Below are 57,671 nucleotides of genomic sequence, written 5' to 3'. Positions count from 1 at the left end.
ATACCATTTATATGATCATATTCATGTTGTATAACTCTTGCTAAAATTCCTTTAAAATTTTTAATATTTTTTTTCCAATTTTCATCATAAAATTCTAATAAAATTTTAGATTTTCTATAAATATTTTTATTATTAATACCAGGAAAACTTAAACACCCTTCTTTATATTCTTTTTTTTTACCATATTCTTTAATAATTTTTGAATTAATAAAAATTTTTTTTTTTTTAAATAAATCAATAATAAATAAATTAATATTTATTCCTATTTGAGAAGAAGCTAATCCAATTCCATTAGCATTATACATTGTTTCAAACATATTATTAATTAATTTTTTTAAATTATAACCTATTTTTACATTTTCACTTTTTTTTCTTAAAGTATAATTATTATAAATTAATATTGGCAATATCATATTTTTATTTTATTTTTTATATTTATTTATATATAAGTCTATATAAGATTGTAATATAATTTCAGCACTAATTTTATGAATTAATTCTTTATTTCTATTTTTTTTTTTTAAATTACTATTATTAATATAATATAATGCTATTTTTGATGTTAATATTTCATTAATTCTTTTTATTATAATATTAGGATTTTTTTTTTTAATATCTATAATAAATTTTTTTATGTAATATTCAATAAAACATTTTTTATTTTTAAAATTTATTGGTAATCCAATTATAATTTTATTAATTTTATTTTTTTTTATATATTTATTAATAAAATCAAATAATTTTATAGTTAAAATAGATTTAAATCCAAATGGTAAATAATGATTTTTATCTATAACTGCTAAACCAGTATATTTTAAACCATAATCTATTCCTAAAATATTTTCCATAATTTAAAATTTTAAAATAAATTCGTTTTTAAAAATAAAAAAAAAAATTACATAATGATTAATTTTAAAAATCATATTAAAAAAAATATATTTTATATAATTAGGGATTCTGCTAAATATTTAAAAATAAAATGCTTTGTTATTGGTGGATATGTTAGAAATTTTATAATTAAAAATTATTATAATATAATTATTGAAGAAGAAAAAGAAGATATAGATATATTGGTTCTAGGAGATGAACTTAAAATAGCAAAAAAAGTAGCAGAAAAAATAAAATTTAAAAAAAAAATTATAATTTATAAAAATTATAAAACAATATTATTATCATATAAAAATAAAAAAATAGAATTTGTTTCTGCAAGAAAAGAATCTTATAACTATAATAGTAGAAATCCTATTGTAAAAAATGGTAATTTTAAAGATGATCAAAATAGAAGAGATTTTACTATTAATTCTTTATCAATTAGTTTAAATGAAAATAATTATGGTAAATTAATAGATCCATTTAATGGTATAGAAGATATAAAAAAAAAAATAATTAGAACTCCATTAGATCCAAATATTACTTATTCAGATGATCCTCTTAGAATGATAAGAGCAATAAGATTTTCATCACAATTTAATTTTTATATAGAAAAAAATTCTTTTTTTTCTATAATAAATAATAAAAATAGAATTTCAATAGTTCCTATAGAAAGAATTATGGAAGAATTTAAAAAAATAATACTTTCTAAGTATCCATCAATTGGAATAAAATTACTTTTTAAATCAAAATTATTATATAAATTTTTACCAGAAGTATATAATTTATCTGGAATAGAAGAAATACATGGAAAAAAACATAAAGATAACTTTTTACATACTTTAGAAGTTTTAGAAAATATTAGTAAACGTACTTCTTCTCTTTGGTTAAGATTAGCAGCTTTATTGCATGATATAGGAAAAACTGTTACTAAAAAATATCATCATAAATACGGATGGACTTTTTATTCTCATGAATATATAGGATCAAAAATGATTCCAAAAATATTTAAACGTTTAAAATTACCATTAGGAGAAAAAATGAAATATGTTAAAAAAATTATTAAATATAGTTCTAGACCAATTTCGTTAATAAAAGAAAATATAACTGATTCAGCTATAAGAAGATTTTTGTTGGAAATAGGTGATAATTTAGAAGATTTAATATTATTATGTAAATCAGATATAACTACAAAAAATTTAGAAAAACAAAAAAAATATTCAAAAAATTTTGATTTAGTTTTAGAAAAAATTAAAAAAATTAAAAAAAAAGATAAAATAAGAAATTGGAAATCTCCTATATCTGGATATCAGATAATGGATATTTTTAATATTACACCATGTAAAAAAATAGGAATAATAAAAAGTAAAATTAAAGAAGCAATTATTAATGGAATTATTGAAAATGAAAAAAAAGATATTTTATTTTTTTTAGAAAAAATAGGTAATAAATTAGGATTAATAATAAATAAGTCTAAATATAATAATTTTTTTTATGAAAAAAAATAATTGTAATAAATTTTTTTTAAAATTTAAAAAAGAAAAAAAAAAAAAAATTATTTTATTTTCTCATAAAAATCCTGATGGAGATTCAATAGGATCATGTTTAGGAATGTTACTTTTTTTAAAAAAATTAAATCATTTTGTTACTATAATTTCTCCAAATTATTATCCAACATTATTATTAAATTGGTTACCTAATATAGAAAAAATACATTTTTTTAATAAAAAAAAAAATAATTGGTTAATTGATAAAATTAATAAATCAGATTATATATTTTTTATTGATTTTAATAATACTTATATGTTATCTCCAATTATTTATAATAAATTTTTTTTACAAACAAAAGCTAAATTTATTTTAATAGATCATCATGAATTACATACATGTAATTTAAAATTTGATTTTATTTTTTATGAAAAATGTTCATCAACTACTATTTTAGTTTATAATTTTATTAAAAAAATGAATAAATTATCTCTAATTGATAAAAATATAGCAACTTGTATTTATACAGGAATTATTACAGATACTGGTTTTTTTAAATTTTCTATTAATTGTAAAACACATTTTATTACATATAAATTATTAAAAAAAGGAATTAACGTAAATTATATTAATTATATTAATAATAAATTATATAATAATTATTCTATAGAAATAATGAATTTTTTTATAAAAACATTAAAAAATATTTTTTTTTTAGAAAAATTTCATACTTCTTATATAGTTGTAAAATATAATGATTATAAAAAATATTTTTATTATTTGGATAGTATTATTAATTATGGATTAAAAATAAAAAATATAATTTTTACAGTAATGTTTATTGAAACTAATAAAAATAATATTAAAATTTCTTTTAGATCAAAAGGTAATTTTAATGTAGCAAAATTTTCTAAAAAACACTTTTTAGGTGGTGGACATAAAAATTCATCTGGTGGAATTTATAAAGATTCATTAAAAAATACAATTAAATACTTTATTAAAGTATTAAAAAAATATTATAAATCATTAATAAAAAATTATAAAAAAATACTTTAAAAAATAAAAGTTAAAAAAGTTTTTATTAAATTTATATATAATAATAAAATTTAAACTTTAAACTTATAATATAATAAAATTATATTATTTACACTTACTTTATAATCATTTAATAATATATCATTTATCATTATAATCAATATATCATTATCATAATGAAATTAATAAAAATAAAAAAAATTATACAAATAATTGAAAAAGAATTTCCTTTATGTTATTCAGAAGATTTTGATAATGTTGGTTTATTAATTGGATCTTATGAAAATATAGTAAACGGAATTTTAATAACTTTAGATATTACAAATAAAGTCATAGAAGAATCTATTTATAAAAATTGTAATTTAATAATTACATTTCATCCTATTTTATTTAAAAAAATAAATAAAATTATTTATGAAAATAATAAAATTATATTTGATTGTATAAAGAATGATATATCAATTTATTGTATACATACAAATTTAGAAAATTATAAAAATTTAACAAATAAATTTATTTTTAATAAATTAAAATTAATTAATAAAAAAATTCTTATACCAAAAAAAAAAATTTTTAAAAAAATGGTAACATATGTTCCTAATGATTACTTAGAAAAAATAAGATATAAATTATTTGAAGCAGGAGCAGGTAAAATAGGTAATTATAAAGAATGTAGTTTTACTTTTAAAGGTATTTATTCATTTAAAAAAAAATATAAATTAAATTTTAAAAAAGAAACTTGTATTAATGTTATTTTTTATAGTCATTTAGAAGAAAAAATAAAAAAAACTCTTTTAAAATATCATCCATATACAGAAGTATCATATGAAATTTTTAATTTAGAAAATAATGTAAATATTGGAAATGGACTTATTGGATATTTAGAAAAACCAATTAAAGATATAATTTTCTTAGATTTTTTAAAAAAAAAACTTTCTTTGAAAATAATAAGACATTCTAAAATTTTAAATAAAAAAATTATAAAAATATCTTTATTATGTGGATCAGGAAAATTTGCCATTAATATAGCTAAAAAAAAAAAATCTGATGTATTTATTTCATCTGATTTTAAATATCATGATTTTTTTATTAAAGATATTTTAATTATTGATATAGGACATTACGAATCAGAAAATTATATAAAAAAAAATTTATTTATTTTTTTAAATAAAAAATTAAATTTTTATAAAAAAAAAATACACATATCTGAAATAAATACTAATCCAATTTTTTATTTTTAAATTTAAAATGTAAAATAAATATTTATATATATAAAATAAAATTTATTTATATAAAATAAAATTATATAATTAATAAAATAAAAATATTATAAATTATGGAAAATAAATTAAAAATTATTTATATATTACAAATTTTAGATTCTTATTTGGATAATATTACATATATAAAAAAAAAATTTAAAAAAAAAATTCTAAAAATAGAAGAAGACTTTAAAAATATAAAAAAAAATAAAGAAGAAGTTAATAATGAAATTTTAGATTTGAAAAAAAAAAAATCTTTTAAAAAAAATAAAATACAAGAAACAGAAAATTTAATAAAAAAATATAAAAAAAATGAAAAAAAAGATTTTTTTATAAAAAAAGAAATAGACTATCAATATTTAGAAATAGAATTATTAAAAAAAAAAATTAATAATATAAAAGAAAAAAATAATAAAAAAAAAGAAGAATATAAAAAAATTGAAAAAAATTTATTAATAAAAAAAATTTTTTTAAAAAATAAAAAAAAAGAAAAAAAAAAAATAAAAAAAATAAATAAAATAAAAAAAAAAAAAAAAAAAAATTTAAATAATAATAAAATAAAAAAAATAAAAAAAAAAAATAAAAATTAATTAATTTAAAATAAAAAAATAATAAAAAAAAAAAAAAAAAAAAAAAAAAAAAAAAAAAAAAAAAAAAAAAAAAAAAAAAAAAAAAAAAAAAAAAAAAAAAAAATAAAAAAAAAAAAAAAAAAAAAAAAAAAAAAAAAAAAAAAAATTAAAAAAAATTTATTAATAAAAAAAATTTTTTTAAAAAATAAAAAAAAAGAAATAAATAATATTATAAAAATTAATAAAATAAAAAAAGAAAAAATAAAAAATTTATATAATAATTATATACAAAATATAAATAAAATAGATAAAAATTTATTAAATTTATATAAAAATATTAGAAAAAATATTAAAGATGGAATAGCTGTAACAACAATATATAAAAAATCATCTATAGGATCCTATTTATTTATTCCTAAACAATTACGTTGGGAATTATATAAAAGAAAAAAAATAATTTTAGATGAACATAGTGGACGAATTTTAATTGATAATGAATTGGCAGATAAAATAGAAAAAAAAGTTAAAAAAGAAATTTCTAAAATAGAAAAAGAAATTATTAATAAAACATAAAAAAAAATAAAAATATTAATTAAATAATTCCAGAACCTATCAATTCTTTATATTTATTATACCAAACAACAAACTGTCCATTAGTTACAGATTTTTGCATTTTTTCAAATTCAATAAATATTCCATTATAAATATTGTATAAATATGCATTTTGTAATTTTTGTCTATAACGTATTCTACATTTTATTTTCATTGTTTTATTATTTTTTATTAAATCATTTCTTAACCAAGAAATTCTTTTTTTTTTTAAAAAAATAACTTTTTTATATAATCCAGGATGATATTTTCCCATTCCAACATATACATTATTTTCTAATATATTAGTATTAATAACAAATAATGGTTTTTTATAACCACCTATTTTTAACCCTTTTCTTTGACCTATAGTAAAAGAAAAAGCACCATTATGATATCCAATTACTTCTCCATATTCTTTTTTATAAACTATTTTTTTAGACAAAAAATATAATAATTTAATTTTAGATGTAATAAATGATATATTTTTTTTATATATATCATAAATAATAGAATTTTTAGAAATTTTAATAATTTTTCCTTTTTTTTCTTTTATTTTTTTTTTTAAAAAAAAAGGTAATTTTATTTTTCCAATAAAACAAATTCCTTGAGAATCTTTTTTATCGTAATTAATTAATCCATAATCAAAAGCTATTTTTCTTACTTTTTTTTTATTTAATTCTCCTAAAGGAAAAATAATTTTACTTAATTGATATTGATTTAATTTACAAAGAAAATAAGATTGATCTTTTTTTTCATCTTTTCCACAAAATAAAGAATAAATTTTTTTTTTATTTTTTTTAATTTTTTTAATTTTAGCATAATGACCTGTAGCTATTTTATTTGCTCCTAAATAAAAAGCTTTTTTTAAAAGATAATCAAATTTTATCTTTTCATTACAAATAACATCAGGATTAGGAGTTCTACCAATTGAATATTCATTATATATATATTTTAAAACATATTCTTTATATTGTTTACTTAAATCAATTATATAAAATGGAATTCCAATTTTTTCTGAAATTATCATCGCATCTATACTATCTCTATTCCAATTACAATAACCGAAATTTTTATTAAAAATTTTAATAAAAATTCCAATAACGTTATACCCCATTTTTTTTAATAATAATGCAGATACACTTGAATCAACACCACCAGATAATGCTACTACTATATTTTTTTTCATTAATGAAAAATTTTATTTATGAAAACATTTCTTTTATTTTATCAAAAAATGATTTTTCTTTATAATTTGGTTTTGGAATAAAATTTTCATCATTTTTCATTTTTTTAAAAAATTCTCTTTGTTCTTTATTTATAATTTTTGGTGTCCAAATATTAACATGAATAAAAAAATCACCATATCCGTATCCTTCAATATTTGGTAATCCTTTTTTTTTTAATCTAAGAGTTTTTCCTGATTGTGTTCCTGGTTCAATATAAATTTTTGCTTTACCATTAATTATAGGAATCTCTTTAATAGATCCTAATACTGCTTCAGAAAAAGAAATATAAAGTTCATAATGAATGTTTATTCCTTCTCTATGGAATATTTTATGTGGTATTTCTTCTAATAAAACTAATAAATCTCCAGACTGTCCATTTCCAAATGGAGCCTCATTTCCTTTTCCTGTAACTTTTAATTGCATACCCTCAGTTAATCCAGGTGGTATTTTAATTTTTAATAATTCTTTTTGTTTTTTTAATCCATAACTATTTACTCCATAATTATTATTATTTTCTATAAATTTTCCAGTACCATTACAATAATAACAATTTTTAGTTGTTTGAACTCTTCCTAAAATTGTATTTGATATTTTTGTAATTTTTCCAGTTCCTTTACATCTATTACAATTTTTAAAAAAAACACCTTTTGCTACTTTCATTCTAGTTACTTGAACTTTTTTTTCTGTTCCATAAGCTATTTCTTCAATAGTTAATTTTATTTTTATTCTAAGATTTTCTCCTTTATATATTTTTTTTGAAGAACTGAATCCAAAATTATAAGAAAAATTTTCTACAAAAGAATCACTAAAAATATCACCAAAATTAGTAAATATATCTTCCATTTTAATACCACCAGAATTATCACTACTACCTCCACCTCCATATCCACCTCCAAAGGAATGGCCATATAGATCATATTTATTTCTTTTTTCTGTATTACTTAAAACATCATATGCTTCTGCAGCTTCTTTAAATTTTTCTTCTGCTTCTTTTTTATTATTAGGATTTTTATCTGGATGATATTTTATAGCTAATTTTCTATAAGCTCTTTTAATTTCTTCATAAGAAGCATTTTTATTAACTCCTAAAATATCATAATAATCTCTTTTTTTCATAAGTAACTTATTTAACAATAAATTTTTATTTAATTTAACACTAAATTTTTATTTACCACCAATAACAACTTTAGCATGTCTTATTACTTTATTTTTTAAAAAATATCCTGATTCTATTACATCTACAATTTTTCCTATTAAATTTTTAGAATTAGATTTTATTTGTGTTATAGATTCATGTAAATCAGTATTAAAATTATCTCCTACTTTTATAGACATTTTTTTTACTCCATATTTTTTTAAAATATTTTCAAATTTTTCTTTAATAAGAATAATACCTTTAATTTTATTAATTTCTTCATTTCCTCTATTAAAATCATCTAATATAGATAATAATTGAATTATAATATTTTTATTAGAAAATTCTATAATTTCTAATCGTTCTTTTTGTATACGTTTTTTATAATTTTCAAAATCTGCAAATAATCTAATAAATTTGTCTTTTTCTTTAATTAATTTATTATTTAAATTTTTTTTTTCTAAAATTAATTTTTCTTTTTTTAAAATTAATTTATAAATTAATTTTTTAATTAATTTAATATTTAATTTTTTATTTAATTTTTCATAATTTTTTAATTCTTCATTTATATCATCATATATTTTATAAATTTTTTTATTATCTTTAGATTTATTTATATCATCAGATTTAGATTTATTTATATCAGATTTTTTTATATCATCAGATTTAGATTTATTTATATCAGATTTTTTTATATCATCAGATTTAGATTTATCATCAGATATTTTATCATATTTAATTTTATTATTATTTTTATTATTTTCCATAAATATTAAATAATCAATTTATTGTTTTACATATTATTTTACATAAATATTTATAAAATATAATAATATTTATAAAATTTATAAATTAATATACATATACAACATATACATAACATATACATACATTACATATATAACATAAATAATATAAAAATATTAATACATATTATACATATTATAATACATAACATATATTATGTTATGCTATGATATTATATTATATTATTATAAATGTAATTATATTATGATAAATGTAAATGTATGTATAATAAAATGTAATATATAAATTATAAATATTAAAATATAAAATAAAATATAATAAAATTTAATATTTTATTATAATTTTATTTTTATATTATAATTTTATAATTTTATATTATAATAATAAAATAAATATTATAATAAAATATTAATTTTATAAAATAAAATTATTTATTTTATATTATAAATATAAACAATTTCTTTACCATTTATATTTGAAAAAAATTTTTTTTTTACAATAAAAAATTTTTTTTCAAATTCAATAAAAAATTTTGAATATGTTTTTTTTTTATTAATTTTTCCAGTATTAGTAAAAATAAATTTTGGAACAAAATATATTTCCCTTGGTTTAAAAATTTTATATTTATAGTTAAATAAATCATTATTAACTTTAATAGAAAAAAATGATTTACTTTCAATAAATAAAGTAACAATATTTCCAAATATTTTATCTTTTTTTCCAATAATAAAATATTTAATATTTATAATAAAATTAGATAATAATTTTTCTAAAATTTCTGGATAAATTTTAATTCCTCCACTATTAATAATATTATCAAATCTACCAATGTATTCTAGATATATTTCTTTTTTTTTTTTAATAATATTTACTATATCTCTTGTTTTTACTTTTATATTTATATAAGGTAAAAATATATTAAGACATTTTTTTTTATCTGTATTTAATATAATATTTTTATATAAAACTTTATAATATTTATGTTTTTTTATATCTCTAATAGCAATATGACTTAATGTTTCAGTCATACCATAAGACAAATAACATTTTGTTTTTGTTAAATTATTTAATTTATTTATTAAATAATCAGACATAGATCCTCCTCCTATTAATAAAATTTTTATTTTTTCATTTATATATGATATACTATTATATGCTTGAAAAGGTGTAAATGAAGAAAAATCAAATTTTATATTATTATATTTAATATTAAATAAAGGATTTGAATTAGGTTTAATACAATAAACTTTCCATTTAAAAATAATAGATCTAACTAATAACATAATTGCAGCAATATAATCCATAGGAAGGCATAATAATATTTTAGAAAATTTTTTTAATCTAAAAAATTTATTTGATATAATAGAACTATTAATCATGTATTTTTTTTTAAAAAAAATTTTTTTTCTTTTATTAGTACCAGAACTTTTAATTGTTATTTTTTCTTGTCTTTTATCAAACCATTTTTCTAAAAAAATAATAATTTTTTTTTCATATAAATTATTATAATAATATTTTTTATTAATAATATCATAATAAATATCATTAATATAATTAAAAGCATCTATCATTTCATAAACTGTTTGTGGTCTAAAAGCATTATATACTTTTTTTCTATTTATTGTAATTTTATATATATCATTTTTTGTTTTTTCAAATAAAATATCTTTATATTTTTTATAAAATTAATATTTAAAAATTTTAAAAATTAAAAATTAAAATTGTAAATATATTAAGTATATTATAAACACAATAATATAAAGACAAAGAAGAAGAATAATTATTAATAATTGATAACATAAATAATAAAGAAAATAAATATTTATTAAATTCGTTTTTTTTATTATTATAAAAATTATTTTTATTAAATTTATTTAATAAAAAAGAAGAAATAATATAAATTAAAGTTAATAAACTTATATGATTACCATATAATGGAATTGAAAAATTAAAATTATATATAGAATCATAATAAGATAAATCATTAATCCAAAGAAATTTTTTTTTTCTTAAATTTATTAAATTATTAAATAAATTAAATAATGAAGAAAAAATTACTATTTGAAATATTATTATAATCAAACTTGTAAATGGATTAATACCAAATTTTTTATAATTTTTTATTATTTCTTTTTGTTTTTCTATAATAGAATTAAAATTTTTTTTTTCAATTTTTTTATTAATTAAATTAATTATTTTATTTAATTTATATTGTTTATAATTTATAGGTAATAAAATTATTTTAACAATAATAGTAATTATTATAATTATTATTCCATAATTAATTTTTTTTTTTTCTAATAACAAAAAAATTTTTAAAAAAAAATAAATATTTATCCATTTAATAAATCCCCATCCTAATTGAATAATTTTTTCTAAATTTTCATTATAAAAATTAAAAATTTTATAATCTATAGGACCAAAATATAATTTTATATTAAATTCATTATTAATTGGTAAATAAAATTTTGTAATAAAAAGTTTTATTTTATTTATTGCCTTTTTTATAATAGTTATATTATTATTTTTTTCTGTAAATAAAAAAATAGAAGAAAAAAATTTTTGTTTATAAGCAATCCATAATATATTATTTATATTTTTTTTTTTTTTTTTTAAAAAAAATATTTTATTATTCTTATTATAACATAAATTAGTATATTTTTTTTCATCAAATTTTTCTAATGGTAAAATAAACTGTTTAATAAATAAATAAAATTTATTATTTTTAATATTAATATTTTTTGGTTTATGTATTTTTATTGAAAAATCTATATAATATTTTTTATTATAATATTTTTTATTAGGTATTTTATAAATAATTTCTAAGAAAAAATTTTTAGAAAATGAATGTTTAAAAATTATAAATATATTATTTAATTTTTTTTTAATTTTTTTAAAAAAAAATAATTTTTTAGTATCTATATATTTTTTTTTACCATTTTCATAATATTCATATTTAAATTTAGTATTTATTAATAAATTATCTTTAATTATTTTTATTTTTTTATTATTATTATAATTTTTTAAAATAACTTTTTTTATTGTTCCACCTATTTTAGAAAATATTATTTTTAAATAATCATTTTCTAATTTTAAATAATTATTTTTAAAATAATTTTTTTTATTTTTTTTATTTTTTTTGTAAAAAAATGAAATAAAAATTTTTTTTTTATAATTATTTTTTTCAAATTTTTTTTCAAATTCAAAATTTGAATAAATATTTGAATAAATAAAAAAAAATAAAATAATAAAAAATAAAAAAATTATTTTTTTTTTTTTTATTATTTTTTATTAATTTTTTTAATTATTTTTTATTAATTATTTTTTATTTTAATAATATTAAATATTTATTTTTTCAAAAGTATCTAGTAAAATTAATTTTTTTTTATTTTTTTTAAAATTTTTTTTTACTAAATGATTATCTATACTTATACTTGGAAAAGTATTATAATGAACTCCTAAAATTTTATTACATTTTACATAGTCAGATGCTATTATAGCATCTTTAAAATCCATTGTAAAAACTCCTCCTAAAGGAAAAATTGCTAAATTTATTGGATTTTTTACTAAAAAAGGTATTAATTTCATTTCTAAATTTAAAGATGTATCACCAGAAAAATAAATAATTTTTTTATTTTTTTTAATTAAAAAACCTCCAGGATTTCCACCTGAACTACCATCTTCAAATGTACTAGAATGACATGCCCAAACATATTTTATTTTAAAACAATCTATCTTTAAAAAAGAACCATAATTTATAGGAATAGTTTTTAAACCTTTTTTTGAATAAAAATTAGTAATTTCATAATTACTAATTATTATAGAATTCATTTTTTTTGCAATTAATTCAACATCACATACATGATCATAATGAGCATGTGAAATTAATATAAATTTTAAATTTAAAGAAAATAAATGATTTAAAATATATTTTTTTTTATATTTTAATATATTAGGATTCTTTGTAATAAAAGGATCAAATAATAAATATAAATTATCTATTTTTAAAGAAAAAGTAGAATGAGAATAAAAAATAATATTCATATTAAATTTAAAAATTTATTAAATTAAGTAAAAAAAATCTACTATTCCAACTAAAATAGAATATAAAAATGTTATTAAAATAATTTTTTTTAATTCATAATTATAATTAACATTTTTTTTATTAATATTTTTAATATGTAAAAAAATAGGAATAATTAAAAAAATAAATAAAAATTGTAAAATTCCTTTATAATTTATTATAAAATAAATAATTGTTAAAAAAAATGGAAAAATTAATAAAAATGAATGATAAATTTTTGCTTTTTTTATTCCTATTATAACAGGAATTGTATTTTTTTTTTTTTCTTTATCTATTTTTAAATCTCTTAAATTATTTAAATTTAAAACAGATATATTTAATAATCCAAGTGAAGAAGATAATAGTAACATATCTTTTGATAACAGATAATAAGTATAAACAAAAAATGATGCATTTACAGATATAATTCCAAAAAATATAAAAACAAACAAATCTCCTAAACCTAAATATCCATAAGGATTTTTTCCTATAGTATATCTTATAGCTGAGTATAAAGAAATAAAAATTAATAATATAAAACAAAAAAATAAAAGAATACATATAAATTTATTATAATAATATAAATTATAAAAAGATAAATAATATACTATAAAACCAGAAATAAAAAAAAATATAGATAAAAAATATATTATTAATTTAATATTTTTTCTATAAAATTTATTATTTAATAATTCTCTTTTATCCTCTCTATATTGATCTATTAAATTTTTAAAATCTCCATAATCATTAGATATATTAGCTAATATTTGTATAGATAATGATGTTATACATAACCAAAAAAAAATTTTTATATTAAAAAAACCTAAAGATAAAGATAATAGAGTTCCTAAAAAAACTCCAGATAAAGATAATAATAAAGTATGTAAACGAATAATTTTAGTAATTAAAAAAATTTTTTTTATTATTATATTTTTAATATTATTAACTTTTTTTATTATTATATTTTTCATTTTTTTTTATTATTTAGATAATTATTTATATATATTTTTTATATAATTATTTATATATATTTATTATATATTATTATTATTATTATTATATTATTATTTTTAATTAATTTTTAATATTTTTAATATTTTTAATTAATTTTTAATTAATTAATTATTATTTTTAATTAATATTTTTAAATAATTTATATTTAAATAATTTATAATAAATATTTTTAAATATTTAAATATTTTTCATTTATTTAATTTATAAAAATATTTATAAAAATTTTTTAAATTTTTTAAAATTAGGTTTTCTTTTTTCAAGAAAAGCTTTTTTACCTTCTTTAGATTCTTCTGTTAAATAAAATAGTAAAGTAGCATCACCTGCTAGTTGCATAATACCATGTTGTCCATCTAATTCAGCATTTAAACATCTTTTTATAAATCTTAAAGCCATTGGACTTTTTTTAGAAATTATTTCACACCACTTTAAAACTTCTTTTTCTAAAAAAATTTTAGGAACAACTTTATTAATTAAACCAATTTTTAAAGCTTCTTTTGCTGAATATTTTTTACAAAGAAACCAAAATTCTCTAGTTTTTTTTTGACCTATATTTCTTGCAAGATATGAAGAACCAAATCCACCATCAAATGAACCAACGTTAGGTCCATTTTGACCAAATATAGAATTTTCTGAAGCAATTGTTAAATCACATACATTTTGTAAAACATTTCCTCCACCAATAGCATATCCATTTACCATTGCTATTACAACTTTTGGTATTTCTCTTATTTTTTTATATAAATTTAAAATATTTAAATGTGGTATTCCTTTTTCATCTAAATAACCACCACTACCTCTAAATTTTTGATCTCCACCACTACAAAATGATTTATCTCCACTTCCTGTAATAATTATTACATTAACATTTGTATAATTTTCACAATAATTAAAAGCATCTATCATTTCATAAACTGTTTGTGGTCTAAAAGCATTATATACTTTTTTTCTATTTATTGTAATTTTATATATATCATTTTTTGTTTTTTCAAATAAAATATCTTTATATTTTTTAATTTTTATCCATTTCATTTTTTTAAATTTTAATTAATTAATATTACTAAAAATAATTTTTTTTTTATATTTTTTATCTATTTTTATAGAATCTATAATGTTTAATTTCATTATAAAAAAAATAGATTTTTTTACATCTTTTAAAATTTTTTTATATAAATAAATTTTTTTAATTTTTTTTAAAAAATTATTAAAACCACTTTGTTTAATACCCATTAAATCTCCATATCCTCTTATTTTTAAATCTTTTTTAGATATTTTTAAACCATCATTATTTTTACACAAAATTTTAATTCTTTTTTTTTCTTTTAAAGACATATTGTTTTTTGTTAATAAAAAACAATAATTTTTATTATTATTTCTACCTACTCTTCCTCTTAATTGATGTAGTTGAGATAAACCAAATTTTTCTGCGTTATGAATAACAATAATAGAAGCATTATTATTATCTATTCCAAGTTCAACTATAGTTGTTGATAATAAAATTTGAATTTTACCTTTTAAAAATTTAAGTATATTTTTTTTTTTTTCAATATAATTCATTCCTCCATGTAAAATATCTATTTTATATTTTTTTTTATTAAAAAATGAAAAAATATTTTTATAAGCATTTTCAATATTTTCATATTTTTTATTATTATTTTTTACTAATGGATAAATAAAATAAACTTGTTCTTTTTTAAGATCAATTATTTTTTGTACAAATTTATATACTTTAATTTTTTTATCTTCATAAAAATGAATTGTATTTATTTTTTTTCTATTATTTGGTAAATCATTTAATATAGATAATTTTGTTTGTTTTTTATATAAAGATAAATGAAGAGATCTAGGAATTAAAGTAGCAGACATAGTTAAAATATGTGGTGGTTTTTTATTTTTACACCAAAATTTTGATTTTTGTATTACACCAAAACGATGTTGTTCATCAATAATAACTAAACCTAATTTTTTAAATTTTACTGAATTATTTATTATACTATGTGTACCTATAATTATATTAATTATTCCATTATTTATTTTTTTTAAAATTTCTTTTTTATAATTTATTTTATTAGTTAATAAAACAATATTTATTCCAATTTTATTTAACATTTTTTTAAAAAAAAAATAATGTTGTACTGCTAATATTTCTGTAGGAACCATTAAACATGATTGAAAATTATTATCTAAAGCTAATAACATAGACATAACTGCAATAATTGTTTTTCCACTTCCTACATCTCCTTGTAAAATTCGATTCATTTGTAATTTTTTATTTAAATCAATTCTTATTTCTTTAAATACTTTTTTTTGTGATTCAGTTAAATTGAATGGTAATAAATTTTTATAAAAATTTTTAAAATAATAACCAATTTTTTTAAAAGGATAATTATTATATATTTTTTTTTTTCTTATTATATATATTAATGTATAAAAAAACAACTTTTCAAAAGTTAATCTATATTGTGATTTTTGTAAATCTTCTATAGAAGATGGAAAATGAATTTTATTTAAAGATTCTTCTTTATTTAGAATTTTAAATTTTTTTATTATAAATAAAGGTAAATTTTCTTTTATTTTATTTTTTAATATTTTTATTATATTTTTAATTATTTTAATAATAAAATCATTATCTATTCCATATTTTTTAATTTTATTTTTTAATGAATATTCTGGATATAATTTAAAAATATTATAATTATTATTTTTTTTAATTTCTTTTTTAATTAATGGATGTATAATTTGAAATCTATTATTAATAAATTTTATTTTACCTATAATAATAATATTTTTATTAATAATATTTTTTACAAAAAAAAACTTTTTAAACCATATTAAAAAAATATAATCTGAAGATGTATTATCAAAAAAATATGCTAATAATATTTTTTTTTCTTTTTTATTAAAAATTTTTAATTTTTTAATAATACCTTTTATTTTAATAGTTATATTATTAAAATTATTAAAATATTTATTTTTATTATATATTTTATATAAATCAGAAATTTTTTTTTTAGTATATATATAATTTTTAGGATAAAAATATAGTATATCTTTATATTTTTTTATATTAAGATATTTTTTAATAATTTTTATCTTATCTTTATCTTGTCTTAATGGTAAAGACTCAATTGGAGTGTCTAACAAAATTAATTAAATTTAATGTTTAAATAAATATTTATAAATTTAAAATCAAAAAATAATAAAATGTTTTTTAATATTAATTACTTTTTATTTTTTATATTATTTAATATATTTTATTTTTTAGTAACTTATAATATTTATAAAAAAATTGGAGTAAAACCTTGTAAATCAATAATTCCTATTTATAATATTATAATTATTTTTAAAAAAAATAATAAACCAATTTTTTTAACATTTTTTTTTTTTATTCCAGGATTATTTGTAATAATGTATTTTATTCTTATTTATAGTATATCTAAATTATTTTTTAATAAAAAATATATTTTATTAACATTATTTACTTTAGGAGGTTATTTATATTATATTAATTTTAATAAAAAAAAATTAAAAGATTTAAAATTAATTAAAAAATCAAAAAATAAATTATATAATTACTTTTATATTATATTAATTTCTATATTTATTCAACTATATTTTATTCAATTTTTTTTTATACCAACTAGTTCAATGGAAAATACAATAATGGTTGGTGATTTTATTATTGTTAATAAATTTATTTATGGATTAAGAATACCTATTACTACAATACAATTACCTTTTTTTTTTAAAAAAATTCCTATAATAGGAATACCATCTTATTTAAATAATTTTAATATTCCTTATTTAAGAATTAAATATAAAAAAATAAAAATAAATGATTTAGTTACTTTTAATAAACCTTTAAATATATATGATAATAAAAAAATAATAAATTTTTTAAATAATAAAAAAAATATTTCTATAGATAAAAGAGACAATTACATTAAAAGATGTGTTGCTATTCCTGGAGATATAATAAATATAAAAAAAGGATTATTATATATTAACAATAAATTAGAAAAATATAATAATTTTAAAAAAAGAAAATATTTATATTATATATATTCTAATTTTAATTTTAATTTATCATATTACTTAAAAAAATTTAATAAAAAATTTTTTAAAGTAAAAAAAAATTTTTATTATTGTTTTTTAAATGAAAAAGAAAAAATAAAAATAATTAATAATAATATAAAAATTAAAAGAGTTATTAACAATAATAATAATAATAATAAAGATAATTATAAAAAAATTAAAATTCCTAAAAAAGGAGATATTATATTAATAAATAATAAAAATTGGTTTTTATATAAAAATATATTACTTTTTGAAAAAAATTTTCTTTCTTTTAAAGAATTAAAAAAAATAAATTATTTTATAAAATATAAAAAAAAATTTTTCTATTTAGTAAAAAGTAATTATTATTTTTTTATTGGAGATAATTGGAATAAATCTTTTGATTCTAGATTTTTTGGATTAATATCAGAAATTTATATTGTAGGTAAACCAATTATTGTTATAATGAATATTAATTTTTATAAAATATTTAAAAATTTAAATTTTTTTAATATAATTAAATTTAATAGATTTTTTAAGATTTTATATTAAATGAGATTTTTTTTAGATATTTCTTATAATGGTAATATTTATTATGGATGGCAAATACAAAAAAATAATTTATCTATTGAACAAATTTTAGAAGAAAAAATATCAATTTTATTAAAAAAAAAAATTAATATTATTGGAGCTGGAAGAACAGATAAAGGAGTTCATGCTATTCAAATGATTGCACATTTTGATTTTAATAAAGAAATTGAAAATGAAATAATAGAAAAATTAAACAATTTTTTACCAGAAAATATAAAAGTTAATAAAATATTTAGAGTAAAAGATAATATACATGCTAGATTTAATGCTATAAATAGAACATATAAATATTATATATATACTAAAAAAAATTTATTTTTTAAAAATATATTTTGGGATATTACAAGTTTTAGTAAAAAAAAAATTAATTTTAGTTATTTAAAAAAATTAGAATTTTTTTTATATAAACAAAAAAATTTTGAATTTTTTTGTAAAAAAAAAAAAAAAATAAAAAATTATATATGTAATATATATTATGTTAATTGGACAAAGAAAAAAAATTTTTTAATTTTTACTATTAGAGCAAATAGATTTATAAGATGTATGGTTAGATTTTTAGTTGGTACAATGATTAATGTTGGAATAGAAAAAATATCTTTAGAAACTTTTTATAATTATTTTTTAAATAAAAATAATAATAATAATTATAATAATAAAAAATTTCTTGCTCCTCCATTTGGTTTATTTTTATATAAAATAAATTATCCAAAAAATATTTTATATAATAATAAATTATAAAATAATTAACTTTTACATACATATTTTACATACATACATATATATATATACATATACATACATACATAATACATACATACATAAAAAAAAATAATTAATAATAATTAATAATAATTAATAATTATTAATAATTATTAATAATTATTAATAATTAATAAATTAAAATTAAAAAATTAATAAAATTAAATTTTTATTTTCCTATACAAAATTTAGAAAAAATATTTTTTAATATTTCATCAGATGAAATATTTTCACCTGTTATATTTTTAATATAAGAAATAGAATTTTTTAAATCTATAGATATTAATTCTAAAAATTTGTTTTTTTTTATTAAATTTTTATTAATTTTATTTAAAATAAATAATGTTTTTTTTAAAATATTAAAATGTCTATGATGAAATAATACTATATTATTATTTTTTTTTAAAAAAGAAGGAATATTAATAATATTAATTAACATTTTTTTTAATAAAAAAATATTTTTATTACATTTATAGGATATAGAAATATAATTTTCAAAATTATATTTATTTTTAATATTACATATATCTGATTTATTTCCTAATAAAATAATTTTTTTTTTAGGATATTTTTTTTTAAAATAAAAAATATCATTTTTTATTTTTTTTTCATTAAATTTAGAAGAATCAAATACATATATAATAATTTGAGATTCTTTAATAACATCATATGTTTTTTTAATTCCTATTTTTTCTATTTTATTATTTGTTTTTCTTATACCAGCAGTATCAAATAAAATATACATAATATCATTAATTATTATACTTTTTTCAATTACATCTCTTGTAGTTCCTTTTTCATTAGAAACAATAGATTTATTTTCATTTATAATAGAATTAAATAATGTAGATTTTCCTACATTAGTATCTCCTATAAATACAACTTTTATACCATTTTTTATAATATTACCTATATTAAAAGAATCAATTATAATTTTTAATTTATATATAATATTATCTAATATTTTTTTTAATTTAATAAAACTAATATTTTCATTTTCAGAGTGATCTAAATTAAATTCAATTAAAGATAAAAAATTAATTAATTTTAATTGAATTTTTTTTATTTTTTTAGAAAAATTACCATTCATATAATTAATGGCTAATTTATGTTCTTTTTTTGTTTTAGAAGAAATTATATCAGCAATAGATTCTGCTTGAGATAAGTCTTTTTTTCCATTTATAAAAGAACGAAATGTAAATTCTCCTGGATTTGCAATTCTAGATCCATTTTCAATACATAATTTTAATATTTTATTTTGCAAATAAATAGATCCGTGAAAATAAATTTCTATTACATCTTCTCCAGTATAAGAATTTGGTTTTTTAAAAAAAGCAATAACAACTTCATCTAAAATATCTTTTTTATCATATATATAACCTACTTGTAAAAAATGAGATTTATATATTATTTTTTTTTTATTTTTTTTTTTAAAAATTTTTTCAATAATTTTCTTTGATTTTTTTCCAGAAATTTTAATAATTGATATAGCTCCAATACCATATGGGGTAGATATTGCTGCTATTGTTTCTTCATTATTAATCATTTTTTTTATTATTAATTAATTATTAATTATTTTTTTTTATTTATTTTTCATTTGAGGAAAAAATAAAACATCTTGTATAGATTTTTGATTTGTTAATAACATAATTAATCTATCTATACCAAAACCTATTCCAGCAGTTGGAGGCATACCAATTTTTAAAGAATTAATAAAATCATAATCAATCAATTCTTCTTCATTAATATTTTTTTTATTTTGTTTTTTAAATCTATTTAATTGATCAATAGGATCATTTAATTCAGAATATGCATTAGCTATTTCTTTTCCATTAATAATTAATTCAAAACGTTCAGTAATATTTGTATTTTTTCTATGTCTTTTACTAAGTGGATTCATTTCTACTGGATGATCAATTATAAAAGTAGGTTGTATATAATATTTAGAACAATATTTATCAAATATATCATCAATAATTTTACCTTTATTATAATTTAAAATTGTAATATTTAATTTTTTACATATTTCTATTAAAGAAATTTTATTAATATTTTCTATGTCAAATCCTGTATATTTTTTAATAGATTCATAAATAGATATTTTAGGATAAGGTTTTTTAAAACTAATTTTTTTATTAAAATAATTAAATTTAATATTTTTTTTTTCCTTTAAACAAATATATTCTAATAAATTTTCTGTAAAATCCATCATCCAATAATAGTCTTTATAAGAAACATATAATTCTAAAATAGTAAATTCTGGATTATGTATTCTATCCATTCCTTCATTTCTAAAATCTTTAGCAAATTCATATACTCCTTTAAAACCACCTACAATTAATTTTTTTAAATATAATTCGTTAGAAGTTCTTAAATATAATGGAATATTAAGTGAATTATGATAAGTTTTGAAAGGTTTAGCTATAGCTCCACCTGGAATGTTCTGTAATATAGGAGTTTCTACTTCTAAATATTCCTTTTTGTTTAAAAAATTTCTAATATAATTAATAATATTAGTTCTACTAATAAAAACATTTTTTACATTTTTATTAACAATTAAATCAATATATCTCATTCTATATCTTTGTTCAGTATCAGAAAATACATCATGGGAAATTCCATATTTATCTAATTTTACATTAGGTATAGGTTTTAAAGATTTAGAAAGTAAAGTAAAATTTTCAGCATTTATTGTAATTTTTTTTGTTTTTGTTTTAAATAAAAAACCTTTTATTCCAATAAAATCACCAATATCTATTAATTTTTTTAAAACAATATTATATTTTTTATCATCTATATAATTTTTATTTATATAAATTTGTATTATATCACTATAATCTTCTATTTCTAAAAAAGAAGCTTTTCCCATAATTCTAATACTCATTATTCTTCCTGCTATAGAAACATTTTTTTTTTTTTTATAATTATTTAATATTTTTTTTATAGAAGAAGAAATATAATATTTTTCTGAAGGATATGGATTAATTCCAATTTTTTTTAATTTTTTTAATTTTTCTATTCTTATTTTTTCTTGTTGTGAATCTTTTTTGGAATTCATAATTATAAAAATTAATAAAATTATATTTTAATTAAATAATTTTTTTATTTTAATGTAGTTGTAATAGAAGCAATTTTTTCATCTTTTTTTAAAGTTAATAATTTTACTCCTTGAGTTGATCTTCCTATTAAACAAATATTATTTATTGGTATTCTAATAACTATTCCAGATTTTTTAATAATTATTAAATCCTGATCATTTGTTACATTTTTTATATATAATAAATTACCTGTTTTATCATTAATTTTTATAGTTTGTACTCCTATTCTATTTCTATTAGTTATCCTATAATGTTTTATAGAAGTTTTTTTTCCATAACCATTTTCAGAAACAACTAAAATATTTTCAATATTTTCATTTTTTATACAAATTATTCCAATAACAAAATCTTCTTTTTTTAAATAAATACTTTTTATACCATAAGAATTTCTTTTTGTTAATTTAATTGAAGACTCTAAAATACGTAAAGCTTTTCCTTTATTTGTACCAATAATAATTTGTTTTTTACCATTTGTAATAATAGCATCAAGTAAAACATCATTTTTTTTTATAATAATGGCTTTTATACCATTTTTTCTAGGTTTAGAATATTCTTTTAATAATGTTCTTTTAATTTTACCTTTTTTTGTAATAAATACAATAAAATGATTATTTATATAATTAATATCTTTAATGTTTTTTAATAAAACATATGTTTTAATTTTATCATTTTCATTTATATTAATTAAATTTTGTATAGATCTACCTTTAGATTTTTTTGATCCAATTGGAATATAAAAAACTTTAAGCCAAAAACATTTTCCTTTTTCAGTAAAAAAAATAATATATTGATGAGTTTCTGCTACTAAAATTTTTTCAATATAATCTTCTTCTCTTATAATTACTCCTTTTTTTCCAACTCCACCTCTCATTTGTATTTTATATTCTGATAAATCAGTTCTTTTAATATATCCAATATTAGATATAGTTAAAACAACTTGTTTATTTTCAATAAAATCTTCTTCTTCTAAATCATAATTTATATATTCAATTTTTGTTTTTCTTTCATCTCCATATCTTTCTTTAATTTCTATTAATTCTTTCTTAATTATATCCATTCTAATATTTTCGTTTTTTAAAATATTTTCTAATTTTTTAATTTTTTCTTTTGAATATTTAAACTCTTTTTCAATTTTTTTTATTTCTAATGATGTTAATTTATGTAATTTAATTTCTAAAATAGATTTTGCTTGTATATTAGTAATTTTTAATTTATTTATTAAATCGTTACAAGCATTTTTAAAATTATTAGATTTTCTTATTAATTTAATTACTAAATCAATTTGTGATAAAGAAATTCTTATACCATATAAAATATGTATTTTCTTATTTAATTTTTCTAATTCATATTTAGTTCTTTTAATTATTATATTATGTCTGAAATTAACAAAATTATAAATAATTTCTTTTAAATTTAATTTAGTTGGAATACCATTTACTAATGCAATATTGTTTATATTAAAAGAAGTTTGTAATTTAGTATATTTATAAAGATTATTTAATACTACTTTATAAATAGTTTCTTTTTTAAGTATGTAAACAATTCTTAAACCTTGTCTTCCAGATTCATCTTTTATATCAGTAATTCCTTCTATTTTTTTTTCTTTAATTAAATTTTTTGTATTATATATTAACTCTTCTTTATTTACTTGATAAGGTAATTCATCTACAACAATACATTTTTTATTATTAATTTTTTCTTGATGTATTTTAGAACGTATTATAATTTTTCCTTTACCACTATAAAATGATTTAATAATTTCTTTATTACCATAAATAATTCCTCCTGTTGGAAAATCTGGTCCTTTAATATATGACATCAATTCATCTATACTTATAGAATTATTATCTATATATGCACATATAGCATCTATAGACTCTTTTAAATTATGAGGAGCTATATTAGTAGCCATTCCTACAGCTATACCAGAAGAACCATTAATTAAAAGATTTGGAATTTTAGTAGGTAAAATAATTGGTTCTAATAAACTATTATCAAAATTTAATTTCATTTCTACAGTATTTTTTTCAATATCTAATAAAATTTCTTCTGATATATTTTTTAAACGAATTTCTGTATATCTCATAGCAGCTGGAGAATCATTATCAATAGAACCAAAATTACCTTGTCCATCTATTAATGGATATCTCATAGACCAATTTTGAGCCATTCTAACAATAGAATCATAAACTGAATTATCTCCATGTGGATGATATTTTCCTAATACTTCTCCAACAATTCTAGCAGATTTTTTATATTGTTTATTTGAAAATAATCCTATTTTATACATACTATATAAAATTCTTCTATGAACTGGTTTTAATCCATCTCTAATATCTGGTAATGCTCTAGATATAATAACAGACATAGAATAATCTATATAAGATGATTTTAATTCTTCTTCTATGTTAATTGGAATTATATTTTCTTTTTTTTCAAAAATTTCTTCTTGTATTTTTTCTTTCATTTTTTTTCTTTCATTATTAATTAATTATTTTTATTTCATTTAATTAATTTTTTATTAATTTTTTATTAATTTTTTTTAAACTTTCTTCTATTATATTATTTTTTATTTCTTTATTATAAATACATTTACCTATTTTATTTAATAATGAAAAATAAATTTTTCCATTTTTATTTTTTTTATCATAAATTAACATAGATAAAATTTCATTTTTTTTTTTGTAAATATTTTTTTTAATATTTATTTCTGGTACTTTTAAAAAAGTATTACATATATCATTATATTCTTTTTTAGAAAGATCTAACATTTTATAAGATATCCATGATTCACACATCATACCAATAAATATAGATTCTCCATGAGTTAATGGATTATTTTCTTTTATAAAGCATGTTTCTATAGAATGCCCTATAGTATGACCAAAATTTAATATTTTTCTTAAATTTTTTTCTAAAGGATCTTTTTCAAAGATTTTTTTTTTTATATAAATAGATTTTTTTATAATATTAATTAATTCTTCATTAATTAATTCTTCTTTTTTTTTGTTAAGATTTAATTTTAAATAACACCAAAAATTATAATCAAATATTAATCCATGTTTATATATTTCAGATATTCCAGAATAAAATTCTTTTTTAGGAATAGTTTCTAAATAAGAAATATCTATTAAAATAAATTTTGGATTATTAAATATACCAATTTCATTTTTAATATTATAGAAATCTATTCCATTTTTTCCACCTATAGAAGCATCACACATAGATAATAAAGTTGTAGGTATATTAATAAAATCAATACCTCTTTTAAATAAAGATGCAATAAATCCACCTATATCTGTTATAACTCCACCTCCAAAATTAATTATTAAACTATTTCTATCTCCTTTATTTTCAATTATTTTTTTCCAAATATAAATACAAGTATATATATTTTTTTCAATTTCTCCAGGTTTTATTACAATTAAATTAGAATTTTTTAATAATGGTGCATTATTAAACAATTTTAATAAACAATGTTTTTTAACATTTTTATCAGTTAAAATAAATATTTTAGAATATTTAAATAAAATAGAATTTAATTTATTATAAGATTTTTTATTAAAAAAAATCATAAATTTTTAATAATTTTTTATTAGTTTTTATTAGATAATATAAGATAATATATTATTTTTTTATTTATTTTATTTATTATATAATTTGTTTTATTAATTATATTAAATAATTTATTAATTATATTAATTTTTTAATTATAAAAAAAATTTTTTTAATATTATAAATTTTTTTTATATATTTATAATAATTAAAATTTAAAAAAGATGTTTAAAAATACAAAAATTGCTTTTAAATATAAGTCCGATTGGCAATTAAAAAAATCAAAATTAATTTTTAAGTTTATTTCTAATTTATTTTTTTCTAAATTTTTAATTCCAACAATAGGATTTTTAGTTAGGAAAAAAATTCCAATTATTACTTTTTTAGTAAAAAAGACAGTATTTGAACAATTTTGTGGAGGAGAAAATAAAAAAGAATGCATTAAAGTTATAGAAAAAATCCATTCATATGGAGTTTATAGTGTTTTAGATTATTCTGTAGAAGGGAAATCTAATGAAGAAGATTTTGATAAAATTTATAAAGAAACTTTAGAAAATATTTATTTTGCAGAAAAAAAAAAATCTATTCCTTTCATTGTTTTTAAACCAACAGGTATAGGAAATGTTAAAATTTATGAAAAAATTAGTAATAAAAATGATTTAAATGAAGAAGAACAAAATAGTTGGGAAAAAATAAAAAATCGTTTTGAAGGACTTTGTAAAAAATCATGTGAAAAAAAAGTTTTTGTATTAATTGATGCAGAAGAAAGTTGGATTCAACCTGCTATAGATGATTTAGCAGAAAAAATGATGAAAAAATATAACAAAGAAAAATGTTATATATATAATACATTACAAATGTATAGATGGGGAAGGTTAGAATATTTAAAAAAATCTCATATTAAATCTTTAAAAGAAAATTATTTTATTGGATATAAAATAGTTAGAGGTGCGTATATGGAAAAAGAAAGAGAACGTTCTATTATAAATAATTATATAGATCCTATTCAAAATAATAAAGAATATACAGATAAAGATTTTAATGATGCTATATCATATATAATAAATAATATTAATAAAAAAATATCTATTTTTATAGGAACTCATAATGAAAAAAGTTGTGAATTAGCAGTTAATATTATTAAAAAAAATAATATTGATAATAATAATAAAAATATTTGGTTTGGACAATTATATGGAATGAGTGATAATATTAGTTTTATATTAAGTAAAAATGGATATAATGTTGCAAAATATCTACCGTATGGACCTATACAAGAAACTGTACCTTATTTAATTAGAAGATCTGAAGAAAATTCTTCTATATCTGGACAAACTAATAGAGAATATTCTTTAATTACAAAAGAAATAAATAGAAGAAATAAATATAATAAAAATAAATAACATAGAAATATATATATAAAAAAAAAATAAAAATAAATATATAAAAAATTAATAATAATAAAAATAAAATAATAATATAATAAAAAAAATATTATTTTATTTTTTTTATTTTTAATTTATTATATAATAAATAATATTTAATATTATTTAATATTATTTAATATTATTTAATATTATTTAATATTTATTTTTTTTATTTTTTATTTTATTTTTTAATAATTTTAATAATATTTAATATTTATTTAATATTATTAATTATATAAAATAAATTATATATATATGTAATGTATTATTTATTATATTTATATTATATTTATAAAATTATATTTATAAAATAATAGAATAAATTCATAATAATATAATAAATTCATTAAAATATTCATTTAAAATAAATTCATTTAAATTAATTTAAATTAATTTAATTAAAATAAAAAAAGCATTAAATATAAAAAAATATTTAATGCTTTTTTTTATTTATAATAATTTTTTTTTAATAATTATTTTATATTTTACATCATACCTCCCATTCCACCTCCACCTGGCATTTGTGGCATAGATGGTTCTTCTTTTTTTATTTCTGTTATAACGCATTCAGTAGTTAATAACATACCTGCTACTGAACCTGCATTTTCTAAAGCAACTCTTGTTACTTTTGTTGGATCTATAATTCCTTCTGATATCATACTTTTATATTGTCCTTCTTTTGCATCGTATCCAAAATCTTCTCTTGATTCTAAAATTTTTGCAGTAATAACAGAACCTTCTTCTCCTGCATTAGAAACGATTTGTCTTAAAGGTTCTTCTAATGACCTTCTTATTATTTGTATTCCAGTATCTTGATCAATATTTTCTCCTTTTAAATTATCTAAAGATTGAGCAGCTCTAACTAAAGCAACACCTCCACCAGCAACTATTCCTTCTTCTACTGCTGCTCTAGTAGCATTTAACGCATCATTTACTCTATCTTTTTTTTCTTTCATTTCTACTTCTGAAGCTGCTCCAACATATAAAACAGCTACACCTCCAGCTAATTTAGCTAAACGTTCTTGTAATTTTTCTTTATCATAATCAGAAGTAGTTGTTTCAATTTGATTTTTTATTTCGTTAATTCTATTTTTTATTTTATCTATACTTCCATAACCATCAACAATAGTAGTATTATCTTTATCAATAGTTACTCTTTCCGCTCTTCCTAACATTTCTATTTTAGCATCTTCTATTTTTTGTCCTGTTTCTTCAGAAATTAAAGTTCCACCAGTAAGAATAGCTATATCTTCTAACATATCTTTTCTTCTATCTCCGAATCCAGGAGCTTTTACAGCAGCAACTTTTAATGAACCTCTAATTTTATTAACTACTAAAGTAGCTAAAGCTTCTCCTTCTACTTCTTCTGATATAATTAATAATGGTTTTCCAGATTGTGCTACAGGTTCTAATATTGGAAGTAAATCTTTCATAGATGATATTTTTTTATCATATAATAATATATATGGATCATCAAATTCTGTTATCATTTTTTCTGTATTAGTAACAAAATAAGGTGATTGATATCCTCTATCAAATTGCATTCCTTCTACTACATCTACTGTAGTTTCCATACTTTTAGCCTCTTCTACTGTAATAACTCCTTCTTTTCCTACTTTTTCAAAAGCTTTTGCAATAAGATCTCCTATAGAAGGGTCATTATTTGCAGAAATTGATGCTACTTGTTTTATTTTTTCTTTACTTCCTCCAACTTCTTTAGATTGTTTTTTTAAATCAAAAACAACTGCTTCTACAGCTTTATCTATTCCTCTTTTTAAATCCATTGGATTAGCTCCAGCAGCAACATTTCGTAGTCCTTCTCGTACTATAGCTTGTGCTAATACAGTCGCAGTTGTTGTTCCATCTCCAGCTACATCATTTGTTTTTGATGCTACTTCTTTAACCATTTGAGCACCTAAATTTTCTATAGGATCTTCTAATTCTATTTCTTTTGCTACTGATACACCATCTTTTGTTACATGTGGTGAACCAAAAGATTTTTGTAAAACAACATTTCTTCCTCTAGGACCTAAAGTAACTTTTACAGCATTAGCTAAAGCATCAACTCCTTTTTTTAATTTATCTCTAGCGTCTAAATCAAATGTTATATTTTTTGACATATTATAAAAAAATTTAAATATTAAATAATAATTGCAATAATATCAGATTCTCTCATAATTAAATACTCTTTATTTTCCCATATTAACTCTGTTCCAGAATATTTTCCATATAAAACTTCTTGTCCAACTTTAACACACATACAATTATCTTTTTTTCCTGGACCAACAGCTATAATTTTTCCTCTTTGTGGTTTTTCTTTTGCTGTATCTGGAATAATAATTCCAGATGATGTTTTTTCTTCAGCAGGAGAAGGTTCTATTAATACCCTATCTGCTAAAGGTTTAATTTTTATTTCTGTCATATTTTATCTTTAATTATTTTAAATTATATTTTAATGTATATTTTAAATATATAGTACTAAAAATATGCCAAACATATAAAATAATTAAAAATGTCTTAATAATAAAAAAAATAATGACAGTTTGTCATAATTATTTTATATTATTAAAATGATTTATTACTAAATGTAAAATGTAATTTATATTATAAAAAATTATATATAAATTATAATTAATAATTAAAATTTTAATAAAATTTTAATTAGAATTATAATATATTTTATATAAAAAAAAATTAAAAAAAATAATAAGTATAAATAAAATTATATAAGAAATCCAAATAATTTTTTCTATTAAATTATTATTATAAAAATTAAAATCTTTATATTGTTCAAATAAATTAAAATCTTTTCTTGGATTAATTATTAAAATAGAAGTAATTATTGTAAAAGATAAAATAAAAAATAATATAAAAAATAAAAATAATAATAGTTTATACATAATATTATAATCCATATTGTTTAATTTTTCTATATAAAGTTCTTTCAGATATTCCTAATTTTTTTGCTGCTATTTTTCTTTTTCCGTTACTTTTTTTTAATGCTTTTTTTATAATTTCTAACTCATGTTTTTGTAAAACAAAATTTTCATTTTCGTTATATAAAATTTTTTTCTTATTTTCTAATAAATTATTTTTTTTAATTAAATTTTTTTTTTCTATTAAATTATTTTGTTCTATTGTTATTTTATCTTCTAATTTAATTTTATTTTCTAAATTAAAATTAATATTATCACCAAAAATATTATTTATTAATTTATAATTATTTTTTATAAAATCATTTTTATTATTATTTTGTTGTTGTATAATTTTTAAAATTAATCGTTTTAAATTATTTATATTTTCTTTAATAAATAAAATTTGATAAATTAAATCTCTTTCAATTAAATCTCTTTCATTAGTGAAATTAAAATTATTATTTTTTTTATAATTATTATTAATATCATTATTATTATTATTATTATTAATATTATTATTATTATTAATAATTAAAGATTTAATTTTTTCTGGTAAATATTCTTTTACTTTTTTCAATGAAATTTTTCTTTTTTTTTCAAAAATTGAAATTTGTTCTGAAAAATTTTTTAATTGTCTAATATTTCCTGGCCAATAATAGTTTATAATATATTCTTTTGCATCTTCTTGTAATCTTACATTAGGAATTTTATATTTTTCTGAAAAATTATTAGAAAAAAATTTAAATAAAATATATATATCTTCTTTTCTTTTTCTTAATGGAGGTATATTTATTTGAACAGTATTTAATCTATAATATAAATCTTCTCTAAATTTTTTTTTTTTTATAAAATCAATTATATCAATATTAGTTGCAGAAATAATTCTTACATCTGTTTTTTTAATTTCAGATGATCCAACTCTAATAAATTCTCCTGTTTCTAAAATACGAAGTAATTTACTTTGAGTATATATAGGAATTTCTCCTACTTCATCTAAAAAAATAGTTCCTTTATTTGCTACTTCAAAATATCCTTTTCTATAATTAAATGCACCAGTAAAAGATCCTTTTTCATGTCCAAATAATTCACTATCAATAGTACCTTCAGGAATTGATCCACAATTAATAGATATATAAGGTTTATGTTTCCTATATGAAAGAAAATGAATTATTTTAGGAAAAAATTCTTTACCTACTCCACTTTCTCCTATAATTATAACAGATATATCTGTTTTTGAAATTTGTATTGCTTTTTCTATTGATCTATTTAATAAATAATTATTACCAATAATTCTGAATTTTTTCTTTATATTTTTAATATCATTATCATATTGATTCATAAATTATATTATTTTTCCAATTAAATTAGAATAATTACCATATTTTATTAATACTTTTACTAAATCTCCATATACTATGTTTTTTACTTTTTTAAAATAAACCATGGTATTTTTGCTATTTCTTCCATAAAAATATTCATTATTTTTTTTTGATATTCCTTCAATTAAAACTTCTTGTATTGTACCAATTTGTTGTTTAATTCTAAAAAAAGAATGTTTTTTTTGTAAAAAAATAATTTCTTGTAATCTTCTTTTTTTTATTTTTTTATTAACATCATCTTTATATTTTTTACTAGCAATAGTTCCTTGTCTAGGTGAATAATAAAACATGTATCCATAATTATATTTTACATAATTCATTAAATTTAACGTATCAATGTGATCTTCTTCTGTTTCACCACAAAAACCAGAAATAATATCATGTGATATTGAACAATCTGGAATATATTGTCTTATTTTATTTATTAAATATATATATTCTTCTCTAGAATATTTTCTATTCATTTTTTTTAAAATTTTATTACTTCCTGATTGTACTGGTAAATGAATATGATTACAAATATTTTTATATTTTTTCATTATTTTTAATATTTTTTCAGAAAAATCATGAGGATTTGAAGTAGTAAATCTAATTCTAATAGGAATAGATTTAGCTATTAATTCTATTAGATTAGAAAAGTCTACAGTTTTTACTTTTTTTATATTTTTATAATTTTTTTTTAAACCTCCACCATACCAAAAATATGAATCAACATTTTGTCCTAATAATGTAATTTCTTTAAAACCTTTATTATATAAAATTTTACATTCTTCTAAAATAATTTTTGGTGATCTACTTATTTCTCTTCCTCTTGTAAAAGGAACAACGCAAAAAGTACACATATTATCACATCCTTGCATAATACTAACAAAAGAAGTAATATTATTTCCAAAAATTCTATCAGAATTAATATTATTTTGTATATCTTGTTCTAATATAATATTAGTAAAATTTCTAATATTTATATCTAATTTAGAAAATATAATATTTATAATAGATTTATAATCTTTTGGACTAATTACAATATCAAATAATTTTTTTTCTTTTAAAAAAAAATTATTTTTTATTCTTTCAGACATACAACCTAATATACAAATTATCATATTAGGATTTTTATTTTTTCTTATTAAATTTAAATATTTTAATCTATTAAATATTTTTATTTCAGCTTTTTCTCTTATAGAACAAGTATTAATAAAAAAAATATCACATTTATATATATCTTTTGTTAAGCATAATCCACTTTTTAATAAAAGAGATGCTATTGCATCACTTTCATATATATTCATTTGACATCCATAAGTTTCTATATAAAAATAATTTTTTTTAAAAAAAACATTATTAATATTATTCATGTATTTTATTTTAAATAAACGTATTAAAATAAAAATAAAAAAAAATATCTATTAAATAAAATAGGGCCATTTATTTTCACATTATTTAAAATTTGATACCTTTGCTACATTTCTGTTCTGGAGGATTTTCAATTTAAATAATTGAAAATTGGCCCTATTTATTTTATTAATTATTAAAAATTTTAATAATTAAGTATAATTATTAATAATTTTTAACTTTTTAAAACTTTTAACTTTTATTATGTTATTATATAATATATAAAAAATATAATTATAAAATATATGTTATATAAATATAATAATATAATATAAATAAAAAATATAAAATTAAAAAATATAAAATATAAATATTATAAAAAAATAATTTAATAATAATTAAATATTAAAAATAAATTTTAATAAAAAATATAATAAATAATTAAATATAATAATTAAAAAATTACTATTTTATATATAATAAAAATATAATAAATAAAAATAAATGAAAGAAACTTTAACAAAAGTAGATAAAATTATTTATAAATGTAAGGAAATTTTTTATAAAAAAATGAAAATATATAATTTATCTTGGTTAGTTTTAAATAAAAAATCTTTAATTGATAAAATTTTTATTAAAATAAAACGTGTTAGAAAAATACAATATGGTAATAAAAAAATAAATGAAAATATTATTGAAACTTTTATTAGCATAATTAATTATTCATTAATGTTTTTAATAAAAAATGATTGTAATAATATTTCTAAAGAAAATATATTAATAGAATATGATAATCAATTATCATATGCAAAGAAATTAATGATTAAAAAAAATCATGATTATGATGAATCTTGGAAAGATATAGAATTATCTTCAATAATTGATATTATTTTTCAAAAAATAATTCGTATAAAATCATTAGAAAAAAATGATATTAAAGATAATTATAATTATATGGAAAATTATTTAGATATAATTAATTATTCATTTTTTTCTATTATAAAAATAGAAAATATATTATAAAAATATAAAATATAAAAAAATAAATTTTATTATGAAAAAAATTATTATAGGAAATTGGAAAATGAATAAAAATTTATATGAAACAAAAGATTTTTTATTATCTTTTTTAAAAAAAAAAATAAATAATAATATTAAAATTTGTTTAGCTATTCCTTTTCCATTTTTAGAAAAATCTGTAAATCTTTGTAAAGATAGTTTAATAGAAATTATTGCACAAAATATGCATCATTGTGATAAAGGTAATTTTACAGGAGAAGTTTCTGTAGAAATGATAAAATCTATAGGAATAAAAACAGTTATAATTGGACATAGTGAAAGAAGAAATTTTTTTTATGAAGATAATAATATTATTTATAAAAAAATTAAAAAAGCTATTAAAAATAATATAAAAATTATTCTTTGTATTGGTGAAAATTTAAAAGAAAGAAATAAAAATAAATATCTTAATAAAATTTATAATCAATTAAAATATATAAATATTATAGATAAATCATTTATAAAAAATAATAACTTTATTATTGCATATGAACCTATATGGTCTATAGGTACAGGAAAAATAGCTAATATAGAACAAATAAAAGAAATTTTTGTTTATATAAAAGAAATTATATCATCAAAATTTAATGATGAAAAAATTATAAAAAATATACCAATTTTATATGGAGGTAGTATTAATAGTAAATCATCAATTTTATTAAATTATTCTTTAAAAGAAAACACAGATGGATGTTTAATTGGAAAATCTTCTTTAGAAATAGAAGAATTTTTAAAAATTATAAAATTATATTCATAATAAAAAATAATAAAAATTATATATATAATATAAATAATAAATAAAATTTAATTATAATTATAAATAATAAAAAAATAATAAAAATAATAAAAATAATAAAATAAAATAATAATTCATAATAAAATAAATATTAATTTATTATTATTAATTATATTATAAAAAAAATAAAAATATATTATTATAAAAAAAATAAAAATATATTTTTTATTATTATTTTACAATATTTATTTTTTATATTTAAAATAAAACATTTACATTACGTTTAAACTATATTTTTATAAAATTTTAGTCTTTATTTAGATAAAATAAAATTTTTTCTCTATATTTTGCTTTTAAAATTTTTTTTCTTTTTACAACAGAAGGTTTAATATATTGTTTTCTATCTATTAATTCTTTTAACATTCTAGTTTTTTCTATTTTTTTCTTATATTTTTTTAATGCTTTTTCTATAGATTCTCCTTCTTTTACATTTGTTATTAATCTCATAAATTTTTATTTAAAATTGTTATAATAATATTAAATATAAATAATATAAATAATAATAAATTATTTATTTATTTTTATGAAAAAAATTATTATTTATTTATTATATATGAGATATATATTTAATTATTTATTATTTATTATTATTTATTATTATTTATTAATAATAAAATAAATTATGTTATATAATATAATAATATAATTATTATATATTATATTATTTATTATTATATGATTTATTTTATTATATTATTAATTTAAATATTATGTTAATTAATATTATTTAATTATTAATTATTAATATTATTTATTAATTAATATTATTTAATTATTAATAATTATTATATATATAAAAAAAAATTATATAAATATATAAAAAAAAATAAAAATATCATTTTAATGATAAAAAATAATTTTAATAATTTTATAGAACCTCTTAAATGGAGGTATTCAGTTAAAAAATTTGATAGTAAAAAAAAAATTACAGAAAAATGTTTAAATAATATTTTAGAAGTTATAAATTTAAGTCCTTCTTCATATGGATTACAACCTTATAAAATTATTATTATTAATAATAATAAAATAAAAAAAGAATTATCTTATTTTTCATATAATAATAATAATCAAATTATTTCTTCTTCTCATTTAATTATTTTTTCTATTTATAATAAAAAAAAATTAAATATAGAAAATTTTGTTGAAAAAAATTTAAAATTAATAAAAGAACAAAGAAATTTTACAGAAAAAAATTATGAAAAATATAAAAAATCAATAGTAAATTTTTTAAATTCATTAACAAAAGAAGAATTTGAATCTTGGGAATCAGAACAAACATATTTATCTTTAGGAATATTAATTTATTATTGTTCTATTTTAAAAATTGATACATGTACTATAGGAGGTTTTAAAAAAGATAAATTTGATGAAATTTTAAATTTTAAAAAATTAGGATTAAAATCAAATATTATTTTATCTATTGGATATAGATCCGTAAAAGATAATTATCAATTTTTAAAAAAAATTAGAAAACCTATTTCAGATATTATAATAAAAAATTAAATTTACAATAACATTAAAAATTAAAAACATTAAATATGAAAAAAATAAATAAAAAAAAAATAAATAATTATTTTTTTTTTTTTAATTATTATATATTTAATATGGAAATTTTGCATTTTTATAGATAACTATTTTAATGAAGATATTAATAAAACTTTTAAAAAAAAAAATAAAAAATATTCTATTGATATAGAAGCAGAAACTATTGATTTTGAAGAAATTGTGGAAAAAAAGAATGATATTAATAAATATTGATTTAAAGTAATTTAATTTTATATATTATTAATGATTAATGAAAAATTTTAAAAATTATAAATCTGGATTTATTTCTATAATAGGTAACCCTAATGCAGGTAAATCTACTTTAATAAATTCATTAGTAAAAAAAAAAATATCTATTGTTACAAATAAAGCACAAACTACTAGAAAAAAAATTATTGGAATTATAAATAAAAATAACTATCAATTAATTTTTGAAGATACTCCTGGAATTATTAAAGTAAAATATTTATTACATAAAATAATGTATTCTTATATAAAAGAATCAATTTACAGTTCTGATTTAATTTTATATGTTGTTTCTATAGAAAAAAAATATTATTTTTATGATTTTAATATTATTAATATCTTAAAAAAGAAAAAAATTCCTTTATTAATTTTAATAAATAAAATTGATAAAATAAAGAATGAAAAACAATTAGAAAATATAATTTTTTTTTATCATAAAATATTTCCTGAAAATGAAATTTTACCAATTTCTTCTTTGAAAAATATAAATATTGATTTAATTATTTATAAAATATTAAAAATAATTAAATTTAAAAATTATTTACAATATGATGATAAAAATTTAATAACTAATCAATCATTATATTTTATATGTAGTGAATTAATTAGAGAAAAAATTTTTTTTATATATAAAAAAGAAATTCCATATTCAACAGAAGTAACTATAGAAAAAATAGAAAAAAAAGATAAAAAAATTTTTATATATAGTTTAATATATATTGAAAGAAAATCACAAAAAAAAATTTTAATTAGTTATAAAGGTAAAAATATTAAAAAATTAATTAATTTTTCAAAAATTGATATACAAAAAAATATTTTTAATAATAATTTTAAAGTAAAATTAAAAATTAATATAAAAATAATTAAAGATTGGAAATTAAACATTAATATATTAAAATATTTTAAATATTTAAATTAAAATTAATTAATAAAATATTTTAATTAATAATTAATTAAATAAATAATATAAATAAAAATAATAATAATAATATATTTATAATAATTTATAATAATTTAATATATATATATAATATATTATATATAATTAATATATTATATATAATATATTTTATATTTATTATTATAATTTATTATTATATATATTTATAATTATATATATTTATATTTATTATATTTATTATATTTATTATATTTATTCAATTTTATTATATTTATTCAATTATTTCTATTAAAAAAAATTTTTTTTTTCCATATTTAATAATAATATATTTTTTATATAAAAAATTTTTTTTTATTAAAAAAATATTTTTTTTTATTTTTTTATAATTATTAATAGTTAAACTATTTTCTTTAATTTTTCTTAAAATATCTTTTTTAGAAAAAAAATTATTTAAAATATCTATAATAAATTTATAATATTTTATTTTTTTTTTTTTTATTTTAATAGTATTAATAATTTTTGATAACGTTATAAAATGTTTTTTATCTAATTCTTTAAAATTTTTTTTTTTATTTAATAAAATTTTATTATAATAAATAATTTTTTCAGTAATTTTTTTTCCATGAATCCATTTAGTAAAAAAATAAGCTATTTTTTTTTGTAAAAATCTATTTTTTGGATTTTTTTTATGTTTATTTATAAAATAAATAATTTCTTTTTTTTTTATAGGTAAAAATTTTATAAAATTTTCAGAATCATAATCTGTAAAATTTATAAAATAATTATAAAAATCATGTGGAGAAGTTAAATTTTTATCTATCCAAATATTTTCTTTTTCACTTTTACCTAATTTTATTCCTTTTTTATTAGTTAAAATAGGAAATGTCATTCCATATACTTTTTTACATTCTAATTTTTTTATAATTTCTATACCAGTTGTTATATTTCCCCATTGATCTGAACCTCCTATTTGGAGGATACATTTTTTTTTTTTATACAAAAAAAGAAAATCATATGCTTGTATTAATTGATAACTAAATTCTGTAAAAGAAATTCCTGTTTTAATTCTATTTTTTATTGAATCTTTTGAAAAAAGATAATTTATTGTTATATTTTTTCCTATTTTTTTTAAAAAATTTATTAAATAAATATTTTTTATCCAATCATAATTATTTAAAATTTCTACTTCATTTTTCGTTAAATTAATTAATTGATTTTTTAAACTAATAATATTTTTTTTTAAAATTTCTTTTTTTAAAAAAATTCTTTCTTTTTTTTTTCCTGAAGGATCTCCAATAATTCCTGTTGCTCCACCAATTAAAATAATTGGTTTATTACCAATTTTTTTTAAAATTAATAGTACTAAAATTGGTATTAAATTACCTATATGTAAAGAATGATAAGAAGGATCAAATCCTGTATAAAAAAATATTTTATTATTGTTTAATTTTTCTTCTATTCCAGGAGTAATATTATGTATTATACCTCTCCAATTAAGTTCTTGTATAATATTCATTATAATTTTTTTTTATAATTTTATAAAATTTTTTTTCAATATATATTTTATCATTTAATAATTGATTTATTAAATCTTTTGATGATAAAAATATTATTTCATCTCTTATAAAAAAAATTAATTCTATAAAAATAAAATTTTTATATAAAGATTTATTAAAATTAAAAATATTAATATATAATTTTATTTTTTTTTGTTTTTCATTTAATAAATATTTTACAATATTTAACATTCCATAATATTTTTTATTATATATATAACATAAAACAAAATATAATCCATTTTTTGGTAATATTTTTTTTTCATTTATATAAATTGTTTTAGTAGGTAAAATATTTTTATTATAAATAATATTATTTTCGTTTATAACTAATCCAGAAATAATATATGGAAAAGTTAATTCTTTATTAATAACATTAATTGATTTTTTTTTAATTTTTTTTTTTAAATTAGTAGAACTAATAATTTTATTATTTATTTTAAATGGAAATATTTTTTTTAAATTAAAATTTAATTTTTTAGATATTTTTTTAATAATAGTAAAATTTCCTTTTTTATTTTTTCCTATTACTTGATCATATCCAATAATTAAATTTTTCATTTTTAATTTATTAATTAAAATATTTTTTATAAAATTATATGGAGAAAGATTAGCTAATTTTTTATTAAAAGGTAAAATAATTAAATTTAAATTTTTAATTTTAATTTTATTAAATAACCATATTCTTTCAATAATTGTAGTTAAATATTTTTTATTATTATCTTTTTTTAATATTTCATCTGGATGAGGATTAAATAAAATAATAATAGGTAAATTATTTTTATTAGAATATTTTTTTACATAATAAATAATTTTTTTATGTCCATAATGTAATCCATCAAAAATACCTATTGAAACAGTTGAATTTAATAAATATGTATTACTTATAAAAGAATCAATTGAAAAATAAACATACATAAATTAAAAAATAAACATTTATTTTAAATTTTATTTATTATTTTTAATAATAAAAATTAATAATGAATAAAAAAAAAGGTAAAATTTTACAAATTATTGGTCCTGTTGTTGATGTATATTTTGATAATATTTATTATTTACCAAAAATTTATCATGCCTTAGAAACATATTCTATAAATGGTGAAAAGAATATTTTAGAAGTGCAACAACAAATTGGAAATAATACAGTTCGTTGTATTTCTATGAACAATACTGAAGGATTAAAAAAAAATCAAGAAGTATTTTCAACAGAATCTTATATACAAATTCCAGTAGGAGAAGATGTAGTAGGTAGAATTTTAAATGTAGTAGGTGATAGTATAGATGGTATATCACCTATAATAAAAAATAAGACTTTATCTATTCATAGAGAACCACCAAAATTAAAAAATTTATCAACATCTATAGAGATTTTATATACTGGTATAAAAGTAATTGATTTAATAGAACCTTATATTAAAGGAGGAAAAATAGGTCTTTTTGGTGGAGCTGGAGTTGGAAAAACAGTATTAATACAAGAATTAATTAATAATATAGCAAAAAATTATGATGGATATTCAGTTTTTGCAGGTGTTGGAGAAAGAACAAGAGAAGGAAACGATTTATTAAGAGAAATGGTAGATTCTGGAATTATATGTTATGGAGAAGAATTTATGGAATTAAGAAAAAAAAAAAAATGGGATATATCAAAAATTGATAAAAACAGTTTAAAAAAATCTAAAGCTACATTTATTTTTGGTCAAATGAATGAATCTCCTGGTGCAAGAGCTAGAGTTGCTTTATCAGGATTAACTATAGCAGAATATTTTAGAGATAATTTTAATAAAGAAAAAAATAAAAAAAAAGATATATTATTTTTTATAGATAATATTTTTAGATTTACACAAGCTGGTTCAGAACTTTCTACATTATTAGGAAGAATGCCTTCTGAAGTAGGATATCAACCTACTTTATCTTCTGAAATGGGTAAAATGCAAGAAAGAATTTCTTCTACAAATAATGGTTCAATTACTTCTATACAAGCTGTATATGTTCCTGCTGATGATATTTCTGATCCAGCTCCTTCTACAGTATTTTCTCATTTAGATTCTACAACAGTATTATCAAGAAATATTGCTTCTTTAGGAATATATCCTTCTGTTGATCCTTTAGAATCTACATCTATAGCATTATCTCCAAAAATAATAGGAAAAGAACATTATAATTGTGCTCAAAATGTTAAAAAAATTTTACAAAAATATAAAGAATTACAAGATATAATTTCTATACTAGGAATAGAAGAATTAAGTGAAGAAGATAAATTAATTGTTCATAGAGCTAGATGTATACAACGTTTTTTATCTCAACCTTTTTTTGTTGCAGAACAATTTACAGGTATAAAAGGAAAATTTGTTAATATAAAAGATACTATAAAAGGTTTTAATATGATAATAAATGGTGAATTAGATAATTATTCAGAAATATCTTTTAATTTAAAAGGATCAATAGAAGACGTTATTAATGATAAAAAATAAATAATATAAAAAAAATAAATAAATGAAATTAATAATTTTAACAAAAAAAAATATTTTATATGAAGGAAAAATTAATTCTATAAAAGTTCCAGGAAAAAAAAATTGTTTTCATATATTAAAAAATCATATTCCAATAGTTACTATACTTAGTATTGGAAAAATAACTATTTATTATAGATATAATGAAAAAAAAATTATTTATTTAAATAATGAAGGAATTTTAGAATTAAAAAATAATAAAATTACTATTTTAATTGATTAAAATTTAATTTATTTAATTTAATAAAAAATAATTTTATTTAAATATTTACTTTATTTAAAAAAAAATAAGTATTTTACTTTATTTAAAATATTATTTTTTATTTTTATTTAAAATATGTATGTTTACCAAAAATAATATTTATTCAAAAATAAAATTTTTTTTAATATATAAATTTAATATAGATAAAAAAAAAATTAAAAAAAAATATAATTTTAATAAAAATTTTGGAGAAGATTCTATTGATATATTAGAATTTATAATATTACTTGAAAAAGAATTTAATATTAATATTGATTATAATAATGATAATGTTAAACTTAATACTATTGAAGATTATATAAATTACATATATAAAAAAATATAATATATAAAAATATAATATATAATAAAATAATAATTAATTTTAAAAAATAATAATTAATTTTAAATAATATTAATTTTAAAATTTTTATTTAATTAATATTATTTTTAATTAATATTATTTATAATTTAATTTTATATTTTAAATTAATTTATAAAAAAATTATTAATTTTTAAATTAATAAAAAATAATTAATTGCTAATTCATAAGATTTTAAACCAAATCCACAAATTATTCCTTTACATGCTGGTGAAATTATTGATTTATTTCTAATTTTTTCTCTAGAAAAAATATTTGTTATATGTATTTCTATAACATTAATATTTATAGATTTAATAGCATCATGAATAGCTAATGAAGTATGTGAAAATGCTCCTGCATTTAATAATATTATTTTATTTTTTTTATTATCATTATATAATTCTTCTTTTTGAAGAAAATTAATAATTTTTTCTTCAGAATTAGTTTGAAAATATTTTATATCTATATTTATATATTTTTTTATTAATTTTTTTAAAAAATCTTCGAAAGATATATTTCCATATAAAATTGGTTCTCTTTTTCCTATAAAATTTAAATTAGGTCCATTAATTATAATAATTTTTTTTTTCATATTAATATTTTTTTTTAATATTAATTTAATATATTATGTTTTAATAGTTATTTATATATATTGTGTTAATAAATTTATATAAAATTATAAAAAAATTTGTTTTTTTTATATTTAAAATAATATTTTTTTTTATTATTAGTACAAATATTTTATTACCAAATTATAATAAAAAAAAAATTAATAATATTAAAAAATTTAATCCTACAAAAGTAATTATGGAACATTTAAAAGATTCATATGAATGGCATTTTTGGGGAGAAAAAAAAAATGAATTTTCAATTACTTTACCAATTATATTATGGGATAATGGATTAAAATTTTTTAATTTTTCAGATTTTAAAAATATTAATAATGTTTTTAAAAATAATAATAATATTTATAAAATTTTTAATGGAAAAATTTATAAATTAAAATCTTTAAAAGATTTAAAAAATTTTAAAAAAAAATATAAAGTATATAATACTGTATTAAATTTTTCTATAACAAAAAATGTTGTAGTATCATTTATTATTTCTTTATTATTACTTTTAATTTTTATAAATATGAAAAATTCTTATAAAAATTATTATCCTAATAATATTTTTGGAAAAATATTAGAAATTATAATTTTATTTATAATTGATATATCAGAAAAAAATATAGGTAAAAAAAAAGAAAAATATATACCATTTTTATTAACAACATTTTTTTTTATTTTATTATCTAACTTATTTGGTTTAATTCCTACTTTTCCAAGTATAACTGGAAATATAAGTATAACTTTAACATTATCTTTATTTGTTTTTTTATTTACTATTTTTTTTACTAAAAATAATTTTTGGAAACATTTATTTACTATAAAAAATATTCCATTTTATATAGGAATATTTTTAATATTTTTAGATATTATAGAAATATTAATTAAACCTCTTACTCTTTGTATTAGATTATTTGCAAATATTTCTTCAGGACATATTGTTCTTTTAAGTTTTATATGTTTAATTTTTATATTTAAAAATATTTTTTCAATATTTTTTGCTGTTCCTTTTACTATATTAATATCTTTATTAGAAATTTTAGTTTCATTTTTACAAGCTTTTATTTTTATTAATTTATCTTCTTTATTTATTGGTATGGTCGTAAATAAATAAAAAATAAATAAAATTAATAAAAATAAATAAAAAATAAATAAAATTATTAAATAAATATTAAAAATAATTTATATTTTAAATATAAAAAAATTTAAAATTTTAATAAAAAAAATGGATTCTAATTTAATTTATATAGGAATAGCTACTATTAGTGCTGGAGTATCAGTTTTAGGAGCTGCATTTGGAATAGGAAAAATAGGTAGTTCTGCTATGAAAGCTATTTCAAGACAACCAGAAATAGCAGATAAAATTCAAAACTCAATGATAATTTCATGTGCTTTAATAGAAGGAGCTGCTTTATTTGGAATAGTAACTTCGTTATTAACTGTTTTTAAATAATTTTTTAAAACAATAATTGTATTATAATAATTGTAATAATTGTATTATATAATTTTTTTTAATTATTATTATTAAATTTTAATATATTTATTTTATTTTAAATATATATGATATGGATTTAATTACTCCTTCTTTTGGATTAATATTTTGGCAAACTTTTGTATTTATTACATTATTATTTTTATTAAAAAATTTTGCATGGAATTCTATTTTAGAAAAAATTAAAAAAAGAGAATTATATATAAAAAATTCTTTAATATTAGCAAAAAAAACAAAAGAAAAATATAAATTATTAACAATAAATGAAAAAAATATATTAGATAATGCTATAAAAAAAAGAGATAATTTATTAAAGGATGCTATAGAAATTAAAGAAAAAATAATTTATGAAGCAAAAAAAAATTCTTTAAAAGAAAAAAAAAAAATACTTGAAAAAGCAAAAAAAGAAATTGAAATAGAAAAAAAAAAAGCTTTTTTAAGTTTAAAAAAAACTATTTTAGAATTATCTATTAAAATAGCTGAAAAAATTTTGAATAAAGAAATGAAAAATGAAAAAAATAAAAGTGATTATTTAGAGTTTTTAATTAAAAATTTGAAATAAATAAAAAATGGATTTTTTTTTATATAAAATATGTAAAATTTATTCTATATCGTTATTAAATTATTTAAATAAAAATAAAAAAAAAATTATATATAATAATTTTAAAATACTATTATCCATAGATAATAGTATAAAAAATAATATTATTTTTTATTTAAAAAATAAAAAAAATTAAAAAAAAAAAAAAAAAAAAAAATATATTAGAATTATTTAATTTAATACTTAATATAAATAATATAAATAAAAAAAAAGAATTATTTTATTTCGTAAATTTATTATTTGAAAATAATAGAGAAATGTTTTTATTTGATATAGCAAAAGAATATATTTCTTTATATGAAAAAAATAATTTTTTAGAAAGAATAGAAATAATTTCTTCTTATAAGATAAAAAATATTTTATTTTTAAAAAATTATTTAAAGAATAAATTAAATTTAAAAGAAATTTATATATTAAAAGAGAAAATTGATAAAAAATTAATAGGTGGTTTTTATATTAAATTACATAATCAAAAAAAAGAAATTAATTTTTCTATTATTAATAAATTAAACAAATTTAAACAATTATTAAATTAAAATTAAATTTATATATAATTAAATTTTTATAAATTATAAATAACGAATAATGAAAAATATAAATCCATCTGAAATTTCATCAATATTAAGAAAAAAATTAGAAAATTTTAATTTAGAAGAAAATACAAAAGAAATATTAAATATAGGTAATGTTATAGAAGTTAGAGATGGAATAGTTAGAGTTTATGGTTTAAATGATGTTTTTTATGGAGAAATATTACAATTTAATAATAATATATATGGAATTGTTTTAAATATTGAAGAAGATAGTATTATATCTGCATTATTTGAAAATATTAATAATGTTAAAGAAGGAGATAAAGTAAAAAAAACTAATAAATTTCTTACTATAAATGTTGGAAAAAGCATGTTAGGTAGAATTGTTAATACTTTAGGAAAACCTATAGATGGTAAAGGTAAATTAGAAGGTGATTTATTTGAAATTCCATTAGAAAGAGAAGCTCCAGGTGTAATTTATAGACAACCTGTTTATGAACCATTTTATACTGGAATAAAATTTATAGATTCAATGATTCCAATAGGAAAAGGTCAAAGAGAATTAATTATAGGTGATAGACAAACAGGAAAAACAACAATTGCTATAGATACTATTATTAACCAAAAACAATTTTATAATACTAATAATCCAGTATATTGTATTTACGTTTCTATTGGACAAAAAAATTCATCTCTTGCAAATGTTATAAAAATTTTAGAAGAAAATGATGCTTTAAAATATACTATTATTGTATCATCAAATTCTTCTGAAACACCATTAATGCAAGTTTTTGCACCGTTTACTGGAACTTCTATAGGAGAATATTTTCGTGATATAGGAAAACATGTATTAATAATATATGATGATTTATCTAAACATGCTGTTTCTTATAGAGAAATATCTTTATTATTAAAAAGACCACCAGGAAGAGAAGCTTACCCTGGAGATGTATTTTTTTTACATTCTAGATTACTTGAAAGATCAGCTAAAATTATAGAAAATGATAATATTTTTAGTAAAATGAATGGATTTCCTAAATCTATAAAAAAATATATTAAATCTGGTGGATCTTTAACTGCTCTTCCAATTATAGAAACAAAAGAAGGAGATATTTCTTCTTATATTCCAACTAACGTTATTTCTATTACAGATGGACAAATTTTTTTAGAAAAAGATCTTTTTAATTCTGGTGTTAGACCAGCTATAAATGATAGTATTTCAGTATCAAGAGTAGGAGGTGCAGCTCAAATTTATTCTATGAAAAAAGTTTCAGGAACTTTGAAATTGAATCAAGCGCAATATAAAGAATTAGAAGCATTTTCTAGTTTTGGTTCAGATTTAGATGAAAAAACTGAAAAAATGATTAAAAAAGGAAAATTAAATGTAGAATTATTAAAACAAGATGCTAATAATCCTTATAAAATTTCTTATCAAATAGCTGTTATTTATTTATGTTCTCAGGATATTATAATTCCATTAAATAAAATAAAAAAATTTGAAAAAGAATATTTAAAATTTTTAAAAAAAGAAAAAAATGAATTATTAAAAAAAATAGATAATGGTTTTTGGAATGAAGAAATTATTAATGATTTAAATAAAGTTATAAAAAAAGTATTGAAAAGTGTCTAATTTAAAAGAAATTAAAAATAGAATTAAATCTATTAAATCCATTATTAAAATTACAAATACAATGAAAATTGTATCTTCATTAAATTTTAAAAAATTTAAAAATTTATATTTTTATTCAAAATTATATTATAACAATCTTTATAATATTATTAAATCTTTTTATAAAGAAATTAATTTTTTTTATAAAAAAAAAAATAATAGTAATAATATATTATATATAATTATTACATCAAATAAAGGTCTTTGTGGTAATTTTAATTCTTTTATTATAAAAAATTTTATAAAAAAAATTACTCCAAATAAAAATATATTTATTTTTAATATTGGTAATATTGGTAAAAAAACATTAAGTAAAATATATAATATTTATGATAGTAAAGATATTTTTAAAAAAAATATAAAATATAAAGAAATATATAATATTGTAAATAATTTAATAAAAGATTTTTTTTTAGAAAAATTTAATTCTATTAAATTAGTTGTAAATAATGATATTAAAAATCAAAAATTTAATATTATTTCTTTTCTTCCAATAAAAGTAAAATATTTAGATTATAAAAAAAGTTTTTATTATAAAAATTATATTATAGAACCAAATAAAGAAGAATTTATAAAAAAAATATTTCATAATTTTTTAATATCTAAATTATATTTTTTTATTTTAAAATCATATATGTTAGAAAATAAAATTAGAATGATAACAATGCATAAATCAGAAGAAAATTCTAATAATATTAAAAATAATTTACTTAAAAAGTATAATAAAAATAGAAAAGAATCAATAACAAATAGTTTATTAGAAATAATAAATGGATATAATTCTATAAAATAAATTTTTTTTATAAAATTATGTTTATACCTTCATATTATGTTTATACAGATGGATCTTCTAAAGGTAATCCAGGTCCTGGAGGATATGGAATTATAATAGAAAATATAAAAAATAAAATTATTAAAAAAATTTCAGAAGGATATTATTATACTACAAATAATAGAATGGAATTATTATCTGTTATAGTATCTTTAGAAGAAATTAAAAAAATTTCTAAAAAAAAAAAAGAAAAAATATTAATTTTTTCTGATTCTAAATATGTAATTAATCCAATTATAAAAAATTGGATTAATTTATGGAAAAAAAATTTTTTTAAAAAAAGAAAAAATTTTGATTTATGGATTAGATTTTTAAAAATATATGAAAAAAAAAATGTTAATTTTAAATGGATTAAAGGTCATAAAAATGAAAAAAATATTATTTGTCATAATTTAGCAATTTCTTCTTATAAAGAAAAAAATAAATTAAAAAAAGATTTTTTTTTTCAAAAAATTAATAATAATTTTTAAAAATTATAGTATTTTTGTCTCATTATTTCAAATAAAATAATAGATGTTGCATTACTTAAATTTAAAGAATCTATTTTACCAAACATTGGTATAAAAAATTTTTCTAAATATAAATTATTTATCCAATATTTAGAAATTCCTGAATGTTCTCCACCTATAACAATAGCTATTTTATTAGAAAATTTTATTTTATATAAATTTTTATTTATTTTATTTTTTTTTGTTACTGCAAGTAATATTTTATATTTTTTTTTTTTTAAATTTTTTATTATTTCTTTATAATTATTATTTATATTAATTTTTAATGTAAAAACTGTTCCTATACTAGATCTAATAATATTTGGATGAAAACAATCAGTTTTAATATTATTTAATATAACATTTTTTATTCCAGATGCTTCTATAGATCTAAAAGATGCTCCTAAATTTCCTGGTTTTTCTACTTCATTAAAAATAATTATATTTTCATTATAATTTAATAATTCTTTATTTTTATTTTTTGCAATTGCTATAATTCCATCTTTATTTTTTCTATAAGATATTTTTTCGAAAACTTTTAAATTAATAATATTAACTTTTTTATTATTTAATTTAAATAATTTTTTTTTATTTTTATTAAACAAAAATGGACAAATAAAAAATTCTAAAATATAATATTTAGCTTTATGAGCCATATTAATTTCTTTAATTCCTTCTATAGAAAAAATTTTTTTTTTTCTTCTTTCTTTTGAACTTTTTTGTATTTTTAATAATTTTTTAATTTTATTATTTTTAATACTATATATAATTTTCATTTTTAAAATATAATTTTCATTTTTAAAAATTAAATATTTTAAAAATATTAAAATTAAATAATTAAATAAATAATTAAATAAAAATAAATAATTTATAAAAATTTATAAAAAAAAATAATAAATAATTTATAAAAAAAAACAAAAATGAAAAAAATTATTTTTATTTCTGCTCCTTCTGGTTCAGGAAAAACAACTATTGTTGAATATTTATTAAATACATTTTATTCTAATTTAGATTATTCCATTTCTTGTACAACAAGAATTCCTAGGTATGGAGAAAAAAATGGAAAAAATTATTTTTTTTTGAAAAAAAATGAATTTATAAAAAAAATAAAAGAAAAAAAATTTGCTGAATGGCAAGAAGTTTATCCAGAAATTTTTTATGGAACTTTAAAAAGTGAATTAGAAAATAAATTAAAAAATAATAATTTAATATTAGATATTGATGTATTAGGAGCTATTAAATTAAAAAAAAAATATCGTAATAATTCTTTATCTATTTTTATTATTCCACCATCTATTGATGAATTAAAAAAAAGAATAGAAAATAGAAATTTTGAAAATAAAAAATATTTAAAATATAGAATTAATAGAGCTAAAAAAGAAATATTATTTTCAAATTTTTTTGATTTTAAAATAATTAATAAATCAATAAATAATACTAAAAAAAATATCCATAATATTGTTTATAAATTTTTAAAATAAAATTTTTTTTAATTTTTTTTTAAAAAAAATTTAAATTATTATAATTTATTATTTATTATTTTTTTATTTATTAATTTAATTTTTATATTTTAGATAAAATTTTAATTGATTTTAATAATTTATTATATAAATAATCTATTTCTTCATATGTATTATAAAATGACAAACTAATTCTTATTGTTCCTTTTTTATTAATAAATTTAACAAAAGGTTGTGCACAATGATTTCCTGTTCTTACAGCAATACCATATTTATCTAAAATCATTCCTATATCAAATGGATGATAATTTTTAATATTAAAAGAAATAATAGGATATTTAATAATATTTTTACCATATAAAAAAATATTATCTATTTTAGATAATTTATATAAAGCATATTTTAATAATTTATTTTCATATTCTTTAATATTATTAATTCCTATTTTATTTATAAATTTAATTGATTCTGAAAAAGAAATAATACTTGAAATATTTGGTGTTCCTGGTTCTAAAATTAATGGTAAATCTTCATATTCTATTTTATTTAAATTAAAAGAAAAATTCTTTACCATTCCTCCTCCAAATTGTATTGGTGATATTTTTTTCAATAATTTTTCTTTTCCATATAAAATTCCTAATCCAGTAGGACCATATATTTTATGAGAAGAAAAAACATAAAAATCAATATCAAATTTTTTTACATTAATATTAGTATGAGATAAAGATTGAGCACCATCTATTAAAACTAATGTATTATTTTTATGTGCTTTATTTATAATTTTTTTTATGTTATTTTCTAATCCAATAACATTAGATATATGTACTAATGAAATAATTTTTACTTTTTCTTTTTTTTTTTCTAATAAATAATCTAATAAAGATAAATTAATATTATAATTTTTATCTAATGGAAGTACTTCTAATTTAGATTTTGTTTCTTTACATAAATTTTGCCAAGGAATTATATTAGAATGATGTTCCATTTGTGAAATAATAATAATATCATCTTGTTTTATGTATTTTTTAATTCCTAATGCAATTAAATTAATTGAATCTGTTGTTCCTTTTGTAAAAATAATTTCATGATTATATGAAGCATTTATAAATTTTTGAATTATTTTTCTACTTTTTTCTATTTTCAATGTTGATAAATTACTTATATAATGTGATCCTCTATGAACATTAGAATTAATATTTTTATAATATTTTTCTATAGATTTAATAACTGAATAAGGTTTTTGTGTTGTTGATGCATTATCAAAATAAACTAAATTTTTATTATCAAAAATTTTTTTATTAAAAATAGGAAATTGTTTTCTAATATAATTTAGTTTTTTTTTATCTATCATAATAAAAATTTTTCTATTATTTTTTTAATTTTTTTTTTTAAAAAATTAATAAATGAAATTTTTTTTAAAAAAAATAAATTTTCTTCTATAAAAGAATAAATAATAATTAATTTTGCTTTTTTTTTTGATAATCCACGTGTTTGTAAATAAAATAAATTTGACTCATTTATATTACTTAATGTACAACCATGAGAGCATTTTACTTCATCATTATATATATTTAATTTAGGAATAGCTTTAACCTTTGATTTATCTGATAGTAAAATATAATTATTTTTTTGAAAAGCATCAATTTTATTAGATTTTTTATTAATAAATATTTCACCATTAAAATAATATTTTGATTTATCTTTAAATATTCCTTTATATAATTCATAACTTTTACAATTTGGAAAATTATGATTTATTTTTGTATAATTTTTTATATATTGTTTATTATATCCAAAAAATAAACCATTTAATATAGATTTACTTTTTTCTCCTTCTTGAAGAATATATAAATAATTTTTTGTAAAAAAATTATTTAAAGAAAAAGTATTTATATAACATTTAGTTTTTTTTTTTTGAAAAAAAAAAGTATTATCTATAATAAAATTATTTTTTTTTTCATTTTGAATTTTTAAATAATTTAAATTACTATTTTCTTTAATATAAATATCGTTTACATTAAAAATTAAAGACTTTTTTTTAAAATTTTTATATTTTTCAATAATTGATACAGAAGAATTTTTATCTATTATTATTAAAATTCTTGGAAAATGAAAAATATTTTTTTCATTATAAATATTATATATATATATTGGAATTTTATATTTTATATTTTTTTTTATATAAATATATATTCCATCTTTCATAAATAATGTATTTAAATAATTTTCTATATAATTTTCTCTATCTATATAATTATTTATATTTTTTTTATTTAAAATTTTTTTAATATATTTTTTATGTTTTATATTATTAAATGCATTTGATAAAGTATCTATAAAAAAAAATTTTTCTATTTTAGAATATTTATAATAATATTTTCCATTAATTAAAACAATTTTTATTTTTTTTTTTTTTTTAAAATATATTCATTAATTTTTTTATTATTTTTTTCTTTTTTATTTTTTTTAAAAAAATTTTCAATATTAATATTATATTTTTTAATTTTTTTTAAAAAAATTTTTTTATTATTTTTAATAAATTTTATTGATTTTAAACGATAATTATATAAATAATTATTTTTATTTTTTTTTATTTTATAATTAATTTTTTTAAAAAAAATATTAATTGATTTATTTAATCCAATCATATCCATTTTTATCTATGAATTTTGATAATTCTTTATTTCCAGATTTAATAATTTTTCCATTCATAAATATATGAACATAATCTGGAGTAATATAATTTAATATTCTTTGATAATGAGTAATTATTAAAATAGATGTTTTTTTTTTTTTAATTAAAAAATTAATTCCATTAGAAATATCTTTTAAAGAATCTATATCAAGACCTGAATCTATTTCATCAATTATAGCTAATTTTGGTTGAATCATCATCATTTGAAATATTTCACTTTTTTTTTTTTCTCCACCAGAAAATCCTATATTAATTGATCTAGAAAAAAAATTATGATTAAAATTTATAATATCAGCATTTCTTTTCATTTTTTTTATAATTTCTATAGTATTTATAGATTTTTTATTAATAGATTCTAAAGAATTTTTTATAAAATTATTTAATGTTAATCCTTCTATTTCCATAGGATTTTGAAAAGAAAGAAATATACCAAGATGTGATCTTTTTTCTGCAGAAAAATATGTAATATTTTTTTTATAAAAAAAAATATTACCATTTAAAATTTTATAATTTTTATTTCCAGCAATAACAAATGAAAGAGTACTTTTTCCAGACCCATTAGGTCCCATAATAGCATGTATTTCTCCTTTTTTAATTTTTAAAAAAACACCATTTAATATTTTTTTTTTTTTAATTGAAGAATGTAAATTATCAATATTTAACATAATATTATCCTATAGTATTTTCTAATGAAATTTCTAATAAATTTTTAGCTTCTATTGCAAATTCCATTGGTAATTTATTTAATATTTTTTTTCCAAAACCACTAATTATTAATGAAATAGCTCTTTCTTTTTCTATTCCCCTTTGTTCGCAATAAAAAATTTGTTCTTCACTTACTTTAGAAGTAAAAGCTTCATGTTCAACTTTAGAAGAATTATTATTAATATAAATAGTAGGAAAAGTATGAGAACTACAATTTTTTCCTATAAGAAGAGAATCACATTGAGAAAAATTTTTAGATTTTTTTGCACTATTTAAAATTTTTACTAATCCTCTATAACTATTTTTTGAAAAACATGATGAAATACCTTTAGAAATAATTATACTTTTTGTATTTTTTCCAATATGAATCATTTTTGTACCAGTATCTGCTTGTTGATAGTCTTTAGTTAATGCTATTGAATAAAATTCTCCAATAGAATTATTTCCTTTTAAAATACAAGATGGATATTTCCAAGTAATTGCTGATCCAGTTTCTATTTGAGTCCAAGAAATTTTTGATTTTTCATAACAAATTCCTCTTTTAGTTACAAAATTAAAAACTCCTTCGTCTTTATTTTTTCCTGGAAACCAATTTTGAATTGTAGAATATTTAATTTCTGCTTTTTTTAAAGCAATTAATTCTACTACAGCTGTATGTAATTGATTTTCATTTCTTTGAGGTGCAGTACATCCTTCTAAATAACTAACGTAAGAATTCTCATCTGCTATCAATAAAGTTCTTTCAAATTGACCAATTCCACCTTCATTTATTCTAAAATAAGTTGATAATTCCATTGGACATTTTATTCCTTTTGGAATATAACAAAAAGAACCATCAGAAAAAATACAAGAATTAAGAGCAGAATAAAAATTATCATTTTGTGGAACAACTGAACCAATATATTTTTTTACTAAATCAGGATAATTTTTAATAGCTTTATTTATAGAACAAAATATAATTCCATTTTTTTTTAATTCTTTTTTAAAAGTAGTTTTAACTGATACTGAATCTAAAACAAAATCTATAGAAGTTTTTTTTTTTAAAAAAAAATCTTTTTCTTCCATTGGAATACCTAATTTTTTAAAAGTATTTTTTAATTCAGGTTCTATTGATTTATCATTTTTTTTTATTCCAGAATAATATATTATTTTTTGAAAATCAATATTTTTATTATCTATATTTCCCCATTTTGGGGGTGATAAATTTTTCCAAATTTTAAAAGCTTTTAATCTCCATTCATACATCCATTTAGGTTCTTTTCTTTTTTTAGAAAGTAAATAAATTATTTTTTCATTAATTCCTTTAGGAAATTTTTCTGATTTTATTTTTGAATAAAAACCATATTTATATTTAGAATAAGAAAATTTTTTAATTATTTTTTTATCTTTTAAAGATTTATCTTTAGAATATTTCATTTTTATTATTATTAAACAGAAAAACTATTTCCACATCCACATGTTTTTTTCGCATTAGGATTTTTAAATAAGAAACCTTTTCCATTTAAACCGTCTTTATAATCTATAATTATACCATTTAAATAATTAAAATGATTAATATTAACTAATATTTTAATATTTTTATATTCAAAAATTTTATCATTTTTATTTTTTTCTTTTTCAAAAGATAAAGTATAAGAAAAACCAGTACATCCACTATTTTTTATTCCAATTCTAACGAAATTTTTTTTTATATCTAAACCTTCTTTATTCATTAGTTTAATAATTTGTTTTTTTGCTGAATTAGACATATAAACCATATTTAAAAAAAATTATTAATGTTATTAATGTAAATTTATTAATTTAATTATTTAAATAATAAAGATTTTCTAACATTTTTTATTGTTTTTTTTGTAATTTTTCTAACATATTTAGCATTATCTAATAAAGTTTTTTCTAAAAAATTTATATTATTCATATAATATTTAAATTTTTTTCTTTCTAAAGAAAATTTTTCTATTATTTCTTTGTATAATTTTTTTTTAATATCTAAATAAGAAAAATTTCCAGATAAATATATTCTTTTAATTTTTTGTATTTTTTTTTTTTCTGCAAATAATTTATATAAAGAAAATATATTATCATTTTTTGGATCTTTTTTTTCTTTTATTAATTTATTATCAGTTTTTATACTCATTATTTGTTTTTTTATTTTTTCATTAGAAGAAAAAATATCAATAATATTATTTCTTGATTTACTCATTTTTTTTCCATCTGTACCAGGAATACTCATATAATATTCTTTAGTTTTTCCTTCAGGTATTTCGAAAATATTTTTAATTTTATAATTAAAAATTGAAGCTATTTTTCTTGATATTTCTATATGTTGTAATTGATCTTTTCCAATAAAAACTTTATTTACATTATATAATAATATATCAGAAGCCATTAATATTGGATAAATAAATAAACCTACATTAATTTTTTTTATTTTTTTTTTTTTTCTTTAAAAGAATGAGCTAATTTTAATCTATTATAAGGAAAAATACAACTAAAATACCATAATAATTCAGTTGTTTCTGGAATATCAGATTGTCTAAAAATAAAACTTTTTTTTATATTTAAACCAAAAGATAAATAAGTTGATATTATTTTATAAACATTTTTTTTAATATTTTTAAAATTATCAATATTTGTCATAGCATGCAAATCTGCTATAAGAATAAAAGAATATTTTAATTTATAATAGTATTTATTACAATAATTTATAAATGGTATTATAGATCCAAAAATATTTCCAATATGTGGTAATCCATTAGCTTGTATTCCAGTTAAAATTTTATATTTATTCATTTTATTTTTTATTATTATGTAATATTTTTTTCTTTTTAAGAAGAAAATCTTTTGATTCTATATTATTATCATCTAAAATACAACAATTTACTGGGCATACAGAAGCACATTGAGGTTCATTATAAAAATCAATACATTCTGTACATTTTTCTTTTACAATAAAAAAATATTCTTTTTCTAATGGATCTATTAATTTTTCAGTATTAATTTTTTTTCCAAAAATATTTTTTATTCCTTTTAAATTAGTACCATCAGAATAACTCCATTTCTTTCCACCTTCATAAATAGCTGTATTTGGACATTCTAGTTCACAAGCTCCACAATTAATGCATTCATTTGTTATTTTAAGTGACATAAAATTTAAAAATATTTTTAAATATTTAATTTTTTTTTAAAATATTAAAATTAATTAAATATTAAAATTAATTTTTTTTGGAGAAAAATATTTTAATTTCTTTTTAATAAAAGAATATTTTTTTTTTGTAAAAAGTATAAAGTAACCTCCACCACCTGATCCACAAAGTTTTATATAAAATTCATTTTTTAAAATTCCTTCTTTCCATATATCTTTTATATTATTAGGTATAAAATTTTTAAAATTTTGTAAAGTACATAAAGAAAGTAATTTTATATTTTTAAAAAAATCATTTATTTTATGTTTTGAATAATTTTCTATACAGTTATTAGTGTATTCTAAAAAATTATTTTTAAAAATATTTCTAAAATATTTATTATTTTTAATTTTATTCAAAAAAAAATTAACCATTTTACTAGTTAAAATTTTTTTTCCTGAATTAATTATAAAACATGAAATTTCACTTATTAAATTTATTTTATAAATTTTTTTTTTTTTATTATTCCATAATAAAGGAAAATCTAAAAAAGAAACTAAAGGATCTAATCCAGAACTTTTTTTATGAAAAAAAGATTCCATATCACTTAATATTTTTTTTAATTCTAAAATATTGTTTTTATTAAAATTATCTTTGTTAATAATTTTTTTATTACAATAATATCTATTATAAATAGATGCAACTAAAGCACCAGAACTTCCAATACCATATCCTTCTGGAATGTTAGAATTAAAATAAATACCTTTTTTTATATCATTTTTAATTTTTTTTATTTTAAAATTTTTTTTATTTAATATAAATTTAAAATATTTTTTTAATTTTTTTTTTAAAAAAAAAAATTTCATTATTATTATTATTATTATTATTATTATCATTATTATTATTTTTATTATTATTATTATTATTATAATTTAAATATCCATAATAAGACTTATATGGTATAGATAAACATTTTGAATTATTATATATAATACAATATTCTCCAAATAAAATAATTTTAGAAAAAAATTTTTTATTCATGATTTTTATTTTTTTATAAAAATTTTTTTTATAAAAATATTACAAAAATATTAAAATTAAATTTTTTTTAAAATTAT

At 15.2% G+C, this 57,671-nt stretch carries 56 protein-coding genes, 1 other RNA gene and 2 pseudogenes (1 of these 59 running past the window's edge); 22 read left to right on the top strand and 37 right to left on the bottom strand.

Annotation, left to right across the window (positions count from 1 at the left end):
• A protein-coding gene (gene def / locus KHQ18_RS00300; RefSeq protein ID WP_212113159.1) for a peptide deformylase crosses the window boundary here: on the bottom strand, nt 1-413 show its 5' portion. Its footprint begins 94 nt before the window's first position; 413 of the gene's 507 nt are visible here — the first part of the coding sequence; its start codon is at nt 411-413; its stop codon lies off the left edge, out of view.
• A 9-nt stretch (nt 414-422) separates the two neighbouring features.
• Complete coding sequence (gene ruvX / locus KHQ18_RS00295) at nt 423-848, bottom strand: Holliday junction resolvase RuvX (RefSeq protein WP_212113158.1); 426 nt, start codon at nt 846-848, stop codon at nt 423-425.
• A gap of 54 nt (nt 849-902) precedes the next feature.
• Here ruvX and KHQ18_RS00290 point away from each other — a divergent pair, with 54 nt between their 5' ends.
• The 4 genes from KHQ18_RS00290 to KHQ18_RS00275 all read left to right on the top strand — a co-directional run bounded on the left by KHQ18_RS00290 (nt 903) and on the right by KHQ18_RS00275 (nt 5,245).
• On the top strand, nt 903-2,378 hold the full coding sequence (locus KHQ18_RS00290; RefSeq protein WP_212113157.1) for a tRNA nucleotidyltransferase/poly(A) polymerase-related protein: 1,476 nt from the start codon (nt 903-905) through the stop codon (nt 2,376-2,378).
• On the top strand, nt 2,365-3,414 hold the full coding sequence (locus KHQ18_RS00285) for a DHH family phosphoesterase (RefSeq protein ID WP_212113156.1): 1,050 nt from the start codon (nt 2,365-2,367) through the stop codon (nt 3,412-3,414). The genes KHQ18_RS00290 and KHQ18_RS00285 overlap by 14 nt, the downstream gene beginning before the upstream one ends.
• 155 nt (nt 3,415-3,569) lie before the next feature.
• Nucleotides 3,570-4,634, top strand: a complete 1,065-nt coding sequence (locus KHQ18_RS00280) for a Nif3-like dinuclear metal center hexameric protein (protein WP_212113155.1) — start codon at nt 3,570-3,572, stop codon at nt 4,632-4,634.
• Between the two features lie 95 nt (nt 4,635-4,729).
• On the top strand, nt 4,730-5,245 hold the full coding sequence (locus KHQ18_RS00275; RefSeq protein WP_212113154.1) for a hypothetical protein: 516 nt from the start codon (nt 4,730-4,732) through the stop codon (nt 5,243-5,245).
• 571 nt (nt 5,246-5,816) lie between these two features.
• Here KHQ18_RS00275 and mnmA read toward each other — a convergent pair.
• From mnmA to KHQ18_RS00225, 10 genes and pseudogenes are all read right to left on the bottom strand, one after another.
• The gene (gene mnmA, locus KHQ18_RS00270) at nt 5,817-7,001 is read right to left on the bottom strand and encodes a tRNA 2-thiouridine(34) synthase MnmA (RefSeq protein ID WP_212113153.1); all 1,185 of its coding nucleotides are present in this window, start codon (nt 6,999-7,001) and stop codon (nt 5,817-5,819) included.
• 16 nt (nt 7,002-7,017) lie between these two features.
• The gene (locus tag KHQ18_RS00265) at nt 7,018-8,157 is read right to left on the bottom strand and encodes a DnaJ C-terminal domain-containing protein (protein ID WP_212113152.1); all 1,140 of its coding nucleotides are present in this window, start codon (nt 8,155-8,157) and stop codon (nt 7,018-7,020) included.
• A 48-nt stretch (nt 8,158-8,205) separates the two neighbouring features.
• Nucleotides 8,206-8,943: a nucleotide exchange factor GrpE gene (locus KHQ18_RS00260; protein ID WP_212113151.1), complete on the bottom strand. Its 738-nt coding sequence runs from the start codon at nt 8,941-8,943 to the stop codon at nt 8,206-8,208.
• A 432-nt stretch (nt 8,944-9,375) separates the two neighbouring features.
• On the bottom strand, nt 9,376-10,515 hold the full coding sequence (locus KHQ18_RS00255) for an acyl-CoA synthetase family protein (RefSeq protein ID WP_212113150.1): 1,140 nt from the start codon (nt 10,513-10,515) through the stop codon (nt 9,376-9,378).
• 130 nt (nt 10,516-10,645) lie between these two features.
• Nucleotides 10,646-11,251: a membrane protein insertase YidC gene (gene yidC, locus KHQ18_RS00250; protein ID WP_212113149.1), complete on the bottom strand. Its 606-nt coding sequence runs from the start codon at nt 11,249-11,251 to the stop codon at nt 10,646-10,648.
• Nucleotides 11,252-11,275: 24 nt separating this feature from the next.
• A pseudogene (locus tag KHQ18_RS01790) lies at nt 11,276-11,803 on the bottom strand (YidC/Oxa1 family insertase periplasmic-domain containing protein); the annotation flags it as partial.
• Nucleotides 11,804-12,283: 480 nt separating this feature from the next.
• Nucleotides 12,284-12,988 (bottom strand): metal-dependent hydrolase, encoded by a 705-nt coding sequence (locus KHQ18_RS00240; RefSeq protein ID WP_212113148.1) that lies wholly within the window; start codon nt 12,986-12,988, stop codon nt 12,284-12,286.
• An 18-nt stretch (nt 12,989-13,006) separates the two neighbouring features.
• Complete coding sequence (gene menA / locus KHQ18_RS00235) at nt 13,007-13,978, bottom strand: 1,4-dihydroxy-2-naphthoate octaprenyltransferase (RefSeq protein ID WP_212113147.1); 972 nt, start codon at nt 13,976-13,978, stop codon at nt 13,007-13,009.
• Between the two features lie 256 nt (nt 13,979-14,234).
• Nucleotides 14,235-15,050 carry a 1,4-dihydroxy-2-naphthoyl-CoA synthase gene (menB, locus tag KHQ18_RS00230; protein WP_212113146.1) on the bottom strand — a complete coding sequence of 272 codons (816 nt, stop codon included), beginning with the start codon at nt 15,048-15,050 and terminating at the stop codon, nt 14,235-14,237.
• Nucleotides 15,051-15,065: 15 nt separating this feature from the next.
• Entirely contained in the window at nt 15,066-17,162 is a 2,097-nt protein-coding gene (locus KHQ18_RS00225) for a DEAD/DEAH box helicase (protein ID WP_212113145.1), read from the bottom strand.
• Between the two features lie 60 nt (nt 17,163-17,222).
• On the opposite strand from KHQ18_RS00225, the gene lepB reads away from it, so the two are divergent.
• Both lepB and truA read left to right on the top strand, forming a co-directional pair.
• On the top strand, nt 17,223-18,626 hold the full coding sequence (lepB, locus tag KHQ18_RS00220; RefSeq protein ID WP_212113144.1) for a signal peptidase I: 1,404 nt from the start codon (nt 17,223-17,225) through the stop codon (nt 18,624-18,626).
• On the top strand, nt 18,627-19,403 hold the full coding sequence (truA, locus tag KHQ18_RS00215; RefSeq protein ID WP_212113143.1) for a tRNA pseudouridine(38-40) synthase TruA: 777 nt from the start codon (nt 18,627-18,629) through the stop codon (nt 19,401-19,403).
• A 190-nt stretch (nt 19,404-19,593) separates the two neighbouring features.
• Here the strand turns inward: truA and mnmE are convergent, their stop codons facing one another.
• Genes mnmE through aroB form a run of 4 tightly spaced genes read right to left on the bottom strand, consistent with a single transcriptional unit; the run spans nt 19,594 to nt 26,097 of the window.
• Entirely contained in the window at nt 19,594-20,970 is a 1,377-nt protein-coding gene (mnmE, locus tag KHQ18_RS00210; RefSeq protein WP_212113142.1) for a tRNA uridine-5-carboxymethylaminomethyl(34) synthesis GTPase MnmE, read from the bottom strand.
• Nucleotides 20,971-21,006: 36 nt separating this feature from the next.
• Entirely contained in the window at nt 21,007-22,482 is a 1,476-nt protein-coding gene (gene lysS / locus KHQ18_RS00205; RefSeq protein WP_212113141.1) for a lysine--tRNA ligase, read from the bottom strand.
• A gap of 44 nt (nt 22,483-22,526) precedes the next feature.
• Entirely contained in the window at nt 22,527-24,989 is a 2,463-nt protein-coding gene (gyrA, locus tag KHQ18_RS00200; RefSeq protein ID WP_212113140.1) for a DNA gyrase subunit A, read from the bottom strand.
• Nucleotides 24,990-25,032: 43 nt separating this feature from the next.
• A complete protein-coding gene (gene aroB / locus KHQ18_RS00195) occupies nt 25,033-26,097 on the bottom strand; it encodes a 3-dehydroquinate synthase (RefSeq protein WP_212113139.1) in 1,065 nt (354 codons plus the stop codon).
• 204 nt (nt 26,098-26,301) lie between these two features.
• Here aroB and KHQ18_RS00190 point away from each other — a divergent pair, with 204 nt between their 5' ends.
• The gene (locus KHQ18_RS00190; RefSeq protein ID WP_212113138.1) at nt 26,302-27,480 is read left to right on the top strand and encodes a proline dehydrogenase family protein; all 1,179 of its coding nucleotides are present in this window, start codon (nt 26,302-26,304) and stop codon (nt 27,478-27,480) included.
• 509 nt (nt 27,481-27,989) lie between these two features.
• Here KHQ18_RS00190 and groL read toward each other — a convergent pair.
• The 6 genes from groL to ffs form a co-directional block, all read right to left on the bottom strand.
• Complete coding sequence (gene groL / locus KHQ18_RS00185; protein WP_212113137.1) at nt 27,990-29,624, bottom strand: chaperonin GroEL; 1,635 nt, start codon at nt 29,622-29,624, stop codon at nt 27,990-27,992.
• Between the two features lie 20 nt (nt 29,625-29,644).
• The gene (locus KHQ18_RS00180) at nt 29,645-29,926 is read right to left on the bottom strand and encodes a co-chaperone GroES (protein ID WP_212113136.1); all 282 of its coding nucleotides are present in this window, start codon (nt 29,924-29,926) and stop codon (nt 29,645-29,647) included.
• A gap of 235 nt (nt 29,927-30,161) precedes the next feature.
• Nucleotides 30,162-30,404, bottom strand: a complete 243-nt coding sequence (locus KHQ18_RS00175) for a hypothetical protein (RefSeq protein ID WP_212113135.1) — start codon at nt 30,402-30,404, stop codon at nt 30,162-30,164.
• A 4-nt stretch (nt 30,405-30,408) separates the two neighbouring features.
• The gene (locus KHQ18_RS00170; RefSeq protein WP_212113134.1) at nt 30,409-31,758 is read right to left on the bottom strand and encodes a sigma 54-interacting transcriptional regulator; all 1,350 of its coding nucleotides are present in this window, start codon (nt 31,756-31,758) and stop codon (nt 30,409-30,411) included.
• Nucleotides 31,759-31,761: 3 nt separating this feature from the next.
• Nucleotides 31,762-33,153 (bottom strand): tRNA (N6-isopentenyl adenosine(37)-C2)-methylthiotransferase MiaB, encoded by a 1,392-nt coding sequence (gene miaB, locus KHQ18_RS00165; protein ID WP_212113133.1) that lies wholly within the window; start codon nt 33,151-33,153, stop codon nt 31,762-31,764.
• Between the two features lie 58 nt (nt 33,154-33,211).
• Nucleotides 33,212-33,310, bottom strand: an RNA gene (ffs, locus tag KHQ18_RS00160) — signal recognition particle sRNA small type.
• Nucleotides 33,311-33,634: 324 nt separating this feature from the next.
• On the opposite strand from ffs, the gene KHQ18_RS00155 reads away from it, so the two are divergent.
• Nucleotides 33,635-34,153 (top strand): nucleotide modification associated domain-containing protein, encoded by a 519-nt coding sequence (locus KHQ18_RS00155; RefSeq protein ID WP_212113132.1) that lies wholly within the window; start codon nt 33,635-33,637, stop codon nt 34,151-34,153.
• Nucleotides 34,154-34,184: 31 nt separating this feature from the next.
• Complete coding sequence (gene tpiA / locus KHQ18_RS00150; protein ID WP_212113131.1) at nt 34,185-34,946, top strand: triose-phosphate isomerase; 762 nt, start codon at nt 34,185-34,187, stop codon at nt 34,944-34,946.
• A 285-nt stretch (nt 34,947-35,231) separates the two neighbouring features.
• On the opposite strand, the gene rpsU is transcribed toward tpiA, so the two are convergent.
• Nucleotides 35,232-35,432, bottom strand: coding sequence for a 30S ribosomal protein S21 (gene rpsU / locus KHQ18_RS00145; protein WP_212113130.1), 201 nt, complete (start codon nt 35,430-35,432; stop codon nt 35,232-35,234).
• Between the two features lie 396 nt (nt 35,433-35,828).
• On the opposite strand from rpsU, the gene KHQ18_RS00140 reads away from it, so the two are divergent.
• Both KHQ18_RS00140 and era read left to right on the top strand, forming a co-directional pair.
• Nucleotides 35,829-36,488, top strand: a complete 660-nt coding sequence (locus tag KHQ18_RS00140; protein ID WP_212113129.1) for a nitroreductase family protein — start codon at nt 35,829-35,831, stop codon at nt 36,486-36,488.
• A gap of 292 nt (nt 36,489-36,780) precedes the next feature.
• Nucleotides 36,781-37,695, top strand: coding sequence for a GTPase Era (era, locus tag KHQ18_RS00135; RefSeq protein ID WP_212113128.1), 915 nt, complete (start codon nt 36,781-36,783; stop codon nt 37,693-37,695).
• Nucleotides 37,696-37,948: 253 nt separating this feature from the next.
• Here era and tyrS read toward each other — a convergent pair whose 3' ends face one another.
• Nucleotides 37,949-39,193: a tyrosine--tRNA ligase gene (tyrS, locus tag KHQ18_RS00130; protein WP_213016781.1), complete on the bottom strand. Its 1,245-nt coding sequence runs from the start codon at nt 39,191-39,193 to the stop codon at nt 37,949-37,951.
• The gene (locus KHQ18_RS00125; protein ID WP_212113127.1) at nt 39,171-40,151 is read right to left on the bottom strand and encodes a riboflavin kinase; all 981 of its coding nucleotides are present in this window, start codon (nt 40,149-40,151) and stop codon (nt 39,171-39,173) included. The genes tyrS and KHQ18_RS00125 overlap by 23 nt, the downstream gene beginning before the upstream one ends.
• Nucleotides 40,152-40,213: 62 nt before the next feature.
• Here KHQ18_RS00125 and atpD point away from each other — a divergent pair, with 62 nt between their 5' ends.
• The 3 genes from atpD (at nt 40,214) to KHQ18_RS00110 (ending at nt 42,330) form a co-directional block, all read left to right on the top strand.
• Nucleotides 40,214-41,704, top strand: a complete 1,491-nt coding sequence (atpD, locus tag KHQ18_RS00120; RefSeq protein ID WP_212113126.1) for a F0F1 ATP synthase subunit beta — start codon at nt 40,214-40,216, stop codon at nt 41,702-41,704.
• 22 nt (nt 41,705-41,726) lie between these two features.
• Nucleotides 41,727-41,966, top strand: a complete 240-nt coding sequence (locus KHQ18_RS00115) for a F0F1 ATP synthase subunit epsilon (RefSeq protein WP_212113125.1) — start codon at nt 41,727-41,729, stop codon at nt 41,964-41,966.
• Nucleotides 41,967-42,084: 118 nt separating this feature from the next.
• Nucleotides 42,085-42,330, top strand: a complete 246-nt coding sequence (locus KHQ18_RS00110; protein ID WP_212113124.1) for an acyl carrier protein — start codon at nt 42,085-42,087, stop codon at nt 42,328-42,330.
• A gap of 169 nt (nt 42,331-42,499) precedes the next feature.
• On the opposite strand, the gene KHQ18_RS00105 is transcribed toward KHQ18_RS00110, so the two are convergent.
• Nucleotides 42,500-42,940: a type II 3-dehydroquinate dehydratase gene (locus tag KHQ18_RS00105; RefSeq protein WP_212113123.1), complete on the bottom strand. Its 441-nt coding sequence runs from the start codon at nt 42,938-42,940 to the stop codon at nt 42,500-42,502.
• A gap of 62 nt (nt 42,941-43,002) precedes the next feature.
• On the opposite strand from KHQ18_RS00105, the gene atpB reads away from it, so the two are divergent.
• From atpB to KHQ18_RS00070, 7 genes are all read left to right on the top strand, one after another.
• Nucleotides 43,003-44,070, top strand: coding sequence for a F0F1 ATP synthase subunit A (gene atpB, locus KHQ18_RS00100; protein WP_320412017.1), 1,068 nt, complete (start codon nt 43,003-43,005; stop codon nt 44,068-44,070).
• Between the two features lie 111 nt (nt 44,071-44,181).
• Complete coding sequence (atpE, locus tag KHQ18_RS00095) at nt 44,182-44,409, top strand: ATP synthase F0 subunit C (protein ID WP_212113122.1); 228 nt, start codon at nt 44,182-44,184, stop codon at nt 44,407-44,409.
• Nucleotides 44,410-44,521: 112 nt separating this feature from the next.
• Complete coding sequence (gene atpF, locus KHQ18_RS00090) at nt 44,522-45,010, top strand: F0F1 ATP synthase subunit B (RefSeq protein WP_212113121.1); 489 nt, start codon at nt 44,522-44,524, stop codon at nt 45,008-45,010.
• 161 nt (nt 45,011-45,171) lie between these two features.
• Nucleotides 45,172-45,585, top strand: a complete 414-nt coding sequence (locus tag KHQ18_RS00085; protein ID WP_212113175.1) for a F0F1 ATP synthase subunit delta — start codon at nt 45,172-45,174, stop codon at nt 45,583-45,585.
• A gap of 49 nt (nt 45,586-45,634) precedes the next feature.
• A complete protein-coding gene (atpA, locus tag KHQ18_RS00080) occupies nt 45,635-47,212 on the top strand; it encodes a F0F1 ATP synthase subunit alpha (protein ID WP_212113120.1) in 1,578 nt (525 codons plus the stop codon).
• On the top strand, nt 47,205-48,044 hold the full coding sequence (locus KHQ18_RS00075; protein ID WP_212113119.1) for a F0F1 ATP synthase subunit gamma: 840 nt from the start codon (nt 47,205-47,207) through the stop codon (nt 48,042-48,044). The genes atpA and KHQ18_RS00075 overlap by 8 nt, the downstream gene beginning before the upstream one ends.
• A 17-nt stretch (nt 48,045-48,061) precedes the next feature.
• Nucleotides 48,062-48,553 carry an RNase H family protein gene (locus KHQ18_RS00070; RefSeq protein ID WP_212113118.1) on the top strand — a complete coding sequence of 164 codons (492 nt, stop codon included), beginning with the start codon at nt 48,062-48,064 and terminating at the stop codon, nt 48,551-48,553.
• Here the strand turns inward: KHQ18_RS00070 and KHQ18_RS00065 are convergent.
• Nucleotides 48,550-49,347, bottom strand: coding sequence for a TrmH family RNA methyltransferase (locus KHQ18_RS00065; protein WP_212113117.1), 798 nt, complete (start codon nt 49,345-49,347; stop codon nt 48,550-48,552). The genes KHQ18_RS00070 and KHQ18_RS00065 overlap by 4 nt on opposite strands.
• Nucleotides 49,348-49,491: 144 nt before the next feature.
• On the opposite strand from KHQ18_RS00065, the gene gmk reads away from it, so the two are divergent.
• Nucleotides 49,492-50,052 (top strand): guanylate kinase, encoded by a 561-nt coding sequence (gene gmk / locus KHQ18_RS00060; RefSeq protein WP_212113116.1) that lies wholly within the window; start codon nt 49,492-49,494, stop codon nt 50,050-50,052.
• 82 nt (nt 50,053-50,134) lie between these two features.
• On the opposite strand, the gene KHQ18_RS00055 is transcribed toward gmk, so the two are convergent.
• The 10 genes and pseudogenes from KHQ18_RS00055 to KHQ18_RS00005 form a co-directional block, all read right to left on the bottom strand.
• Nucleotides 50,135-51,382, bottom strand: a complete 1,248-nt coding sequence (locus KHQ18_RS00055; RefSeq protein WP_212113115.1) for an aminotransferase class V-fold PLP-dependent enzyme — start codon at nt 51,380-51,382, stop codon at nt 50,135-50,137.
• Nucleotides 51,379-52,236, bottom strand: coding sequence for a Fe-S cluster assembly protein SufD (gene sufD, locus KHQ18_RS00050; RefSeq protein WP_212113114.1), 858 nt, complete (start codon nt 52,234-52,236; stop codon nt 51,379-51,381). Before sufD ends, KHQ18_RS00055 begins: the two co-directional genes overlap by 4 nt.
• 194 nt (nt 52,237-52,430) lie before the next feature.
• The gene (locus KHQ18_RS00045; protein ID WP_212113113.1) at nt 52,431-52,685 is read right to left on the bottom strand and encodes a hypothetical protein; all 255 of its coding nucleotides are present in this window, start codon (nt 52,683-52,685) and stop codon (nt 52,431-52,433) included.
• On the bottom strand, nt 52,663-53,391 hold the full coding sequence (gene sufC, locus KHQ18_RS00040) for a Fe-S cluster assembly ATPase SufC (RefSeq protein ID WP_212113112.1): 729 nt from the start codon (nt 53,389-53,391) through the stop codon (nt 52,663-52,665). The genes KHQ18_RS00045 and sufC overlap by 23 nt, the downstream gene beginning before the upstream one ends.
• Nucleotides 53,392-53,395: 4 nt before the next feature.
• Nucleotides 53,396-54,847: a Fe-S cluster assembly protein SufB gene (sufB, locus tag KHQ18_RS00035; protein ID WP_212113111.1), complete on the bottom strand. Its 1,452-nt coding sequence runs from the start codon at nt 54,845-54,847 to the stop codon at nt 53,396-53,398.
• A gap of 11 nt (nt 54,848-54,858) precedes the next feature.
• A complete protein-coding gene (locus KHQ18_RS00030; RefSeq protein ID WP_212113110.1) occupies nt 54,859-55,188 on the bottom strand; it encodes a HesB/IscA family protein in 330 nt (109 codons plus the stop codon).
• 47 nt (nt 55,189-55,235) lie between these two features.
• A pseudogene (gene trpS, locus KHQ18_RS01755) lies at nt 55,236-56,221 on the bottom strand (tryptophan--tRNA ligase).
• A gap of 1 nt (nt 56,222) precedes the next feature.
• Nucleotides 56,223-56,576 carry a 4Fe-4S binding protein gene (locus KHQ18_RS00015; RefSeq protein WP_212113108.1) on the bottom strand — a complete coding sequence of 118 codons (354 nt, stop codon included), beginning with the start codon at nt 56,574-56,576 and terminating at the stop codon, nt 56,223-56,225.
• A gap of 54 nt (nt 56,577-56,630) precedes the next feature.
• On the bottom strand, nt 56,631-57,419 hold the full coding sequence (locus KHQ18_RS00010) for a GHMP family kinase ATP-binding protein (protein ID WP_212113107.1): 789 nt from the start codon (nt 57,417-57,419) through the stop codon (nt 56,631-56,633).
• On the bottom strand, nt 57,376-57,594 hold the full coding sequence (locus KHQ18_RS00005; RefSeq protein WP_212113106.1) for a hypothetical protein: 219 nt from the start codon (nt 57,592-57,594) through the stop codon (nt 57,376-57,378). The genes KHQ18_RS00010 and KHQ18_RS00005 overlap by 44 nt, the downstream gene beginning before the upstream one ends.
• Between the last annotated feature and the right edge of the window lie 77 nt (nt 57,595-57,671).

The organism is Candidatus Shikimatogenerans silvanidophilus (genome assembly GCF_018200315.1).
Classification (GTDB): Bacteria; Bacteroidota; Bacteroidia; order Flavobacteriales; family Blattabacteriaceae; genus Shikimatogenerans_A; species Shikimatogenerans_A silvanidophilus.
Note: the sequence above shows the minus strand (reverse complement) of the source record. Positions and strands in the feature narration are given on the sequence as shown.

What these genes read in the sequence shown, in the direction of transcription:
- ruvX (WP_212113158.1), bottom strand. Translation starts at nt 848, where the DNA reads ATGGAAAATATTTTAGGAATAGATTATGGTTTAAAATATACTGGTTTA.
- KHQ18_RS00290 (WP_212113157.1), top strand. Translation starts at nt 903, where the DNA reads ATGATTAATTTTAAAAATCATATTAAAAAAAATATATTTTATATAATT.
- KHQ18_RS00285 (WP_212113156.1), top strand. Translation starts at nt 2,365, where the DNA reads ATGAAAAAAAATAATTGTAATAAATTTTTTTTAAAATTTAAAAAAGAA.
- KHQ18_RS00280 (WP_212113155.1), top strand. Translation starts at nt 3,570, where the DNA reads ATGAAATTAATAAAAATAAAAAAAATTATACAAATAATTGAAAAAGAA.
- KHQ18_RS00275 (WP_212113154.1), top strand. Translation starts at nt 4,730, where the DNA reads ATGGAAAATAAATTAAAAATTATTTATATATTACAAATTTTAGATTCT.
- mnmA (WP_212113153.1), bottom strand. Translation starts at nt 7,001, where the DNA reads ATGAAAAAAAATATAGTAGTAGCATTATCTGGTGGTGTTGATTCAAGT.
- KHQ18_RS00265 (WP_212113152.1), bottom strand. Translation starts at nt 8,157, where the DNA reads ATGAAAAAAAGAGATTATTATGATATTTTAGGAGTTAATAAAAATGCT.
- KHQ18_RS00260 (WP_212113151.1), bottom strand. Translation starts at nt 8,943, where the DNA reads ATGGAAAATAATAAAAATAATAATAAAATTAAATATGATAAAATATCT.
- KHQ18_RS00255 (WP_212113150.1), bottom strand. Translation starts at nt 10,515, where the DNA reads ATGATAGATGCTTTTAATTATATTAATGATATTTATTATGATATTATT.
- KHQ18_RS00240 (WP_212113148.1), bottom strand. Translation starts at nt 12,988, where the DNA reads ATGAATATTATTTTTTATTCTCATTCTACTTTTTCTTTAAAAATAGAT.
- menA (WP_212113147.1), bottom strand. Translation starts at nt 13,978, where the DNA reads ATGAAAAATATAATAATAAAAAAAGTTAATAATATTAAAAATATAATA.
- menB (WP_212113146.1), bottom strand. Translation starts at nt 15,050, where the DNA reads ATGAAATGGATAAAAATTAAAAAATATAAAGATATTTTATTTGAAAAA.
- lepB (WP_212113144.1), top strand. Translation starts at nt 17,223, where the DNA reads ATGTTTTTTAATATTAATTACTTTTTATTTTTTATATTATTTAATATA.
- truA (WP_212113143.1), top strand. Translation starts at nt 18,627, where the DNA reads ATGAGATTTTTTTTAGATATTTCTTATAATGGTAATATTTATTATGGA.
- mnmE (WP_212113142.1), bottom strand. Translation starts at nt 20,970, where the DNA reads ATGATTAATAATGAAGAAACAATAGCAGCAATATCTACCCCATATGGT.
- lysS (WP_212113141.1), bottom strand. Translation starts at nt 22,482, where the DNA reads ATGAATTCCAAAAAAGATTCACAACAAGAAAAAATAAGAATAGAAAAA.
- gyrA (WP_212113140.1), bottom strand. Translation starts at nt 24,989, where the DNA reads ATGAAAGAAAAAATACAAGAAGAAATTTTTGAAAAAAAAGAAAATATA.
- aroB (WP_212113139.1), bottom strand. Translation starts at nt 26,097, where the DNA reads ATGATTTTTTTTAATAAAAAATCTTATAATAAATTAAATTCTATTTTA.
- KHQ18_RS00190 (WP_212113138.1), top strand. Translation starts at nt 26,302, where the DNA reads ATGTTTAAAAATACAAAAATTGCTTTTAAATATAAGTCCGATTGGCAA.
- groL (WP_212113137.1), bottom strand. Translation starts at nt 29,624, where the DNA reads ATGTCAAAAAATATAACATTTGATTTAGACGCTAGAGATAAATTAAAA.
- KHQ18_RS00180 (WP_212113136.1), bottom strand. Translation starts at nt 29,926, where the DNA reads ATGACAGAAATAAAAATTAAACCTTTAGCAGATAGGGTATTAATAGAA.
- KHQ18_RS00175 (WP_212113135.1), bottom strand. Translation starts at nt 30,404, where the DNA reads ATGTATAAACTATTATTATTTTTATTTTTTATATTATTTTTTATTTTA.
- KHQ18_RS00170 (WP_212113134.1), bottom strand. Translation starts at nt 31,758, where the DNA reads ATGAATCAATATGATAATGATATTAAAAATATAAAGAAAAAATTCAGA.
- miaB (WP_212113133.1), bottom strand. Translation starts at nt 33,153, where the DNA reads ATGAATAATATTAATAATGTTTTTTTTAAAAAAAATTATTTTTATATA.
- KHQ18_RS00155 (WP_212113132.1), top strand. Translation starts at nt 33,635, where the DNA reads ATGAAAGAAACTTTAACAAAAGTAGATAAAATTATTTATAAATGTAAG.
- tpiA (WP_212113131.1), top strand. Translation starts at nt 34,185, where the DNA reads ATGAAAAAAATTATTATAGGAAATTGGAAAATGAATAAAAATTTATAT.
- rpsU (WP_212113130.1), bottom strand. Translation starts at nt 35,432, where the DNA reads ATGAGATTAATAACAAATGTAAAAGAAGGAGAATCTATAGAAAAAGCA.
- KHQ18_RS00140 (WP_212113129.1), top strand. Translation starts at nt 35,829, where the DNA reads ATGATAAAAAATAATTTTAATAATTTTATAGAACCTCTTAAATGGAGG.
- era (WP_212113128.1), top strand. Translation starts at nt 36,781, where the DNA reads ATGAAAAATTTTAAAAATTATAAATCTGGATTTATTTCTATAATAGGT.
- tyrS (WP_213016781.1), bottom strand. Translation starts at nt 39,193, where the DNA reads ATGAATATTATACAAGAACTTAATTGGAGAGGTATAATACATAATATT.
- KHQ18_RS00125 (WP_212113127.1), bottom strand. Translation starts at nt 40,151, where the DNA reads ATGTATGTTTATTTTTCAATTGATTCTTTTATAAGTAATACATATTTA.
- atpD (WP_212113126.1), top strand. Translation starts at nt 40,214, where the DNA reads ATGAATAAAAAAAAAGGTAAAATTTTACAAATTATTGGTCCTGTTGTT.
- KHQ18_RS00115 (WP_212113125.1), top strand. Translation starts at nt 41,727, where the DNA reads ATGAAATTAATAATTTTAACAAAAAAAAATATTTTATATGAAGGAAAA.
- KHQ18_RS00110 (WP_212113124.1), top strand. Translation starts at nt 42,085, where the DNA reads ATGTTTACCAAAAATAATATTTATTCAAAAATAAAATTTTTTTTAATA.
- KHQ18_RS00105 (WP_212113123.1), bottom strand. Translation starts at nt 42,940, where the DNA reads ATGAAAAAAAAAATTATTATAATTAATGGACCTAATTTAAATTTTATA.
- atpE (WP_212113122.1), top strand. Translation starts at nt 44,182, where the DNA reads ATGGATTCTAATTTAATTTATATAGGAATAGCTACTATTAGTGCTGGA.
- atpF (WP_212113121.1), top strand. Translation starts at nt 44,522, where the DNA reads ATGGATTTAATTACTCCTTCTTTTGGATTAATATTTTGGCAAACTTTT.
- atpA (WP_212113120.1), top strand. Translation starts at nt 45,635, where the DNA reads ATGAAAAATATAAATCCATCTGAAATTTCATCAATATTAAGAAAAAAA.
- KHQ18_RS00070 (WP_212113118.1), top strand. Translation starts at nt 48,062, where the DNA reads ATGTTTATACCTTCATATTATGTTTATACAGATGGATCTTCTAAAGGT.
- KHQ18_RS00065 (WP_212113117.1), bottom strand. Translation starts at nt 49,347, where the DNA reads ATGAAAATTATATATAGTATTAAAAATAATAAAATTAAAAAATTATTA.
- gmk (WP_212113116.1), top strand. Translation starts at nt 49,492, where the DNA reads ATGAAAAAAATTATTTTTATTTCTGCTCCTTCTGGTTCAGGAAAAACA.
- KHQ18_RS00055 (WP_212113115.1), bottom strand. Translation starts at nt 51,382, where the DNA reads ATGATAGATAAAAAAAAACTAAATTATATTAGAAAACAATTTCCTATT.
- sufD (WP_212113114.1), bottom strand. Translation starts at nt 52,236, where the DNA reads ATGAAAGATGGAATATATATTTATATAAAAAAAAATATAAAATATAAA.
- KHQ18_RS00045 (WP_212113113.1), bottom strand. Translation starts at nt 52,685, where the DNA reads ATGGATATGATTGGATTAAATAAATCAATTAATATTTTTTTTAAAAAA.
- sufC (WP_212113112.1), bottom strand. Translation starts at nt 53,391, where the DNA reads ATGTTAAATATTGATAATTTACATTCTTCAATTAAAAAAAAAAAAATA.
- sufB (WP_212113111.1), bottom strand. Translation starts at nt 54,847, where the DNA reads ATGAAATATTCTAAAGATAAATCTTTAAAAGATAAAAAAATAATTAAA.
- KHQ18_RS00030 (WP_212113110.1), bottom strand. Translation starts at nt 55,188, where the DNA reads ATGGTTTATATGTCTAATTCAGCAAAAAAACAAATTATTAAACTAATG.
- KHQ18_RS00015 (WP_212113108.1), bottom strand. Translation starts at nt 56,576, where the DNA reads ATGTCACTTAAAATAACAAATGAATGCATTAATTGTGGAGCTTGTGAA.
- KHQ18_RS00010 (WP_212113107.1), bottom strand. Translation starts at nt 57,419, where the DNA reads ATGAAATTTTTTTTTTTAAAAAAAAAATTAAAAAAATATTTTAAATTT.
- KHQ18_RS00005 (WP_212113106.1), bottom strand. Translation starts at nt 57,594, where the DNA reads ATGAATAAAAAATTTTTTTCTAAAATTATTTTATTTGGAGAATATTGT.